The organism is Burkholderia sp. WP42 (genome assembly GCF_000745665.1).
Classification (GTDB): domain Bacteria; phylum Pseudomonadota; class Gammaproteobacteria; order Burkholderiales; family Burkholderiaceae; genus Burkholderia; species Burkholderia vietnamiensis.
This window is the reverse complement of the sequence record NZ_JQJT01000026.1, coordinates 73,559-127,767: the sequence shown is the minus strand read 5'-3', so window position 1 is coordinate 127,767 and position 54,209 is coordinate 73,559. Positions and strand designations below refer to the sequence as shown.

Below are 54,209 nucleotides of genomic sequence, written 5' to 3'. Positions count from 1 at the left end.
GAATTGCGCGTCCCACTTTTCGTCGGGGCGCAAGCCGTAGACGAGCGCGGCGAGGAACGCGGCCAGCAGCGAGATCGCGCCGGGCACGGCGAGCCACCAGCCGAGGCCCGCGCTGCGCTGAGTCGCGGCGAGCAGCATGAACCCCGGGATTCCGATGATCGTCGCGAGCAGATGCGCCCAGCCGTACACGTCGCGAAAGCCGTACAGATAGAAGCGGTGCGCGCCGAGCGAGCCGAACAGGAACGCGAGGGCGGCGGTGAGCGTCTTCGAGCGAAAGCGGCGGGACGGGGCGGTGCTGCTGGACATGGGCGGCGGCGGAATTATCGTGGGGATTGGTGGCCGGCGTACCGGCCTGGGCGCGCGGCCCGGCACGCATTCTACGATGCGCGATCGGGTGCGGTCACTGGTTGCCTGCGTCAAGGTGCCGCATAGGTGACGCGGTAGATGGCGCCCGCGTAATCGTCGCTGATGAGCAGCGAGCCGTCGGGCAGCGACAGCACATCGGCTGGGCGTCCCCATACGGAGCCGTCCGCGCGCAGCCAGCCGGTGATGAACGGAGTCTGACGCGCGTGGCTGCCGTCGGCCGACACCACCACGCGCATCACGCGGTAGCCGGCCTTCGTGCTGCGATTCCACGAACCGTGTTCGGCAATGAAGATGTTGTTGCGGTACGACGCGGGAAACATCGGCCCCGTGTAGAAGCGCATCCCGAGCGCCGCGACATGCGCGCCGAGTTTCAGCACCGGCGGCACGTAGCGGCGGCACACGTCGGGGCCGCCGAATTCGGGGTCGGGGGTGTCGCCGCCGTGGCAGTATGGAAAACCGAAGTCGAGGCCTGCGCGGGGCGCACGATTCAGTTCATCGTCCGGCAGGTCGTCGCCCATCAGGTCGCGGCCGTTGTCGGTGAACCACAGGTCGCCCGAATCGGGATGCCACGCGAAGCCGACCGTATTGCGCACGCCGCGCGCAAATACCTCGCGGCCGCTGCCGTCGGCGTTCATGCGGGCGATGAGCGCGTATCGGTTGCGATCGGCGGCGCACACGTTGCACGGCGCGCCGACCGGCACGTAGAGCTTGCCGTCGGGCCCGAACGCGATGAATTTCCAGCCGTGATGGTGATCGGTCGGCAGTGCGTCGGTCACGACCGCCGGCGCGGGTGGCGCGGCGAGGCGGTCGTCGATGTGTTCGATGCGCAGGATGCGCGACACAGCGGAGATGAACAGCGTGCCGTCCCGATAGGCGACGCCCACCGGCATGTCGAGGCCGGTGGCGACCACGTGGCGGGCGACGATCCGGCCGTCGCGCATCACGAATGCATGCACGCGGCCTTCCCGCGTACCGACATATAGAATGCCGCGCGGCGACCACGCCATTTCGCGGGCGGCCGGGACCGCGTCGGTCAGCAGCTCGACGCGAAAACCGGGCGGCGCGACCAGTTCGCGCACCGGCGGCGCGGCGCAGGCCGTCGCAGACGCGACGCACAGCACGAGACCGGCCAGCAAGCCGGCGAGATGGGGCTGCGTGCGGTGTGTCGGGATGGCGCGAAGGGGCGGCATGGCATCGGGCGGCGTCACGGACACGACGATTGTATGCCGGCCCCACAACGCGTCCGTCGAATTTTTGCGCGTAAGTGTTTGTTGTGGCTTTGGTTTCCGGCTATAATCGCACGTTTCAGTAGTTTCGAACCCGGTTTTCCCGAAGGATTTCATATGGTTATCATCCGTCTGGCTCGTGGCGGCTCGAAGAAGCGCCCGTTCTACAACATCGTCGCTACCGATTCGCGCAACCGTCGTGACGGTCGCTTCATCGAGCGCGTCGGCTTCTACAACCCGGTCGCCACGAAGGGCGAATCGCTGCGTATTGCTCAGGATCGTCTGACGTACTGGCAAGGTGTTGGCGCGCAACTGTCGCCGACCGTCCAGCGTCTCGTGAAGGAAGCGCAAAAGGCGCAGCCGGCTGCCTAACATGGCGCGGCGTACCGGTCGTACCGGCTGCAAGGAGCATTGATGTCCGGTCACGATTCCGGTAATGCAAGGCGCGGGCGAGCGTCGTTTGGCGCATTCGTCCGCAAGCCGGTCGAGCGCGGCGCTGCCGCGAGCACCGGTGCGGCTGCCGAGCAAGGTAGCCTCGAAGCGGCGCAGGACTGGCCCGACGATGCAGTCGAGGTCGGCGCCGTGGTCGACGCGTACGGCCTGAAAGGCTGGATCAAGGTGGCGGCGCATGCCGACGCCGGTCGCGGCGGCGATGCGCTGCTCAGCGCGCGTCGCTGGTGGCTCGAACGCGGCGGAGAGCGGTTGTCCGTCCGCATTCTGCAGTCGAAGACGCACGGCGACACGGTCGTCGCGCAACCCGCGGGTGTCGACGACCGCGATGCCGCGCTGGCTATGCGCGGCTTTCGCGTGTTCGTGCGCCGGGAAGATTTCCCGGCGTTGGCCGCGGACGAATTCTATTGGGTCGACCTGATCGGCCTCGAGGTGGTCAACGAGCAATCGGTGTCACTCGGGAAGGTCAGCGGAATGATCGACAACGGCGTGCATTCGATTCTGCGCGTCGAGTATCCGACGATCGGCAAGGATGGTGCGCCGGCCACCGACGAGCGGCTGATTCCGTTCGTCGGCGTATATGTCAAAACGGTGGATCAGGCGGCCCGTCGCATCGTCGTCGACTGGGAAGCCGATTACTAAATGAACCAGGCTACGGAGCGCGCGGTGCAGTTCGATGTCGTCACGCTCTTTCCCGAGATGTTCCGTGCGCTGACCGACTGGGGTATCACCAGCCGGGCCGTGAAGCAGGAGCGCTTCGGGCTGCGCACCTGGAATCCGCGTGATTTCACGACGGACAACTACCGCACGATCGACGATCGTCCGTACGGCGGCGGTCCGGGCATGGTGATGCTCGCAAAGCCGCTCGAGGCTGCGATCGGCGCCGCGAAGGCGGCGCAGGCGGAGCAGGGCATCGCGAGCACGCGCGTGGTGATGATGTCGCCGCAGGGCGCGCCTTTCACGCACGAACGTGCGGTGCGCATGGCGCAGGAGCCGGGCGTCGTCGTGCTGTGCGGCCGTTACGAGGCGATCGATCAGCGTCTGCTCGACCGATGTGTGGACGAGGAGATCAGTCTCGGCGATTTCGTGCTGTCCGGCGGCGAGTTGCCGGCGATGGCGATGATGGATGCGGTCGTGCGTCTGCTGCCCGGCGTGCTGAACGATGCGCAGTCGGCCGTGCAGGACAGCTTCGTCGACGGCTTGCTCGATTGTCCGCATTACACGCGCCCCGAGGAATACGAGGGGATGCGCGTGCCGGACGTGCTGCTCGGCGGGCATCATGCCGAGATCGAGAAGTGGCGGCGCCAGGAAGCATTGAGAAACACGTTGCGGAAGCGGCCGGACCTGATCGTCCGGGCGCGCCGCGAGAAGTTGCTGAGCCGCGCCGACGAGGCGTGGCTTGCGAACCTCGCACGCGAAGCGAAAAACGCCTCCTGAGGCGGTTTCGCGGGCGGGAAATGGCGGTGCCGGGCATGCGTGCGCGGCACCTGATGTGAATCCATCCTCTATCGGGGCCAGGCCTGGAAGCAGGCGGGCGCAAACGCCGACAAGATGGCTTTAGGAGTCAGTGATGAATCTGATTGCAAAACTTGAGCAGGAAGAGATCGAGCGCGCGCTCGCCGGCAAGACGATCCCCGAATTCGCCCCGGGCGATACGGTGATCGTGAACGTGAACGTGGTTGAAGGTAACCGCAAGCGCGTTCAGGCTTACGAAGGCGTCGTGATCGCGATTCGCAACCGCGGCCTGAACTCGAACTTCATCGTCCGCAAGATCTCGTCGGGCGAAGGCGTCGAGCGTACGTTCCAGACCTACTCGCCGCTGCTGGCGAGCATCGTCGTGAAGCGTCGCGGTGATGTGCGTCGTGCGAAGCTGTACTACCTGCGCGAGCGTTCGGGCAAGTCGGCTCGAATCAAGGAAAAGCTGGTGTCGAAGGATCGCACGGCAGCCGCTTCCCAAGAGTAAGAGCTGTAAGGAAAAAGCACCCAACCGGGTGCTTTTTTCATTCTGGCGCGACAATATGCTCGATACGACACGCGAACCCGAGAGTCCCATTGAATCGCCGCCCCATCATTGATCCCGAAGTGCTGCCGGTCGAAGGCACCGGCGCCGGCTTGCCGTCCATCGATTCACGGTTGCTGACGCCGTCCGGCCTGCGCGAACGATTCGCGCGTACGCTCGAATGGAGCGTCGAGCCGGGCGAGGCGCGGCTGCAGGAAGGCGTCGACCCGCGTAGCGCCGCCGTCCTCGTGCCGCTCGTGGTGCGCGAAACCGGCCTCACGGTGCTGCTGACCCAGCGTGCCGATCACCTGAACGATCATGCCGGACAGATCAGCTTTCCCGGCGGGCGTCGCGAGCCGTACGACCGCGATGCGGTCGCCACTGCATTGCGCGAGGCCAACGAAGAAATCGGGCTGGCCGCCGAGCCGGTCGAGATCCTCGGTGCGCTGCCCGACTACCTGACCGGCACCGGCTTCTGCGTGACGCCCATCGTCGGGCTCGTGCACCCGCCGTTTATCGTGCAGGCCGACACGCTCGAAGTCGCCGAGATCTTCGAGGTGCCGCTGGCGTTCCTGATGAGCCCCGCGAACCACCAGGTGCGCGTGTTCCGATGGGAAGGCGGCGAGCGTCGTTTTTTTGCGATGCCTTATCCGAGCGTCGAAGCGGCCGGGCATTACTTCATCTGGGGCGCAACTGCCGGCATGTTGCGCAATCTGTACCGCTTCTTGGCGGCCGGCTAGCGTCGCGCCTCGCCGCGCGCCCGTGCACCGCCGTCGCGAGCCCGCGCCGACAGCATGCTGCAGCTTACGCTGTGCTATCGTTATGCAAAAAATGACATAACTCCGAAGACGGCGCACGCATGACTTTCTTTTCGGTTCTCCTCGCTCTCATCATCGAACAGGTACGCGCGTTGTCGCCGAGCAATCCGGTGTTCGCGCTGTTCCAGTTTCATGCGGAAACCGTCGCGCATGGCCTCGACGCCGGCAAGCAGAAACATGGCGTGCTCGCATGGCTCGCAGTCGTGCTGCCGTGGGTGCTGATCGTCGCGCTGGTCTACTTCCTGTTGTACAAGGTGAGCTTCGTGCTCGCATTCATCTGGAACGTCGCCGTCGTCTATTTCACGCTCGGCTTTCGCCAGTTCAGCCATTACTTCACCGACATCCATCTCGCGCTCAACAACGATGACGTGCCGCGCGCGCGTGAGATCCTGCACGAGTGGACGGGCCTCGATACGGTCGACATGCCGGTCAGCGAAATCGTCCGGCACACGCTGATCCATGCGGTCGTTGCATCGCATCGGCACGTGTTCGGCGTGTTCTTCTGGTACGTGCTGCCGCTCGGTCCCGCGGGCGCCGTGCTGTACCGGATCTCCGAATATCTCGCGCGCAGCTGGTCGACGCCGGGCGACGAACGCACGGCTGCGTTCTCGACCTTCGCGCAACGCGCGTTCTTCGTGATCGACTGGATTCCGTCGCGGCTGACCGCGCTCGGCTTTGCGATCGTCGGCAACTTCGAGGATGCGATCTACGCGTGGCGCAATCACACGCGCCAGTGGCCCGATGCGAACGACGGCGTCCTGCTCGCCGCCGGCAGCGGCGCGCTGGGCGCGCGTCTGGCCGGGCCGCTCGCGGAGCCGTCGAGCCTCGACGCGCTCGCGGTCGGCGACAGCGGTCCGGTGACGGTCGGCGACGACTGCACGCCGCGCACGTTGCAATCGGCGGTCGGCCTCGTGTGGCGCGCGGTGATCCTGTGGATGATCCTGCTGCTGATGCTGACGCTGGCCGTGTGGGTTTCGTGACAGTAATCCCCGCTGCGCGATGAACCAAGGCCGGCTCGATGCCGGCCTTTTCGCTGTGGCGCGGTGCGGTGCGTTCAGTCGGCGAGCGGATCGCGGGCGGCGCCGCATTGCCAGCACGCGGTGAACTGCGCGCCGAGCGTTTCGCCGCATTGGCGGCAACGCCACGGCGCGGCGTCGGCGGGCGGGCCATCGGCGGCCGCGTCGAGCAGCCGCCGCGCGAGCGCGTCGTCGCGTTCGTCGTCGAGCCACAGCTCGGGCGCGCACGCGTCGGCGGGCAAGCCGCCCAGCGCGCCGGTCGCATAGCGGTTGTGCAGTTCGCAGCCGATGCCGGCTGCCTGCAGCACGTTGGCCCAGTGCTGCGCGGTCGCGAGATCGGGGGCCTTGAAACGCATCGCGGCTCCTGTCGGTAAAGGCCGGCCTTTCCGGGCCGGACGTCTTCCCGTCCGCCGCGACGTCAGCGGACGATCTGGCTTGCCTCGTGCACCAGCTGCGCGTACAGCGCATGGCGCGACGGCGCAATGCGGCCGTCGGACACCGCGGCGAGAATCGCGCATCCGGGCTCGTGCAGATGATGACAATTATAGAAACGGCAATCGCCGAGCAACGGCCGGAATTCCGGGAACGCGCGCTCGAGGCGCCCTTCGGTCAGATGGTACAGGCCGAATTCCTGGAAACCGGGCGAGTCGATCAGCGCGCCGCCGCCGTCGAGCGGATAGAGGCGCGTGAACGTCGTCGTGTGGCGACCGCTGTTCAGCGCCGCCGAGATCTCGCGCGTCGCGGCTTCGGCATCCGGCACGAGCAGGTTCACCAGCGTCGACTTGCCCATCCCCGACTGGCCGAGCAGGATCGTCGAATGTCCGGCCAGGTGCGGCATCAGCTGCGCGCGCGCCTCGTCGGGCGCGCCCTTGACCGACAACTCGAGCACGTCGTAGCCGAGCGCGCGATAGGGCGCGAGGCGCTCGCGCGCGACCGGCAGCGCCGCCTCGACGTCGATCTTGTTCAGCACGACGAGCGGCTTCAGTTCGTTCGCTTCGGCCGCGATCAGTGCGCGGCCGAGCAAGTCCTCGCTGAAGTACGGTTCTGTCGCGAGCACGATCAGCAGCTGGTCGAGGTTCGCGGCGAACAGCTTCGACTTGAACTGGTCGGAGCGGTACAGCAGGTTGCGCCGCTCGCCGATCTCGACGATCACGCCCTGATCGGCCGACGCATGCTCGTACACGACGCGGTCGCCGACCGCGATCTCGCTCTTCTTGCCGCGCGGGAAACACTGGAGCATCGGGCCGCCGTCGTCGGGGGCGACGATGTAATGGCGCCCGTGTGCGGCGATCACGCGGCCTTCGACGCGCGCTGCGCCGGACGCGCGCGCGGCGGGCTTGCGGGAAGTCGGTCGGCTCATGCGTGTCGCATCAGGCGATCGATCCGCTGCGAAGCCGGCGGATGCGAATAATAGAAGGCCGTGTAGACGGGGTCGGGCGTCAGCGTCGACGCATTGTCCTCGTAGAGCTTCACGAGCGCGCTGACGAGATCCTGCGCGTCGGTCTGGCTCGCCGCGAACGCGTCGGCTTCGAACTCGTGCTTGCGCGACGTGAGGCTGCTGAACGGCGTCGCGAAGAACAGGAACACCGGAATCGCGAGGAAGAACAGCACGAGCGCGGCGCCTGCGTTGCTCGAGTCGAGCGACGGCGTGACGCCGAGCCCCGTATAGAACCACGCGCGCTGCGCGAGCCAGCCGAGCAGGGCGAGCAGCACGAGGCTCAGCACGAACGACACGAGCATGCGCTTCATCACGTGGCGACGCTTGAAGTGGCCGAGCTCGTGCGCCAGCACCGCTTCGATTTCCTGTCCGGACAGCCGCGCGAGCAGCGTGTCGAAGAACACGATCCGCTTCGAGGCGCCGAAGCCGGTGAAGTACGCATTGCCGTGCGCCGAGCGGCGGCTGCCGTCCATCACGAACAGCCCCTTGGCCGCGAAGCCGCAACGCTTCATCAGCGCTTCGATGCGGGTGCGCAGCGCGTCGTCCTTCAGCGGTTCGAACTTGTTGAAGAGCGGCGCGATGAAGGTCGGGTAGATCAGCAGCACGAGCATCTGGAACGCGACCCAGACGACCCAGGTCCACAGCCACCACAGGCTGCCGGCCTGGTTCATCAGCCACAGCACGACGAACAGCAGCGGCAGGCCGAGCACGGCGCCGAGCAGCGTGTTTTTCAGCATGTCGGTGAAGAACAGGCGCCGCGTCATCCGGTTGAAGCCGAAGCGCTGCTCGATGCCGAACTGGCGGTAGTACTCGAACGGCACGTCGATGACGCTCGTGATCGCGAGCACCGCGGCGACGAGCGCGACCTGCTGGCCGTAGCCGCGACCGAACCAGCCGGTCAGCAGCGTGTCGAGCGCGCCGACGCCGCCGAGCAGCGTCAGCCCGACCAGCACGGCCGCGCTGACGACGATCTCGGCCATCGCGAGCCGCGTGCGCTCGACGGTGTAATCGGCCGCGCGCTGGTGGGCGTTCAGCGCGATGGTCGCGCTGAATTGCACGGGTACGCCGTTGCGGTGCGCGGCGACGAAGCGGATCTGCCGCGACGCGAGCCACAGCTTGGTGACGACCATCGCGAGCACGGCGATCGCGAACAGCAGGGTGAACGAAAAGGGTGACATCGAAGGCGCCAAAGGGTTCTATGCGAGAATTATATGTTCTTGCGGACCGGGGCCGCTCACGCGATGCCGGCCGCCCGGGCGGCGCCATGCGCCGTCCGCCATTTGCCAGGATGACTCATGACCGATATCGCCGCTTCCGCCAGCCAGCCCGCGCTCGTGCGCAACGAACTGAACCTCGTCTGGCTCGACATGGAGATGACCGGCCTCGATCCGGATAACGACCGCATCATCGAGATCGCCGTCGTCGTGACCAATTCCACGCTCGACATCGCGGTGGAAGGGCCCGTGTTCGCGATCCACCAGAGCGACGAAACGCTCGCGAAGATGGACGACTGGAACAAGTCCACGCACGGCCGTTCGGGGCTGATCGATCGCGTGCGCGCGTCGACCGTGACCGAAGCGCAGGCCGCCGCGCAACTGCAGGCGTTTCTGGCCGACTACGTGTCGCCCGGCAAATCGCCGATGTGCGGCAACTCGATCTGCCAGGACCGCCGCTTCATGGCGCGCTGGATGCCGGAATTCGAGCGCTTCTTCCACTACCGCAACCTCGACGTCAGCACGCTCAAGGAGCTGTGCCGCCGCTGGCAGCCCGCGATCTACAAGGGCTTCCAGAAGCGCGCGATGCACACGGCGCTCGCCGACATCCACGAGTCGATCGACGAGCTGAAGTACTACCGCGAGCACTTCCTGATTCCGGCCGCGCCGGCATCGGCCGCCTGAACGGCGCCGCGCACGCGGCGCGCGTTCAGCGCCGCGCGCTTTTCGGCCGGAACGCGGCGACCACCGCGTCGTCGGTCTCGACGTACGGGCCGCCGATCAGGTCGATGCAATAGGGCACCGCCGCAAAGATGCCGGGCACGGTCGACTTGCCGTCGGCATCGCGCAGCCCTTCGAGCGTTTCCCGGATCGACTTCGGCTGACCGGGCAGATTGATGATCAGCGCGGCGTGGCCGGCGGTCTCGCGGATCACCGCGACCTGCCGCGACAGAATCGCCGTCGGCACGAAGTTCAGGCTGATCTGCCGCATCTGTTCGCCGAACCCCGGCATTTCCTTCGTCGCGACGGCCAGCGTGGCTTCCGGCGTCACGTCGCGGCGCGCGGGGCCGGTGCCGCCGGTCGTCAGCACCAGATCGCAGCCGGCGACGTCGACCAGCTCGGCGAGCGTCGCGGAGATCGTCGGCGCGTCGTCCTGGATCAGCCGCGTCTCGGCGCGCCACGGCGAGCGCAGCGCGGCCGCGAGCCATTCCTGCAGCGCCGGAATCCCCTTGTCCTCGTAGACGCCCGCGCTCGCGCGGTCGCTGATCGACACGAGGCCGACCACGAGCTCGTCCGGGTGATTACGCTTCGTCGTCATGGTCGTCTCCGGCTTCGCCGGCGGCTTCGTCCGCATCGGCGTCGGCGTCGTCCGACCCGCTCGCGGTCTTGATCCACTGGAACAACTCGCGGAAATAGCGCGGCGGCTTGCCTTGCTGCGCTTCCTTGCGGGCATTGCGGATCAGCGTGCGGCCTTCCTGGATGTCGGCTTCCGGGTGCTGGCGCAGGAATTCGGTGAGCGCGTCGTCGTTGGCGAGCAGCTGCTCGCGCGTTCGCTCGATCCAGTGCAGGCGCGCGGTGGCGGCCTTGTTGACGCCGCGCTGCGCGTCGAGCGCGGTGCGCAGCGCCGCCGTTTCGTCGTCGGTCAGCGAGCGCATCACGCGGCCGACGTACTGAAGCTGGCGGCGCTTGCCTTCGTGATCGGTGATCCGGCGCGCCTCGCGCACGGCGTCCGCGAGGGCTTCCGGCATCGGCATCCGCTTGAGCGCGTCCTTCGGCAGGTCGACCAGCGCCTGGCCGAGCTCCTGCAGCGCGTGCATCTCGCGTTTCAACTGGGATTTGCTGGGGCGATCGTAGCCGTTGTCGACGTCGTCGTCGGCATGCTCGATCGGCTGGATTCGGGTTTTGCGTGTCATGGGCGGCATTGTATCGCGGCGCGCATGCCCCAAGCTTGTCGGTGCGCGGCCGCGGACCTTGCTATGATCGCGGGATACGCAACATTTTGATCATGCGGGCGTGTCGCCCGCCACCGGATATCACGACGATGGCAGCCAATCTCGACGTACAAGCGCGCTATTTCCCGCACACGCAGGACCAGCTCAAAGAAATTGCCTCGGACATCCTTCGCCATGCGAAGGCTCTCGGCGCGACCGACGCCGCGACCGAAATCTCCGAAGGCGACGGCCTGTCGGTGTCGGTGCGCCGCGGCGAGGTCGAGACGATCGAGCACAACCGCGACAAGATGGTCGGCGTGACGGTGTTCATCGGCAAGAAGCGCGGCAACGCGAGCACGTCGGACTTCTCGCCGGCCGCGATCAAGGACACGGTCGCCGCCGCGTACAACATCGCGCGCTTCACGGCCGAGGACGATGCGGCCGGCCTCGCCGAAGCCGAGCTGCTCGAGACCGACCCGCGCGACCTCGATCTCTATCACCCGTGGGCGCTGACGGCCGACGAAGCCGTCGAGCTCGCGCGCCGCGCGGAAGACGCCGCGTTCGCGGTCAGCCCGCAGATCCGCAACTCGGAAGGCGCGAGCGTGTCGGCGCAGCATTCGCAGTTCGTGCTCGCGACGTCGCGCGGCTTCCTCGCCGGCTATCCGTACTCGCGCCACTACATCGCCTGCGCGCCGATCGCCGGCAGCGGCCGGCACATGCAGCGCGACGACTGGTACACGTCGAAGCGCAGCGCCGTCGATCTCGCGGCGCCCGAAGCCGTCGGGCGCTACGCGGCCGAGCGTGCGCTCGCGCGGATGGGCGCGCGCCGTCTCGACACGCGCAAGGTTCCGGTGCTGTTCGAGGCGCCGCTCGCGGCCGGCCTGCTCGGCGCCTTCGTGCAGGCGGTGAGCGGCGGCGCGCTGTACCGCAAGACGTCGTTCCTGGTCGACAGCCTCGGCAAGCCGGTGTTCGCGCCGCACGTGCAGGTCGTCGAGGATCCGCACGTGCCGCGCGCGATGGGCAGCGCGCCGTTCGACGAGGAAGGCGTGCGCACGCGCGCGCGCAGCGTCGTCAAGGACGGCGTCGTCGAGGGGTATTTCCTGTCGACCTATTCGGCGCGCAAGCTCGGCACGCAGACGACCGGCAACGCAGGCGGCTCGCACAACCTCGCGCTGCGCAGCTCGAACACGCAGCCGGGCGACGATTTCGACGCGATGCTCAACAAGCTCGGCACCGGTCTGCTGCTGACCGAACTGATGGGGCAGGGCGTGAACTACGTCACCGGCGATTATTCGCGCGGCGCGGCCGGCTTCTGGGTCGAGAACGGCGTGATCCAGTATCCGGTCGAGGAAATCACGGTCGCGAGCACGCTGCAGGAGATGTTCCGCCACATCGTCGCGATCGGTGCGGATTCGCTCGTGCGCGGCACGAAGGAAACCGGCTCGGTGCTGATCGAGCAGATGACGATCGCAGGGCAGTAAGCGGCGCGGCGTCGGCCGCGACCAAATGAAAAGCCCGACCGGCGCGCATGCACCGGTCGGGCTTTTTGTCGTGTGCCGCGCGTCAGTCGCGCTTGCGCGCGTAGACGACGAACGCGTAGCCGAACGTGTTCGGCGCGGCGGCCTGATGCGGGTCGCGCGAGACTTCGCGCCAGTGCGCGGGGTCGGGCGCGGGGAACGCCGCGTCGCCGTCGAAGTCCGCATCGATTTCGGTGACGATCAGCTTGTCCGCGAGCATCAGGCCTTCCGCATAAAGCTGCGCACCGCCGATCAGGAACGCTTCGGCGGCGCCGTCGCGCGACGCGAGCGCGAGCGCGTCGGCGAGCGACGTGACGGTGTCGCAGCCGTCGAAGCGGCGCGCGGGATCGCGCGTCACGACGATGTTGCGACGGCCCGGCAGCGGGCGGCCGATCGACTCGTGGGTCTTGCGGCCCATCACGATCGGCGCGCCCATCGTCGTGCGCTTGAAGAACGCGAGGTCTTCGGGAAGTTTCCAGGGCAACTGGTTGTCGCGGCCGATGATGCCGTTGCGGGCACGCGCGACGATCAGGGTCAACGTCGTCATGAAGGTCGGGGAGAAGTGAAGCGGAATGGCGCCGATTCTACCGGAACGGCGGCGCCGTCAGCGCCGTGCCGATGCACGCGCATCGGCGCCGCCGCGCGTCGAATAAAAAGAGTGCCCGCCGGGGGACGGACACAGAAAAGCTGCGCGTCGCGACGGCGACGCGGGTCGCACGGCCTGCAGCGGGCGTTCGATACGGGATGCTCATCGAGTGGCCGGCATGCGAGGTCGTGTACCGGCTATTGATGCGTGCGATGCGTCGTGCCGCCGGCCATCGCGTGCTGCGTATCGACGGGCAGCGGCAACGGAGCGGGCGGTGGCGTCGGCCGCGCGAGTTCGTCCCACAACGTCACCGACAGCGCGTCGGTCGACCGCGCTTCGACGGCGGCGACCAGCTCGAAGCCACCCGCGCCGTCGTGCCGCAGGCCGTCGCCGGCCGGCACCGCGCGCTCGTGCATCGCGCGTTGTTGCGCGCACACCGATGTGAACGGGCACGCGAGCGCGAACGCAATCACGAGCCGCACGCAAGGCAATGAAAAACGTGTTCGCATGGCCACCTTCTCCGCTTCGTGATGATTCAGCGAAATGCATGCCATCGAACGCGATCGGTTGTCGCGCCTGCGATTGAGCGATATGCATCGTGAATGGCGCGCGAAAATGCCGGGAAATGTTTCAGTCGTGAAACGGCGGGGCTCGGGAATACTGCGGATTCAATCGACTCGCTTCACGGATGAAAATCAGTGCGTGTGTCGATGCATTGGATGGCCGCCGCGTAGCGGTTTTATGCAGAGGATTGACTTGCATCGACCATCGAGCGATTTGGCCGTTCGCCGCTTCGCGCTGCAACCGACCTGTCGTATTCAGCGCCTATAACAAGCTGTGTTGATCAGAAAAATAGTGGACGCGAGATAAGCGCCATCATGCGCGGCCCGACGTGGTCGCGTATCGGCATGGCGAATCGAGCTGCTTCGGCTGCCCCGATTCGATCCTTTTCGCACGTCGCTTGACGTGTGCGGCAATCGTTAGACGGTTGATGAACGGGGTGAGCACATGGAAGCCGAGCAGCGGCACGTAATCTATTTCTCGCGCGAGCCGGACGATGCATTGCGCGGCTATTTCGACGAACGCGGCTGGCGTGTCGATCTCGCGGAATCGGTGCGCGACGTCCGCCGGGTCGTGCAGCACGGCGTTGCGACGGCCGGCCTGCTCGATTTCTCGCCGGGCTTCAAGCCCGCCGAGCTGCGCGAGCTCGAGGCGTGCCTGAGCATCCAGCACATCGGCTGGATCGCGGCGACCCGGCGCGGCCAGCTGCAGGACGCCACGCTGCGACATCTGATCCGCGACTATTGCTTCGACTACGTGACGATGCCGTACGAGACGGCGCGTATCGTCGAGACCGTCGGCCATGCGCACGGGATGATCGCGCTGGCGGACGCGGCGGCAACGGCGGCGGCGCCGGTGGGCGCCGGGCGTTCCGAAGGCGAAATGGTCGGCACCTGCGACGCGATGCTCGGGTTGTTCAGGACGATCCGCCGTGTGGCCACCACCGATGCGCCCGTGTTCATCTCCGGCGAATCGGGCACCGGCAAGGAGCTGACTGCCGCGGCAATTCACGAGCGCTCGACGCGCGCGCCGGGGCCGTTCGTCGCGATCAACTGCGGCGCGATTCCGTCGACGCTGCTGCAGGCCGAACTGTTCGGCTACGAGCGCGGCGCGTTCACCGGTGCGACCCAGCGCAAGGTCGGCCGCGTGGAGGCCGCGAACGGCGGCACGCTGTTCCTCGACGAGATCGGCGACCTGCCGTTCGAGAGCCAGGCGAGCCTGTTGCGGTTTCTGCAGGAGGGCAAGATCGAGCGGCTCGGCGCGCACGTGTCGGTGCCGGTCGACGTGCGCGTGATTTGCGCGACGCACGTGGACATGGAAGCGGCGTTGCGCGAAGGGCGCTTTCGCGAGGACCTCTACCATCGTCTGTGCGTGCTGAAGATCGAGGAGCCGCCGCTGCGCGCGCGCGGCAAGGACATCGAGTTGCTCGCGCGTCACATGCTCGAACGTTTCAAGGGCGATGCGCACCGCCGGCTGCGCGGCTTCTCGCCGGATGCGATCGCCGCGCTGTACGGCTACGCGTGGCCGGGCAACGTGCGCGAGTTGATCAATCGCGTGCGCAGGGCGATCGTGATGTCGGAGGGGCGGATGATCACCGCGGCCGATCTCGAGCTGAACGAGTTCGCGGTGCTCGCGCCCGTGTCGCTGAACGAGGCGCGGGAGGCCGCCGAGCGGCAGGCGATCGAGCAGGCGCTGCTGCGTCACCGCGGCCGTTTTGCGGACGCGGCGCGCGAGCTCGGCGTGTCGCGCGTCACGCTGTACCGGCTGATGTGTGCGCACGGGATGCGCGACCGCGGCGACCCGCTCGGCGGCTTCACGCCGCCGCTGCCGGAGGTTTCTCGCCACGCTTGCTAAAATTGGCGGGTACGGCCGCCCTCGCGGCCGAAGGAACCCGCATGAAACAGTACCTCGACCTCGTTCGCACCATCCTCGACACCGGCAGCTGGCAGGAGAACCGCACGGGAATCCGTACCATCAGCATGCCCGGCGCGATGCTGCGCTTCGACCTGCAGCAAGGCTTTCCGGCCGTGACGACGAAGAAGCTCGCGTTCAAGTCGGCGATCGGCGAGCTGGTCGGGTTCCTGCGTGCATCGCGCAGCGCGGCCGATTTCCGTGCGCTCGGCTGCAAGGTGTGGGACGCGAACGCGAACGACAACGCGCAGTGGCTCGCGAATCCTTACCGTCGCGGCGTCGACGATCTCGGCGACGTGTACGGCGTGCAATGGCGGCAATGGCCCGGCTACAAGGTGCTGGACGCGAGCGCCGACGCGCAGATCGCCGACGCGACGCGCCGCGGCTTCCGGATCGTCACGCAGTTCGACGAAGACGGTGCGCCGAAGGTGCTGCTCTACAAGGCGATCGACCAGCTGCGCCAGTGCCTCGACACGATCATCGAGAACCCGTCCGACCGTCGCATCCTGTTTCATGCGTGGAACCCGGCCGTGCTCGACCAGATCGCATTGCCCGCTTGCCATCTGCTGTATCAGTTCCTGCCGAACGCCGCGAAGCGCGAGATTTCGCTGTGCCTGTACATCCGTAGCAACGACGTCGGGCTCGGCACGCCGTTCAACCTGACCGAAGGCGCCGCGCTGCTGTCGCTGGTGGGGCGGCTGACCGGCTATACGCCGCGCTGGTTCACGTACTTCATCGGCGACGCGCACATCTACGAGAACCAGCTCGACATGCTGCAGCAGCAGCTCACGCGCGAGCCGTACGACAGCCCGCGGCTCGAGATCGCCGAGCGCGTGCCCGACTACGCGAAGACGGGCGTCTATGCGCCGGAGTGGCTCGAGCTGATCGAGCCGTCGGACTTCTCGCTCGTCGGCTATCGGCATCATGAGCCGCTGAGCGCGCCGATGGCGGTCTGAGCGGCGACGCAAGGCCGTACGCCGCGTAGCGCGGCGCGCACGACGGAATGACGAAGGCCCGACCGGGAACGGTCGGGCCTTTTCGTTTGCTGCGCCGCCGGTTACTGGCGGTGTCGCTCCTCGTGGGCGGCGGGCGGTGGGTTGCTCGGATGCGGCGCTTCGACGTGCGGCGCCGGCTGCGGGCGAGGCTCCACGTGCGGCGCGGGCATCGACGGTCGCGGCTCCATGCGCGGCGCCGGTTGCGGCCGCGGCATCTCATGCACGACGGGCGCCGGCGGCCGGTACTCGCTCACATGCGGCGGCGCGACTTCGCGGTGCGGCGCGGGCTGCGCGAAGTCGGCGCGCGGCTGCGGCGCGGGCGCCGGGCGTTCGGCGCGCGGTTGCCCATGCTGGGCCGGCGCCGCGAAATCGGCGTGCGGACGCGGCTGCTGCATCTGCGCGGACGTGTCGAAGCGGGGCTGCGGTGCTTCGTGCGGCGTGGGCTGCCGCTCGCCCGGTTGCGCGCCGGCCGGGGTTTGCGGACGCGGCGTCGGCGCTGCAGCGCGGACCGGCGGCAGCGCGTTCTGTCCGGCAGCGTGCAGCGCCGTCGGCGGGTTCGGGCGCTGCCGGTCCATCGGAGTATGCGGCTGCATCCAGACGGGCGCAGGCGCAGCTGCGGCATGCGCGCCGTCGTGCGCGGCCGGGCTGTTGCCGGCCGTCGGCGGATGCGGGACGCCATTGCCGGCGCCCACGGCCTGATGCTGAGCGGGGCCGGGCGCTTGGGCCGCGGCGCCGTTCGCGAAGTGCGCGGCGTTCGGCGCTGCTGCGTTCGGCGTCCGCTCGCCGTTGGGCATGCCCGGCGCAGGTTCGCTCCGTGCGCCCGGTTCAGGCGCGCCCGGCATACGTGCGTTCGGCGTCGGCACGCCGGGCCGGGCCGCTTGTGCCATCCCCGCAGCCGGCTGGCCGGCAGTCGCCCCATGCGCGGGCTGCACGACCGGCCCGTGCGGATTCACGAGCCGCACGTTGCGCATCGCCCACGCGCCGCCGGCCGGGTTGCCGGGTACGTGGACCGGCCGCGGCGTGTAGTCGGCCGGCACGCTGGTCTTCACGACCGGCGCACCCGCACCGGGCACGCGCGCTCCCTGGCGCGCGAGCTGCGCGGCCGCCTGATCGCGATAGGCGGGCGGCACGGCCGGATTGCGCGTCGCGACGAACGGGTGTTGTCCGAGCGCCGCCGGCGGCCGGTAGGCGGCCGTGCGCAGACCGCCGGTGAAGCTCTGCCGCACCGGCGCAATGCCCGGCGTACCCGGCATCACGTGTGCGTTGCGCCATTGCCGCGGGTCGACGTGCTGTGCGACGCGCGCGACCGGCTGACCGTGGACGAACGCGGCGGCCGGCACGGCGGTGATCGCATGCGGCGCGCGGAAGTTCACGTAGGTCTTGTTGATGTTCGTGATGTTCACCGTCTTGTTGACCGTCACGTTGTTCACGACGATGTTGCGGTTCACGCGCTCGTAGTAATGCGGGCTCCAGCCGCCCCAGCCGGGATGCCACGGTTCGCCCGGCCCCAGCGCGAACCACGCGCAGCCGGCCGCCGCGATGCCGCCGACCGTCAATGCGACGCTCCAGTCGGGCCCGCCGCCGCCGCCCACGAACGCGACGAGCGCCGGCGCATAGGCGGGCGGCTGGCTGACGACCATCGGGCCGGGCACCCAGGCCCAGCTGTCGTCGACGTAGGCCCAGCGGCCGTAGTGGTACGGCGCGAAGCCCCACGGCGCATCGTCGACCCAGGTCCAGCCCCACGGCGCCTGCCAGATCCAGTGCCCGTCGTGATACGGCGCCCAGTCGGCCGGCGTGTCGTTCGGCACCCATACCGCACCGTAGTTCGGCGTTTCGCGCCACGTGCCGTTCGCGTCGAGATCCTGGTAGCCCGGAATGTCGCGCGACACGTAGCGGGCCGACACCGAGCGTTGCTCGGCCGCGTCGCGGCTCGCGGCCCACTGGTCGAGCGGGTCCGGCGCCGGCGCGGCCGCTTGCTGGGCGACCTGCAGGTCGGTGCCGGTGAACACGACCTGCTGTCCGGGCGACAGCGGGTACTGGCCGTTGCTGCCGTAGACGGTTGCGTTGCCGCTGCGCACGGTGACCGTCGTGCTCGCACCGTCCGGCGCGACGTCGACGCGATAGTCGCCGGGGCCGGCGATGCCCAATGCGAGGTTCGGCGTGTCGATTTCGTACGATCCGCCGGGCGGCAGATTGCGCACGTGCGTCGACACCGTGCCGAGCCCGACTTTCAGCTGCGTGGTCGTGTCGTCGAGGTTCAGTACCGACAGGCTCGTCGATTCGCCGAGACGCACCGCCGTCGAGCCGATATGCAGCTCCGAGCGCGCGCCGGCGTCGTTCCACAGCTGGTCGCCCGTCGTCAGCGGTCGATTCACGGCCGCATACGACCACGTATCGGTGCCGGCCGGCTCGGTCGTCACGGCGCCGGACAAATAATCGAGCCGCGCGACGCGGCCGGGCGGATCGCCGCCCGCTTGCCGCGCGGCGGCCGCATACGGCGGCGCGGCGGTGGATTGCGCAAATGCGGCGGGCAGGCTCGCCAGTGCGGCGAACGCGAGCAGGGCGCAGCGGGCGGTACGCCTGAGCGTGAACAGGGAGTCCATCATGAGCGTCATCGTCGTTGTCTCGGCGCGTCGATTCGTGCCGTCCAGCTCACGATATCCGCTCGGGCTGTTTCAGTGCTCGGTGTTTTGTAAGTCCGAGCGCATCCGATGTAACAAAACCTGTCCAGCGGCCGCGGTTGTCGTCTGCGCGCAATGTGCGCGTCAAGCGGACGTAAGCCAGTCGTCGAAAACGCGCTGGCCGGACACGGTGACGCGCAGCACGCGCGGCCGAGCGGTGCGCTCGATCCAGCCGTGTGTGCAGAAGCTGTCGAGCAGTGCCGCGCCGAGCGCGCCGCCAAGATGCGCGCGGCGCTCGCTCCAGTCGAGGCAGCCGCACGCGAAGCGGCGCCGGCGCGCGCGCTGCTGCGCAACGTCGATGCCCCAGCGCGCGAGCGCGTGCGCGCCGGCGTCGGTGGTCTCGATCGCGTCGCCGTTCGCGTGCAGCCAGCCGCGGGCAGTCAGGCCGTCGAAGATGCGGACCGCGAGCTCGCCGGCCATGTGGTCGTAGCAGGTGCGCGCGTAGCGCAGCTCGGCCGGCACCGTGCGCGACGGCGGCGGCACCGGACGGTTCGGCGCGGCGGCGCGCGCGACGTTCGCGAGCGCCTCGAGCGACGCCGCGACGTCGGACGACGCGAGCCGGTAATAACGATGCCGGCCACGGATGTCGAGCGCGAGCAGCCCGCTGTCGGTCAGGCGCGCCAGATGCGCGCTTGCCGCGGACGGCGACAGCCCCGCGATCATCGTCAGTTCTCCGGCCGGCCGCGCGCTGCCGTCCATCAGCACCCACAGCATCGCCGCGCGCCCGGGATCGGCGAGCAATGCGCCGATCCGGCTCAGGCCGGGAAAGTGGTGATCGTCCTGATCGGTCATCGTCGTGCCTCGTCGGAGCGGGTGGAGTCACTGCAGTGTAGTGGCAGCATCGATTCGATGTTTCGGGCTCGGCTGAAATGTCGGATGCGACGGCTGACGTACCGCCGTGTACCGCGGCGGCCGCCGGCCGCGCCCGCGTAGAATGGCCGCACGCGGCGGCAGTGGGCCGCCGCATGGGATGCGATCTGACGATGAAGACGATTTTTTGCCTGGTGGCGGCCGCGCTCCTCTGCGCCGCCTGTGCGCAGGGCGGCAGCGATGCCGCAGGCGGGCGGGGCGGCAGCATCGAGATGTACGGGACGATCGATCAGGGAGTCACGCTGCGCCACTGATGCGGAGGCTGTCGATGCCGCTCGCGAAGCCGCTTTCGGGCCGGTGCGCGGCTGGGTGGGAGGTTTGATGGGAAGCCCGACACGAGGCCAGATGCGAGGGGCTGATGTGAGACCCAACGTGTCCCCTAATGCGCACCTGCACAGCGCACACTGCCACGATGCCGACGCCCCCAGCCCTCCCGCGACGCATTGCCGCAGTGCAACGTATAATGCGCCGACCGCAGCACCCCGTAGCCTGGAGCCCCCACGATGTCGCAATCTTCCCCCGTACCCGCCGCCCTCGACCGCACCGAAACCGTGTTTCGCTTCCTGGCCGAGCCGTCGTCCGTGAACTTCGGCGGCAAGGTGCACGGCGGCGCGCTGATGAAGTGGATCGACGAGGTCGCGTATGCGTGCGCGGCCGTGTGGTCGAGCCGCTATTGCGTGACGGTGAGCGTCGGCAACATCCGGTTCCAGCGGCCGATTCTGGTCGGCAATCTGGTCGAGCTGAAGGCGCGCGTCGTCGCGACGGGCCGCACCAGCATGCACATTCACGTGTCCGTGCACGCCGGCGATCCGAAGGGCGGCGTGCTGCGTCAGACGACGGACTGCCTCGTCGTGTTCGTCGCCGTCGACGAAAACGGCAACCCGGTGCCGGTGCCGCCGTTCGTCCCCGAGACCGCCGAGCAGAAGGTGCTCGCGAAGTATGCGAGCGACGTGCGCGCCGCGCTCGACAAGATCATCGAGATGAAGCCCGAGGAAGTGGCGAACGGCACGGTCTGACGGCTGCGGGCGCAGCCGTCGCGCCGCGCCCGCCGCGCCCGTCGCCACATCGCGCGAAACCCGCGATCAGCGCGAACCGATCATCTGCTCGGGCCGCACCCATTCGTCGAATTCCGCTTCGGTGAGGTAGCCGAGCGCGAGCGCGGCCGCCTTCAGCGTCGTGCCTTCCTTGTGCGCCTTCTTCGCGATCTGCGCGGACTTGTCGTAGCCGATGTGCGGATTGAGCGCGGTCACGAGCATCAGCGATTCGTTCAACAGCAGGTCGATGCGCGCCCGGTTCGGCTCGATGCCGACCGCGCAGTGGTCGTTGAAGCTCTGCGCGCCGTCGGCGAGCAGGCGCACCGACTGCAGCACGTTGTGCGCGATCATCGGCCGGAACACGTTCAGTTCGAAGTTGCCGCTCGCGCCGCCGACGTTTACCGCGACGTCGTTGCCGAACACCTGGCAGCACAGCATCGTCACGGCTTCCGACTGCGTCGGGTTCACCTTGCCCGGCATGATCGAGCTGCCCGGCTCGTTTTCCGGAATCGACAACTCGCCGAGCCCGCAGCGCGGCCCGCTCGCGAGCCAGCGCACGTCGTTCGCGATCTTCATCAGCCCGGCCGCGACCGTCTTGAGCGCGCCGTGTGCGAACACCAGCGCGTCGGCGGCCGCCATCACCTCGAACTTGCTCGGCGCGGTGACGAACGGCAGCTTGGTCAGGCGCCCGATCTCGTCGGCCACGCGCACCGCGAATTCCGGATGCGCGTTCAGCCCGGTGCCGACCGCGGTGCCGCCGAGCGCGAGCTCGTACAGGTGCGGCAGCGCCGATTCGACGTGCCGGATGCCCTGGTCGAGCTGCGCGACATAACCGGAGAATTCCTGGCCGAGCGTGAGCGGCGTCGCGTCCTGCAGGTGCGTGCGGCCGATCTTCACGATATCGGCGAACGCCTTCGACTTCGCGTCGAGCGTCGTGCGCAGCGTGCGCAGCGCGGGCAGCAGGTGGTTGACGATCGCGTAGGCGGCCGCGACGTGCATCGCGGTCGGGAACACGTCGTTCGACGACTGGCCGCGGTTCACGTCGTCGTTCGGATGAACCTTGCGCGCTTCGCCGCGCTCGCCGCCGAGCAGCTCGCTCGCGCGGTTCGCGATCACTTCGTTCAGGTTCATGTTGGTCTGCGTGCCGGAGCCCGTCTGCCACACGGCGAGCGGGAATTCACGCGGATGCTTGCCCGCGATGATCTCGTCGGCCGCATCGATGATCGCGCGCGCCTTGTCGTCGGCGAGGACGCCGAGCGCCTGGTTCACGGCGGCCGCGGCGCGCTTCACGATCGCGAGCGCGTGGATCAGCTCGGGCGACTGCTTCTCCGTCGAGATCCGGAAATTCTGCAGCGAGCGCTCGGTCTGCGCGCCCCAGAGCCGGTCGGCGGGCACGGCGATCTCGCCGAACGTGTCGCGTTCCATCCGAACTGCTTCGTTCATGATGCACTCCTGTCGGAAAGGGAAGGGCCGCGCGTCGCGCGGCGTCGGGCATGGCGTGGTGCGGCATGGCATCAGGCAGCCGCGCCGCCGGCGCGGCGTCGCGGATGCGCCAGCGGACAAGCATAGCGCCGGCCGCGATTTCGCGTCGTGTCGCGCTTTACCGCGGCGCGGCGATCAGCGACGACGTCTTCAGATGGAAGCGCCACGCCATCAGCACGGCGACGCTCGCTAGGCCGGCCGCGAGGCCCCACCACAGGCCGCGTGCGCCGAGCCCCGCGTGAAAGGCGAGCCAGTACCCGGTCGGAAAGCCGATGCCCCAGTAGCCGAAGGTCGCCGCGAGCATCGGGATGCGCGTATCGCGCAGCCCGCGCAGCGCGCCGGAGCCCACCGTCTGCATCCCGTCGACGATCTGGAACACCGCGGCGATGCCGAGCAGCGACGCGGCGAGCGACACGGTCGCCGCGTTGGCCGGGTCGTCGAGGTGCAGATACAGGCCGACGATCGCGTGCGGCGCGAGGATCAGCACGAGCCCCGACAGCGACATGAACGCGACGCCGAGGCCGAGCGCGACGAAGCCCGCATGCCGCGCGGCGACCGGGTCGCCGGCGCCGATCCAGTAGCCGACCCGCACGTTGGCCGCCTGGCCGATCGCGAGCGGCACCATGAACGCCACCGACGCGACGTTCAGCGCGATCTGGTGCGCCGCAAGCGCCGTCGCACCGAGCACGCCGACGGTCAGCCCGGTCGCGAGAAAGAGCGTCGATTCGACGCCGTACGTGATCGCGACCGGCCAGCCGATGCCGATCAGCTCGCCCATCATCGGCAGCTTCGGGCGCGCGGCGCTCACGAAGTGGCGGAACCGCGCGCGGCCGTGCAGCAGCCAGATCAGCGCGAACGCGGTGAGCCAGATCGTGATGGTGGTCGCGACCGCGGAGCCGAGGAAGCCGAGCCTCGGCAGGCCGTATGCGCCGTGGATCAGGCCGTAGTTCAGCACGGCATTGACGCCGATGCCGCCGATCGACACCCACAGCAGCCGCCGCGCGGCGCCGATCGCCGGCAGGAAGGCCCGCATCAGCCCGACGCCGATCAGGCTGCCGAGCGCCGCGAAGCGCAGGATGCCGGTGTATTCGCCGACGTGCTGCGCGAGCGTCGGCGGCTCGTGGAACATCAGCAGGAGCGGTTCCGACAGCGACAGCGCGACGACCGCCGGAATCGCGAGCAGCACCGACAGCACGAAGCCGGTCCAGTAGATGTGCGGCACGCGATGTTCGGCCTGCGCGCCGCGCGCATGCGCGACGCTCACGCTGACGGACGACAGCACGCCCTGCAGCACGGTCACGATGACGAAGAAGAAATTCGCGCCGAGGCCGCCGGCCGCCAGCGAATCGGGGCCGAGCGAGCCGAGCAGCACGGTGTCGGTGACGCTCATCGCCATCTGCGAGAGCTGCGCGATCGCCAGCGGTGCGGCGAGGCGCGCGGTATCGACGGCATGGCGGGAGAGCGACGGCGGCGCGGCGGCCGTCCGCGTGAGACCGGAATGCGACATGGGATGGGCGCTCGCGCGGCGACAGGCCGGCGCTGTCCGTATTTATTTTGAGAGACGCCTAGCTTACGGCTTTCTTCGAATGGTGTCGAACGCGCGCGCCGATGGCCATGTCGGGCTCAGGGGCACCGCTACGCGTCGTGGACCGCGATGCGCGTGTCGCCGAACAGCACGACCTGGCCCGCGCGAATCTTGCAGGTCTTGCGCAGTTCGACCACGCCGTCGACCTTCACCGCGCCGGACGCGACGAACATCTTCGCCGTTCCGCCGCTGTCCGCGAGGCCGGTGATCTTGAGCAGGTTGTGCAACTCGACGTATTCGCCGGTCAGCGTGAAATCCAGATTGGGCATGACGAAGGTGGCGCGGGCTGCGCGGGAGGAATCGCCCCGTATCATACGGCAGCAACGCGGGCCGCGCGAGTGCGCCGGCCTGTTGTTAGCGTCTGTGAGCGAGACGTCAGCAAATGAAACGGTGGGTAACAGTCTGAGAGATTCGAGAACCGGTGCCGCCGGGCGCGGGTCTTTCATCGTGCCTGCTGCGTGTTGCGGCAGGTCACGCGACGGAGCGTATCGATGCGTTCCGCGCCCGCAACTTCTCGAGGAGGATAGTCATGTCCAAGATTCGTACGATGCTGATCGGTGCCGCGCTGACGGTGTTTGCCACTTCGGCCGCGTTTGCCCAGACGGGAACGGCCGCGCAGGGCACGGCCGGTGCCGGCGTGCAGACCCAGGCGCCGGGCGCGGACGAGGGCGCCGGTGCGGGCATGCAGGGCGGTGCCGGCGCGAACGCGTCGGGCAACGCGGTCGGCGACGGCGCGACCGATACGGCGGCTTCGTCGGTCCATTCGACCAAGAAGCACATGAAGCACACGACGAAGTCGGCCAAGCATCGTGCCGGCACGACCAAGTCGAAGGTCGGCGACGAAGCCGTGGAAGGCGGCGCTTCGGCTGCCGGCGGGACGCAGTAAGCGGTGTCGGGCCGCCGCTCGCCGCTCGCCCCGGACGGCGCGGCGTGACGATGTGACGACGTGGCGGCGACACTCGCGCGGCCCGGTTCGCTTGATGCGAGCCGGGCCGCGCTTCATTCGGGCAGACCGGCGCTCAGGGCCGCCGCTGTTCCGGCCCCGGCCCCGGTGCCGGGCGCGCGGCGACCGGCGCGAAGACGCTGCGCAGCCACGCGGCGAGCCGCGCGAACACGTCGTACGGCTCTTCGACGAAGATCTCCGGCTTCAGGAGCCGCAGATATTCCATCAGCTGCTGCGCTTCCTGTTTCTGGAACGATCCGTGCGACAGCGCGAGCCGCAGCAGCCCGCGCAGTTCGCCGAGCTTGTCGCGCGCCGCGCTGCCGACGCTCATCTCGCACGCGAGCTTGGCCTCGTAGATGCGCTGCCGCAGCGATTCGGCGAGTCGCCACGCGGGCGTCTGCATCATTTCCTCGAGCGCCTGGATGTCCTGCACCGCGCTCTTGATCTGCGCGGCCATCGGATCGACCAGCGACGCATCGCCCTGCGCCTCGGCGACGATCGCCTTGGCCCAGTCGCGGCACGCCTTCGCGAGTTCGTCGGGCGTCCATTCGGCGCGCGACGCGAAGCCGAAGCCGAACTCGCCGGCCTGCCGCATCAGGATCGCGACGACGTCCGGGAATTCCTTGTCGAGCGTGCGTTTCGCCCACGCGTACTGGCCGCCTTCGAGCATCCGCTGCACCGCGTGCTCGGTCAGCGGCACCATGTTGTCGAGCAGCTTGGCGCGCAGGAAGTCCTCGAACGACGGCGTCGCGAATTGCGGGTCGAGTTTCAGCGACACGCGCACGAATGCGTCGTAGTCCTTGCGCAGGGACGCAAGCGTGTCGTCCTTGAGGGAAAGAGTGATCTGGCCCATGAATGGTCTCGATGGCGGCCCGTGCGGACCGGTGGCCGCCACTGTCCGCCGGTACGGGCGCGGCGTCGGCGGACCGGTTCACGCCGAGGCCGATGGCGGGTCTTCATCCGCTATATCGGCCCGCGCGACGAAAACTTGAGCACCGCCGGCGACGCTCGTCAGGCCGGCAGCCAGTGGGGGATCACGACCCCTTGCCAGAAGAAGAACACCGCGAGCCCGACCGCGATCGTCACGAGCGGCCGGCGCGTCGTCGCGGACACGAGCACGGCCGCGAGCGCACCGACGAGCTGCGGATTGCGCCAGGTGAGCTCGGCCGTGCCGCCGTGCGGCGCGACGGTCATCGGCACGATGATCGCGGTCAGCACGGTGACGGGGACGAAGCCGAGCGCGGTCCGCACCAGCGGCGGGAAGGTCAGCCGCTCGCCGAACAGGAACAGCGTCGTGCGGATCGCATAGGTGATGGCGGCCATGCCGAGGATCAGCAGCGCGTAGCTCACGATGCGGCCTCCGTGCGCGAATCGGGCCGCGCGCGCTCGCGCGCGAGCGTGAGCGTGAGCGCGACGCCGACCGCGACGCCGGCGGCTACCGCACCCAGCAGCCCGAGCTTGTACGGCCAGCCCTGCCAGAAGTACGCGAGCGTGCCGGCCGTCGCGGCGGCCGCGAAGTAGCGCAGCGTGCGCAGCTGCGGCACGACGATCGAGATGAAGGTGGCCGCCATCGCGAAGTCGAGGCCGAGCGACTGCAGGCCGGGGAACGCCGCGCCGAAGCCGATGCCGGCGAGCGTCCAGACCTGCCAGTTCAGGTACATCGCGAGGCCCGAGCCGAAGAAATAGTGGGGGCCGATCGTGCCGGGCTTGAAGTGCCGGTAGTGGGCGTACGCGACCGCGAACACTTCGTCGGTCATCAGCGCGCCGAGCGTCGCGCGCCAGCGCAGCGGCAGGTGGGCGACATAGGGCGCGAGCGTCGCGCTGTACAGCAGGTGGCGCAGGTTCACGATCAGCGTGGTCGCGAGCACGACGACGAAGCTCGCGCTGCCGGCGATCAGGCCGAGCGCGATGAATTGCGCGGAGCCCGCGAACACCGTCAGGGACATCAGCGCGCCGTGCCACGCGGCGAGCGGGCCGCCGGCGACCAGCGTGCCGAAGATCACGCCGAACGGGGCGGCGCCGATCATCATCGGGATCGTGTCGCGCGCGCCGTCGAGCGATTCGGTCAACGCACGGCGCGGCGGTGCGGAGGAAGTGGGTGTCGGGTTCAAAGTGCGCGTCTCCATGACGACGGAGGATAGCGGGGCGAGGCGTGTCGCGGCTTGTACGTTCTTGCGGCGGCGCGGGGCGCTGGCGCGGGCGCCGGTGGGCGGCGCAAGACGCGTGCCGAGTAGGATGGGGGTTTGGTTGTGCTTGGTTCGGTTGCGGTGGAGGCGCAGTCGGCGGTAGTGGTGGACGCCGAAGCGAACCTGAACTGGAACTGGAAGCGAAACCGGAATCCGAGGCGAAACCGGCGCCGTAGGCGAACGAGGCGTATGCCTCAGCGCGCCTGCCAGCGCCCCGGCGGGACGCCGAACATCCGCTTGAAGTGCCGTGTGAAGTGGCTTTGATCGACGAAGCCGGTGGCCGCGGCGACGTCGGCGACCGATGCGCCCGCGCGCAACGGCGCAAGCGCGCGCTGCAGCCGCAACTGGTTGCGCCATGCGTGCGGCGGCATCCCGATCGTGCGCGTGAACAAGCGCGCCGCGTGAAACGGCGACAGGCCGACGGCCTGCGCGACGTCGTCGAGCGTGACGCTGCACGTGAGATCGGCGGCGAGCCGTTCGCGCATGGCGTCGACGCGCGGCTCGTCGGCCGCGAGCGCGTGCGGTTGCAGCCGCGCGTCGGCATGACGCGCGATCAGCGTCGACAGCGCATCGAGCAGCGCCGTTTCGGCGGCGAGCGGATCGTAGACCGGGAGCGCGCCGGCGTGCGCGGAATGCAGGGCATCCGCCGAATCCACGCGTTCACCCGCCACGCACTCGCTCCCGGCCTCCATCATTCGGTGCGCGCGCGCGAGTCGTGCCGCGAGATCGGTGTCGCGGATCACGCCGTTCGGGAACCACGGCGCGTCCTGCGGCCGGCCGACGATCATGCTGGCCAGCGTGCGCAGGTAAGCAACCGGCACGTAGCTGACGCGATAGCACCACCCTTCGTCGGTCGCGCGCGAGCCCGTGTGGACTTCGCCGGGATTGATCACCGGCACCGTGCCGGTTTCGGCGACATGGCCGCTGCCGCGGCACATGTAGCGCTCGGCGCCTTCCAGGATCACGGGAATCGTGTACGCGTCGTGCCAGTGCGGCGCGAACGTGTGGTTGCGATAGGTGGCCGTGAGCAGGTCCGCGTCCGGCAGCAGCGGCGTGCGCCAGTAGCGGGCGGAATCGGGAAGGCGGGCAGCGGGCATGGTGGGGCGCGAAGCGGTCGATCCGACAGTGTATCGTTCGTGCGCGCGGCCCGCGTGCGCCTACTTGACCGGAATCGTCGTGCCGGCCGGCATCGGCACCGCGGTGACGGCGTTCTTCGGGCTGCCGCTGACGACGCGATCGCTGTAGGTCAGGTAGACGAGCGTGTTGCGCTTCGTATCGACGACGCGCACGACGTGCAGCGTCTTGAAGATGAACGACATGCGCTCGCTGAACACGTCGGTCTGCTGCTTGAGCGGTTCCTTGAAGCTGAGCGGCCCGACTTGCCGGCACGCGATCGACGCTTCGGTCGGATCTTCGGCGACGCCCAGCGTGCCCTTGATCCCGCCGGTGCGCGCGCGCGACACGTAGCAGGTGACGCCGGTCACGAGCGGATCGTCGTACGCTTCGACGACCACGCGATCGGAGCCCGTCACGCGAAAGTGGGTGTTGACGCTGCCGACTTCCTCCGCGTGCGCGAGCGGCGCGGCGGCAACGGCGGATAGCAGCAGGGCGGAACGAGCGGCGTAAAGGAGGCGATGCTTCATCGACGTGGCCGGATGCAAATGGGAGACAGAGACTCTAGCATGCGCCGCCGCGGCGAACGGGCGCCGGAAAGACAAAAGGCCCGTCGAATGACGGGCCTTTCATTGTCTGGCTCCCCGACCTGGGCTCGAACCAGGGACCTACGGATTAACAGTCCGGCGCTCTACCGACTGAGCTATCGGGGAATAAATCGGTACATCTGCATGTGTGTTCGGTGACCAACAAAAAACCCGTCCACTTTCAACGGGCCTTTGCTTTTTGGCTCCCCGACCTGGGCTCGAACCAGGGACCTACGGATTAACAGTCCGGCGCTCTACCGACTGAGCTATCGGGGAACAAACATCAACAGCAGAGAAACGAGATTTTATGGAGTGGCTTCTGACCTGTCAATACCTTTGGGCGGCGACATGCAAAATTTTTTGCGGCGCCGCTGCTGGATCAGCGCTCGAGCAGGTGCAGCTTGTCCTGCACGTCCTTCCACTCGTCCGCGTCGGCCGGTGCCGGCTTGGTCTTGGTGATCGACGGCCAGTTCTTCGCCAGTTCGGCGTTCAGCGCGGTGAACTGCTGCTGGTCGCCCGGAACGTCTTCTTCGGCATAGATCGCGTTGGTCGGGCATTCGGCGACGCACACTGCGCAGTCGATGCACTCGTCCGGATCGATGGCGAGAAAGTTGGGACCTTCACGGAAGCAATCCACCGGGCATACATCCACGCAATCCGTGTATTTGCACTTGATGCAGCCTTCGGTCACAACGTGAGTCATTAAAACGCTCCTGCTTGGCGGTATATATGGGGTGGCGTTTGCGCCAAAAGCGGCATTGTAACTGAAGCGCAAAACCCGCATCGCGTGCTCGACTTTCCGGCTTATATCGTTTCGTGATTAGTTTATGGGGCGATGGCGGACCTGCGCGGCGACGGCGCCGCCGCACGCGCGCGCCGGACGGCTTCACGATGGTCCGTCCCGCATTCGGGTAACATGGCCGGCAGACCGGGCGGCGCGCCGTGCGCCGGGGCCTTGTCACGATATTGGCGGTGCCGCAAACATGATCATTACTTCGCTGCTCGACACGGATCTCTACAAGTTCACGATGATGCAGGTCGTCCTGCATCACTTTCCTGCCGCAACGGTCGAGTACCGCTTCCGGTGTCGCACGCGCGGCGTCGATCTCGTGCCGTACATCGACGAGATCCGCGACGAGGTGCGCGGCCTCTGCGCGCTGCGCTTCACCGACGTCGAGCTCGACTACCTGCGGCGCATGCGCTTCATCAAGAGCGACTTCGTCGATTTCCTCGCGCTGTTCCACCTCAACGAAAAGTACATTTCGATCACGCCTTCGCCGAAGGGCAACGGCGAGATCGACATCGTGATCGAAGGGCCGTGGCTGCATACGATCCTGTTCGAGATCCCGGTGCTCGCGATCGTCAACGAAGTCTATTTCCGCAACACGCAGCGCGAGCCCGACTACCGCGAAGGCCGCGAGCGGCTGCGCGACAAGATCAAGCTGCTCGGCGCGAAGCCCGAGTTCGCCGACTGCAAGATCGCCGACTACGGCACGCGCCGCCGCTTCTCGAAGGTGTGGCACGAGGAAGTCGCGCTGACGCTGCGCGACGGGCTCGGCCCGCAATTCGCCGGCACGAGCAACGTGTTCTACGCGATGAAGCACGACCTCACGCCGCTCGGCACGATGGCGCACGAATACCTGCAGGCGTGTCAGGCGCTCGGGCCGCGGCTGCGCGATTCGCAGACCTACGGTTTCGAGATGTGGGCGAAGGAGTATCGCGGCGACCTCGGGATCGCGCTGTCGGACGTCTACGGGATGGACGCGTTCCTGAACGACTTCGACATGTACTTCTGCAAGCTGTTCGACGGCGCGCGCCACGATTCGGGCGATCCGTTCGACTGGGGCGAGCGCATGCTGCGCCACTACGAGGCGAACCGCTGCGACCCGCGCACCAAGGTGCTCGTGTTCTCGGACGCGCTCGACATCCCGAAGGTCATGCAGCTGTACGAACGGTTCCGCGGCCGCTGCAAGCTCGCGTTCGGCGTCGGCACCAACCTGACCAACGATCTCGGTTACGTGCCGCTGCAGATCGTGATCAAGATGGTCCGCTGCAACGGCCAGCCGGTCGCCAAGCTGTCCGATTCGCCGGGCAAGAGCATGTGCGACGACAAGGCGTATCTCGCGTACCTGCGTCAGGTATTCGGGATCGCGCAGCCGGTCGGCGACGACGCTTCGCAGTAGGCGTTCGCCGCACGGCGACGTGCGGCGCGGCGGGGGCGGCCGGTATAATCCGACGGTATCGCACGCCAACGTCACGAGGACCGTTCATGGACACTTCCGCTGCCCGTCGCCAGATCCTCGCACGCATCCGCGCGGCGCAAGGACGCGCGCCCGAACCCGATGCAGCGGAGCGCGACGGCGTCGCCGACTATCTCGCCCGTCATCCCGAAGGCCCGCGCCCGGCGCCGCCGGCCGACCTCGTCGCCGCGTTCGTCGCCGAAGCGGCGCGCCTGTCCACCACCGTCGACGAAGTCGCGACGCTCGCCGACGCACCGGCCGCCGCCGCACGCTATCTCGGCGCGCACGGGCTGCCGCTGCAGGCCGTCGCCTGGCGCACGCTCGCCGAACTCGACTGGGCCGGCGCCGGCCTGTCGGTCGAATGCCGCAAGCCGCGCGACGGCGATCTGGTCGGCCTGACCGGCTGCTTCTGCGCGACCGCCGAAACGGGCTCGCTGGTGCTGCTGTCCGGCCCCGACACCTATGCATCGGCCGGCCTGCTGCCGGAGACGCACATCGCGATCGTGCCGGCTTCGCGCATCGTCGCCGGTCACGAAGATGCGTTCGCGCTGATCCGTGCGGAGCGCGGCGAGTTGCCTCGCGCGGTCAACTTCATCTCGGGGCCGTCGCGCACCGGCGACATCGAGCAGACCATCGTGCTCGGCGCACACGGCCCGTACCGCGTGCACGCGATCATCGTGCGCGGCGCATGACGCGCCGGCCGCATCTCACCTCACTCGTAGAAGGACGTTCTGCATGAAACGACATGCCGCCTGGGCGGGCATGGCGTCGGGCGCCGCGCTTGGCGCGGTTCCGGCGCTCGCATCGGCCGCCACGCTCGACGGTGCCACGCTGTCCGCGCTGTGGGGCATCCCGTTCGCCGGGATTCTGCTGTCGATCGCGGTGTTCCCGCTGATCGCGCCCGTGTTCTGGCATCACCATTTCGGCAAGATCGCCGCCGCGTGGGCGGTTGCGTTCCTGGCGCCGTTCGCCGTTGTGTTCGGCGCCGGCACCGCGTTCGGTACGCTCGTGCACGCGCTGCTCGAGGAGTACATCCCGTTCATCGTGCTGCTGACCGCGCTGTACACGGTGGCCGGCGGCATCTGCGTGAACGGCAACCTGCACGGCACGCCGAAGCTGAACACCGCGATCCTCGCGCTCGGCACGCTGCTCGCGAGCGTGATGGGCACGACCGGCGCGGCGATGCTGCTGATCCGCCCGCTGCTGCGCGCGAACGACAACCGCAAGCACGTCGTGCACGTCGTGATCTTCTTCATCTTCCTGGTCGCGAATGCGGGCGGCTCGCTGTCGCCGCTCGGCGATCCGCCGCTGTTCCTCGGCTTTCTGAACGGCGTGAGCTTCTTCTGGACGACCACCCATCTCGCGCTGCCGATGCTGTTCATCTGCGCGCTGCTGCTGACGCTGTTCTTCGTGCTCGACACGTACTTCTACCGGAAGGGCGGCGAAGAGCGGCAGGCCGCGCTCGATCCGACGCCCGACGACGTCGCGCTGTCGATCGACGGCAAGATCAACTTCGTGCTGCTCGCGGCGGTGATCGGCCTCGTGCTGATGAGCGGCATCTGGAAGCCCGACGTCGCGTTCGACGTGTGGGGCACGCACGTCGCGCTGCAGAACCTCGTGCGCGACGTCGCGCTGATCGTCGTGGCGCTCGCGTCGCTCGCGCTGACGCCGCGCTCGGCACGCGAGGGCAATGCGTTCAACTGGGCGCCGATCGAGGAAGTCGCGAAGCTGTTCGCGGGGATCTTCGTGACGATCGCGCCGGTGATCGTGATCCTGCGCGCCGGCGCCGACGGCGCGTTCGCGCAGATCGTCCATCTCGTCACGGGCGCCGACGGCAAGCCGATCGACGTGATGTACTTCTGGGCAACGGGCTTGCTGTCGTCGTTCCTCGACAACGCGCCGACCTACCTCGTGTTCTTCAACCTCGCCGGCGGCGACGCGCAGGCGCTGATGACGACCGGCGCGACGACGCTCGCCGCGATTTCGGCGGGCGCGGTGTTCATGGGCGCGAACAGCTACATCGGCAATGCGCCGAACTTCATGGTGAAGGCGATCGCGGAGTCGCGCGGCGTGAGGATGCCGAGCTTCTTCGCGTATCTCGGCTGGGCGTTCGCGGTACTGGTGCCCGTGTTCCTGCTGACGTCGTGGATCTTCTTCACGGCGTAGGCGGGCAAATTTCAACCCAGCGTGCACGGCACGGCGGCGCGCGACGCGCCGCGTGCCGGCCGCGGCATGCGGAGATGGCGATGCAGAAGATCCTGGTCGCACGCCCGATTTTTACGGACGTGATCGAACGGCTCGAACAGTATTTTGAAGTCGACTGGAACAACGGCGACGCGCTCGCGCCCGATGCGCTCGCCGCCCGGCTCGCCGACAAGGACGGCGCGCTGACGGCCGGCGACCCGATCGGCGCGGCCGCGCTCGCGGCGGCGCCGCGGCTGCGCGTCGTGTCGAACATGGCGGTCGGCTACAACAACTTCGACATGGCCGCGTTCAACGCGGCGAACGTGCTCGGCACCAACACGCCGGACGTGCTGAACGAGTCCACCGCCGATTTCGGCTGGGCGCTGATGATGGCCGCCGCGCGCCGGATCGCCGAATCCGAACACTGGCTGCGCGCCGGGCACTGGCGCAAATGGGCGTACGACGGCTTTCTCGGCAGCGACATCTACGGGTCGACGCTCGGCGTGATCGGGATGGGGCGCATCGGCCAGGCGCTCGCGCGCCGCGCGCGCGGCTTCGGGATGCAGGTGATCTATCACAACCGTTCGCGCGTCGCGCCGGAAATCGAGGCGGAGCTCGCCGCGCAGTACGTATCGAAGGACGAGCTGCTGGCGCGCGCCGATCACGTCGTGCTGGTGCTGCCGTACACGAAGGAGAACCACCACACGATCGGCGCGGCCGAGCTGGCGAAGATGAAGCGCACCGCGACGCTCACCAACATCGCGCGCGGCGGCATCGTCGACGACGCGGCGCTGGCCGTCGCGCTGTGCGACGGCACCATCGCCGCGGCCGGCCTCGACGTGTTCGAAGGCGAGCCGAGCGTGCATCCGGCGCTGCTGGAGGTGCCGAACGTCGTGCTGACGCCGCACATCGCGAGCGCCACCGAAAAGACGCGCCGCGCGATGGCGAACCTCGCCGCCGACAACCTGATCGCCGCGCTCGGCGAAGGGCCGCGCGCCGGCCAGCCGCCGAATCCGATCAACCCTGACGTGATCGGGAAGCCGCGCGCATGACCACGACGTTGTTGTTGGCGGCGATCGTCGTGCTGGCCGTCGCGCTGTCGGTGGCGGTGTTCGCGATGCTGCGCGGCGGCGGCCGCGACGATGCGGTCGTGCTCGGCGACCAGATCGAGGACGCCGCGCATGCGCAGGCGCTCGCAATCGAGCGGCTCGAACGCGAGCTGCGCGGCGAGATCGTCGACAACGCGCGCGGCTCGCGCACCGAGCTGGCCGGCAGTTTCTCGCAGCTGCAGCAGACGCTCGCGACGCAGCTCACGAGCATCGCGACCGTGCAGAACAACCAGATCGACGGCTTCGCGCAACAGCTCGCTAAGCTCGTCGCCGGCAACGCGCAGCAGTTCGACGCGATGCGCGAAAGCGTGCAGCGCCAGGCGCAGCAGGCGCGCGAGGAGCAGACGGTCGCGCTGCGGCTGTTCGGCGACACGCTGAACCGGCAGCTCACGCAACTGACCGAGGCCAACGACCGCCGGATCGGCGAAGTGCGCGCGACGCTCGAGCAGCGGCTGAAGGAAATCGAGACGAACAACGCGGCGAAGCTCGAGGAGATGCGCCGCACCGTCGACGAGAAGTTGCATGCGACGCTCGAGCAGCGGCTCGGCGAATCGTTCAAGCTCGTCTCGGACCGTCTCGAGCAGGTGCACCGCGGGCTCGGCGAAATGCAGACGCTGGCGGCCGGCGTCGGCGACCTGAAGAAGGTGCTGACCAACGTGAAGACGCGCGGCACGTGGGGCGAGGTGCAGCTCGAGGCGTTGCTCGAGCAGATGCTCACGCCCGACCAGTACGCGAAGAACGTCGCGACCGTCCCGAAGAGCAGCGAACGCGTCGAATTCGCGATCCGGCTGCCGGGCCGCGACGCCGGCACGCGCGACGCGGCGCCGGTATGGCTGCCGATCGACGCGAAATTCCCGCGCGAGGACTACGAGCGGCTGATCGACGCGCAGGAGCGCGCCGATGCGGCGGCCGTCGAAGAAGCGGGGCGTGCGCTCGAAGCGCGGGTGCGGATGGAAGCGCGCACGATTGCCGAGAAATACGTCGCACCGCCGCACACCACCGATTTCGCGCTGCTGTTCCTGCCGACCGAGGGGCTCTATGCGGAGATCCTGCGCCGGCCGGGGCTGACCGACCTGCTGCAGCGCGACTACCGCGTGACGGTGGCCGGGCCGACGACGTTGACGGCGCTGCTCAACAGCCTGCAGATGGGGTTCCGCACGCTCGCGATCGAGCAGCGTTCGAGCGAGGTGTGGCAGGTGCTCGGCGCGGTGAAGAGCGAGTTCGGCAAGTTCGGCGATGTGCTCGCGCGCACGAAGGCGCAGCTCGAAACGGTCACGCGCTCGATCGAGGCGGCCGAGCAGCGCACGCGCGTGATGGGCCGCAAGCTGAAGCAGGTCGAGGCGTTGCCCGACGAGACGGCCGCTGGCCTGCTCGGCGCGCAGGCCGCCGACGGCGCCGATGCCGACGATGCGTAGAGCGAAGCCCCGCGCGCGCGGCTGAAGCGCGCTGAAACGAACGACGGGCGCCGTGGCGCCCGTCTTCTTTTGCGGCAGCGGTAGCGGCCGCGTAGCCGCGAGCGTTGCGCGTTCAGCGCGCGGCGAGCGCGTGAAGCGCGTCGCCGGTCATGCGCACGATGCGCCAGTCGGGCAGCACGGTCGCGCCCATCTTCTCGTAGAAGTCGATCGCGGGGCGGTTCCAGTCGAGTACCGACCATTCGAAGCGCGCGCAGCGGCGCTCGACGGCGAGCGCGGCGAGGTGCCGCAACAGCGCGGTGCCGAGCCCCGTGCCGCGTTGCGCCGGCTGCACGTACAGATCCTCGAGATACAGGCCGCGACGGCCGACGAACGTCGAATAGTTGTGGAAGAACAGCGCATACGCGACGATCGCGCCGTCCTGTTCGGCGACCAGCGCCTCGGCGGCCGGCCGTTCGCCGAACAGCGCGTCGGCCAGATCGGCCTCGGTCGCGACGAACAGGTGCGTGAGCTTCTCGAACTCGGCGAGCTCGCGCATCAGCGCGACGATCGCGCCGACATCGCGCGCTTCGGCCGGGCGGATCGGCGCTGCGCCGCTCACGCTTCCTCCGGCGGGTCGGACAGCACGATCTCGATGCCGCCGAAACGCGACGCGACCCAGTTGTACGCGTGGCATGCGATCCACAGCAGCACGAAGCCGAGGATCGCGTTCAGCAGCAGCGCGCTGAGGATCGTGCTGAGCTCGACCATCCCGTAGCGGATGTATGCGACCAGGATGCCGAGCAGCACGATCGGCACGCTGAACGTCAGGTAGACGAGGATCAGCGCCTTCGCGGTCTGCCCCGCGGCGATCGACGAGATTTGTTTCTTCATGTGTGGATTGCCCCCGTAGAGATATACCGATTGGAATTCAGATCAGGCCGTCGAGCGGCAGGATGTCGACCGGGGCGCCCGCGTCGACCGCCGCGCAGTCGTGGCCCAGGACGATGAAACAGTTCGCGGCCGCGAGGCCGCTCAGCGATGCGGAGCTCTGCGAGCCGGCCGGTGCGACGTGCCAGCGGCCGTCGGCCGCACGCGTCGCGATGGCGCGCAGGTATTCGGTGCGGCCCGGCCGCTTGTTCAGCCGCTGCGTGCTGAATGCGGCGTACATCGCCGGCGGTGGTGTCTGCGCGCCGGCCAGCGCGAGCAGCGCCGGGCGCACGATCGCGTAGAACGTCACGGCGGACGCGACCGGGTTGCCGGGCAGCCCGAAGAACAGCGTATGGCCGGCATCGTCGGCGGCGCGTGCGAGCGTGCCGCACGCGAGCGGCCGGCCGGGCCGCAGTGCGAGGCTCGCGAACGTCACGTCGCCGAGCCGCGTCATCACGTCCCGCGTGAAGTCCGCTTCGCCGACCGATACGCCGCCCGACGTGATCACCGCGTCGGCGCCTGCGGCGACCGCATCGCGCAGCGCGCGTTCGAGCGCCGCCGGATCGTCGCGAACGATGCCGAGATCGAGCGCGTCGAGGTGCAGCCGTTCGAGCATCGCGACCAGCATGGCGCGGTTGCTGTCGTACAGCGTGCCGTCCGCGCGCGGCTGGCCCGGTTCGCGCAGCTCGTCGCCGGTCGAGAACACGGCGACCCGCACGCGGCGGCGCACCGTGACCTCGCGCAGCCCGAACGACGCGAGCAGGCCGAGATCGGACGGACGCAGGATGCGGCCGGCGGCCAGCGCGCATGCGCCGCGCGCGAGATCCTCGCCGGCCTTGCGGCAATTCGCGCCGCGCGCGACGTCGTGCGCGGCGAAGCGGACGACGTCGCCCGCCACGCGCACGCGTTCCTGCGGAATGACGGTGTCGCAGCCGGCCGGCATCGGCGCGCCGGTCATGATGCGGATGCAGGCGCCGGGTGCGACGACGCCGTCGAACGGATGGCCGGCGAGCGCCGTGCCGGCGACCGTCAGCGCGATCTCGGCCGATGCGGCGGCCATGCTCGCGCCGCCGTCGAACGCATAGCCGTCCATCGCGGAATTGTCGTAAGCGGGAATGTCGAACGGCGCGTTCACGTCGGCCGCGAGCACGCGGTCGAGCGCATCGTGCAGCGACACGGTGTCGCACGCGTCGACCGGCACCGCGAAGCGGCATGCGAGCGCCTGCGCATCGGCGAGCGACAGCGGAGCGGCGGAAGCGGGTGCGGGTGGGGAGGCGGACGAAGGTTGCGTGATCATCGGTCGGACTGCGCCGCAAGGCGTATCGGGTTCGTGGCCGGTGGCGCGAAAGGAGCGCCTGAGCGCGGACACGCATGCGGCGGGCGGAAAACGCGGCCGATGCCGTCAGCGGCGGGCCAGCGCGGCGAGTTCCTGCCAGGAGTTGGCATTGTAAAACGCACGCTCGTCGCGAAACTCGACTTCGACCGTCTTGTGGCGTGCGTACCACGCACGCACCTTGCGCTCGCCGGCTGCGAGCGCGGCGGCGAGGTCGTCGGCGAGCGACGTGCGCAGCAGCGCGAAGGTCGGCTGCGGCGAGCGCGCGTGCTGGGCGTCGACGGTCACGGCCATCGCGATGTCGGCCCGATGCGCGTCGAAGGCCGCGTGCAGTCGCGCGACGAGGTCGGTCGGCAGGTGGGGCGTATCGCACGGCGCACAGACCACGAGCGGCGCGCGCGCCGCGCGCATGCCGGCGAGCAGCCCGGCGAGCGGGCCCGCGAAGTCCAGGGTTTCGTCCGGCACGACGCGCGCTCCGAACGGCGCGCCGAGTTCGGCATAGCGAGCGGCGTTGCGATTCGCGCTGATCACCATCTCGTCGACCTGGCCGGCGAGCCGGCGCAGCACGTGCAAGGCGAGCGGCGTGCCGTCGAGCAGCTGGAGGCCCTTGTCGGCCCCGTCCATGCGCGTCGCGCGTCCGCCGGCGAGCAGCAGGCCGGTGATCGAAGGCGTGACGGAAGCGGGCATCGTGACGGGGGAGGCGGGGCGCGGCGCGTCAGCCGCCGATGTACGACATTTCGACGCGCTTGCCCGCGCTGTCGGGCGCGGCGCTGCCGGCGGCGCTGCCGCGCAGCTGCGAATAGCGGTCGGTGCGGGCCTGCCAGATGCGGGCGATCGCAGTCGCGATCTCCGCGTCGCTCGCGCCGCCGCGCACCAGCGCGCGCAGGTCGTGGCCGCTCGATGCGAACAGGCACAGGTACAGCTTGCCTTCGGTCGACAGCCGCGCGCGCGTGCAGTCGCCGCAGAAGGCCTGCGTGACGCTGGAGATCACGCCGATCTCGCCGCGGCCGTCCGCATAGCCCCAGCGCTGCGCCGTCTCGGCGGCCGTGTGTGGCTCGAGCGGCACGAGCGGGAAGTGCTCGGCGATGCGCGCGACCACCTCCGCCGACGGCAGCACTTCGGTCATGTTCCAGCCGTTCGACGTGCCGACGTCCATGTATTCGATGAAGCGCAGGATCACGCCGGTGCCGCGAAAACGCTCGGCCATCGGCACGATCTCCGTGTCGTTGGTGCCGCGCTTCACGACCATGTTGACCTTGACCGGCGCGAGGTCCACGGCCTGGGCGGCGAAGATGCCGTCGAGCACGTCGGCGCTGGCGAAGTCGGCGTCGTTCATGCGCTTGAACAGCGCGTCGTCGAGCGCGTCGAGGCTGACCGTCACGCGCGTGAGGCCGGCATCCTTCAGCGCGCGCGCCTTGCGCGCGAGCAGCGAGCCGTTGGTGGTCAGCGTGACGTCGAGCGGGCGGCCGTCGTGGGTGGTGAGGCGCGCGAGGCGTTCGATCAGGAATTCGAGGTTCTTGCGCAGCAGCGGCTCGCCGCCGGTGATCCGGATCTTCTCGACGCCGTGTGCGACGAACAGCCGCGCCACGCGCTCGATCTCTTCGTGCGTGAGCAGCGCGCCGTGCGGCAGGAACGGGTAGTCCTTGTCGAACACGTCGCGCGGCATGCAGTAGACGCACCGGAAGTTGCAGCGGTCCGTCACCGAGATGCGCAGGTCGCGCAGCGGCCTGGCGAACCTGTCGGTCAGCGCGCCGTCGGGCGTGTGCGCGACGCCGGAGATATCGGGCATCGCGCTGACGTCGGCGAGGGGAATGATGCGTCGGGACATATCTAAAGAAGTGCGAGCCGGGCTTGTATTCTAGCCGCAAGCGGTGTTTCGGGCTGGTGAGCGCAAACCCGTGGTACGAAAAAGAAAAAGCCCGCCGAAGCGGGCTTTCTCGGGCTGCGACGCGCTTAACGCTGCGACGTCTCGACCTGCTGCATCGGGGTCGAATCGGCCGGCGGCAGCGGCTTGCGTTCGCGCGGCACGCGGGCCGGGCGCGGCAGGCGCGATGCGGCTTCCTGGGCGGCGCGGAACTTGTCGGCGTCGGTGTTCACCCACACCAGACCGGCCTGTTCCAGTACGACCTCGAGGCCGGCCGAAACGGGCGCAGCAGCCGCAGGAGCCGGCGTCGCGGGTGCCGGCGCTGCAACGGCTTCGACCGGGGCAGCTTCGACACGAGCAGCTTCGACCGGTGCCGCTTCGACGCGAGCCGGTTCGGCCGGGGCCGGTGCGGCTTCGACTGCGACGACCGGTGCCGGGGCGACTGCTGCCGGCGCGGCTTGCTCGACGGGCGCGGACTGCGGCGCTTCGACGGCAGCCGGCTCGGCCGGCACTTCGAATGCGTCGGTCGGCGAAACCGCGACCGGCGCCGGGCCTGCTTCCACAGCGGCGGCCGGGGCGACGGATGCCGTTGCGGCTGCCGGAGCGGCGACGGCCGGCTCCAGCGGCGCGACCGGCGTCGCTTCGACGCGTACCGGTGCCGCTTGCGGCTCGACTGCGGCCGGTGCGGCCGCTTCTGCGTGCTGCTCGACCGCGGTTTCGACCACGACGGCGCCTGCTGCCGCGACGGCAGCCACGGCGGCCGGTGCAGCCGCTGCGGCCGTATGAGCCGGTGCTGCTGCGCTCGACTCGGTCGCTACTTCCTGCACGGCGGCTTCATCGCCGACTCCGTGCTCGGCGACTGCGCCTTCTTCCTCGCGCTCGCGACGACCGCCACGGCGGCCGCGGCGGCGACGGCGACGTTCCTCGCCACTGGCTTCCGCGTCGGCTGCCGCATCTGCGCCGGGCAGCGCAACTGCGGCGGCCTGGTCGGCTTCCTCGTCCGGATGGTTTTCGCCACGGTTGACCGTCTCGAGCGTCGCCGCGTGTTGGGTCGGCTTACGGCGCTCACCGCGCTCGCCGCGTTCACCACGCTCGCGACGTTCGCCGCGTTCCTGGCGCTCGCCGCGCCCGGCTGCGTCGCCGGCTTCCAACTGCTCGGCGCGCTCGCGCGGTTCACGGGGTTCGCGGGCCTCGCGCGGCTCGCGGATTTCACGCGGTTCACGCGGCTCGCGGCCTTCGCGCGGGCCTCGGCCTTCGCGACCTTCGCGGCCCTCACGACCTTCGCGGTTCTCGCGCGGTTCGCGGCCTTCACGCGGCTCGCGAGCCTCGCGCGGTTCACGACCTTCGCGCGGTTCACGCGGCTCGCGCGCTTCCTTGCCTTCGCGCTCGAGGCGCGGGCCGCGGCCTGCCGCTGCCTGGTCGCGTCCGCCCTGAGCCTGCGGGCCGCCACGACGGTTACGGTTGCGATCGCCGCCGCGCTGCTCCGACTTCTCGGTGCGCTCGCGGGCCGGACGGGCAGCCGGTTCGCTGACCGGGGCCGGTGCGACCGGCGCGGGCGCCGGTGCCGCCGCCGGCGCCATGCCGAACAGGCCCTTCAGCCAGCCGATGAAGCCGCCGCTCGCCGGCGCGACCGGAGCCGGGGCGGGCGCCGGTGCGGCCGCGACCGGCTCGGCCGGGCGCGGCGCTGCCGGGCTCGGCGCCGGACGTTCGGGCGTGATGCCCTTGACCGCCGCTTCCTGCTTCGGCTTCACGTCGGCCGTGCGCTTGCTGTAGCCGGTTTCCGACTCCAGCTCGCGCGCCGCTTCCTCGGCCATCTTCCACGACGCACGCGGGTCGTCGAGGCGCGCGTCGTCGTGACGCAGGCGTTCGAGCTTGTAGTGCGGCGTATCGAGGTGCTTGTTCGGGATCAGCACGATGCCGACCTTGAAGCGCGACTCGATCTTGTTGATTTCCTGACGCTTTTCGTTGAGCAGGAAGGCGGTCACTTCGACCGGCACCTGGCAATGGATCGCCGCGGTGTTTTCCTTCATCGCTTCTTCCTGAATGATCCGCAGCACCTGCAGCGCGGACGATTCGGTGTCGCGGATGTGGCCCGTGCCGTTGCAACGCGGGCACGTCACGTGGCTGCCTTCCGACAGCGCCGGACGCAGGCGCTGACGCGACAGCTCCATCAGGCCGAAGCGGGAGATCTTGCCCATCTGCACGCGCGCACGGTCGTGCTTGAGCGCGTCCTTCAGGCGCTGCTCGACTTCGCGCTGGCTCTTGGCCGACTCCATGTCGATGAAGTCGATCACGATCAGGCCACCGAGGTCGCGCAGGCGCAGCTGGCGGGCCACTTCGTCGGCGGCTTCCAGGTTCGTGCGCGTCGCCGTTTCCTCGATGTCGGCGCCCTTGGTCGCGCGCGCCGAGTTCACGTCGATCGCGACGAGCGCCTCGGTGTGGTCGATCACGATCGCGCCGCCCGACGGCAGCGGCACCGTGCGCGAGTAGGCCGTTTCGATCTGGTGCTCGATCTGGAAGCGCGAGAACAGCGGCACGTCGTCGTGGTAGCGCTTCACCTTCGACACGTTGTCCGGCATCACGATGTCCATGAACGCACGGGCCTGATCGTAGATCTCGGTCGTGTCGATCAGGATTTCGCCGATATCGGGCTGGAAATAGTCGCGGATCGCGCGGATCACGAGGCTCGATTCCAGATAGATCAGCATCGGCTGACCCGAGTTACCGCTTTGCGACGCCGCTTCGATCGCGCGCCACAGCTGCAGCAGGTAGTTCAGGTCCCACTGCAGTTCCTCGGCGCTGCGGCCGATGCCCGCGGTACGGGCGATCATGCTCATGCCGTCCGGAATCTGCAGCTGCGCCATGGTTTCGCGCAGTTCCTGACGCTCGTCGCCTTCGATCCGGCGCGACACGCCGCCGCCGCGCGGGTTGTTCGGCATCAGCACCAGGTAGCGGCCGGCGAGCGAGATGAAGGTCGTGAGCGCCGCGCCCTTGTTGCCGCGCTCCTCCTTCTCGACCTGGACGATCAACTCCTGGCCCTCGCGCAGCGCATCCTGGATGCGCGCGGAGCGCATGTCGATGCCTTCCTTGAAGTATTGGCGGGCGACTTCCTTGAACGGCAGGAAGCCGTGGCGGTCTTCGCCGTAGTTGACGAAGCACGCTTCGAGCGACGGCTCGATACGGGTGACGACACCTTTGTAGATATTGCCTTTGCGCTGTTCGCGCCCGGCTGTCTCGATGTCGATGTCGATGAGCTTTTGCCCATCGACGATGGCGACGCGCAGCTCCTCCTGCTGCGTCGCATTGAACAGCATGCGTTTCATGAACGACTCCAGGCGGCTCTACTGCCGGCGCCTCGCGGTTTTGTCAGTCGCGAGAGCGGGGACGACGGCAGGCCGCACCTTGTTGTGTTGTCACGAGCACGCTGGAGCGGGAAGGATGGCGGGGAGAATTGCCTGAAGAGGCGCTTGGGCCCGAAACATGGGGCCGGCGGCCATAGGGCACCTGCGAACACGGCTTCAAAGCAGGCGTCCACACACCGCACGCTGCACAAGCGCGCTAAGCCTGAGGCCGGGGCACTGCCACGGGGCGCGCGCAATGCGTCGCGCGCGCCGACGGGCGGCAGATGCTGCGGCTTGGGCCGCAGCGGGGAGTATCGAATCCAGCCCGACTTTCCCGCCTGGGGTGTACTTCCCTGGTTTGACGTCGCCAAGCCCCGCACGCTTCGCGGGGCCAAATCGGGCGCAACGCCGTAATTTTCGCAACCGGCAGCCTGCGGACGCACTTCGCGCCGTCGGGCTGCCGATCAAATTCTTTTCAACCAACTTTCCGTTACCGCGGCGCCTTGCCGACCGAATTCGCCTGTGGGCGCGATCCTTGCCGACGAGCGGCGCCGTGCGTGCAACTTGCTGCATCTCTTTGGTTAAGGGCGAGCAGCAGACCCCCGGCGCAAGTAAAATAGCGGTTTGCGCTTGCGCCTTGCCCGATTCAGCCGGGGCCGGCCTGTCAGGCCACCCTCAACGTCAGGCTGGGCAAAATTATATTCAGTATGAATGAGTTAGGCAAAATATCCCAGAATTCGGTCGCAAGCGGTCAGGTATCGATGATCGAGATCGACGAAAACTCGGCCGGTCAGCGGATCGACAACTTCCTGTTGCGCGTCTGTAAGGGCGTGCCCAAGAGCCATGTCTACCGGATCCTGCGCAGCGGCGAAGTGCGCGTGAACAAGGGCCGGGTCGACGCCCAGTACCGGCTCGCGCTCGGCGACCTCGTGCGCGTGCCGCCCGTGCGGGTGGCGGCGGCCGATCTGGCCCGCGCCGAAACGCCGATCGTCCCGCCCGCGCAGTTCGACGTGCTATACGAGGACGACGCGATGCTCGTCATCAACAAGCCGGCCGGCGTCGCCGTGCACGGCGGCAGCGGCGTCGCGTTCGGCGTGATCGAACAGATGCGGCAGGCGCGCCCGCGCGCGAAGTTCCTCGAACTGGTGCACCGGCTCGATCGCGAGACGTCCGGGATCCTGATGCTCGCGAAGAAGCGCACGGCGCTGGTGGGGCTGCACGAGCAGATCCGCGAAAACCGGATGGACAAGCGCTATTTCGCCTGCGGACACGGCCAGTGGCAGCCCGACTGGGGGCGTCGCCGGGTGGTGAAGGCGCCGCTCTTCAAGTATTCGACCGCGGAAGGCGAGCGGCGCGTGCGCGTGCAGGACGACGGCCTGCCGTCGCACACGGTGTTCAACCTGATCGAGCGCTGGCCCGACTACGCGCTCGTCGAAGCGGAACTCAAAACGGGTCGGACCCATCAGATCCGTGTGCATCTCGCGCATCTCGGCTTGCCCATCGCGGGCGACGCCAAGTATGGCGATTTCGCCCTGAACAAGGCGCTGGCGCGCGCGAACGCGCAGCCGTCGCTCAAACGGATGTTCCTGCACGCGTACCGCCTGAAGCTCGCGCATCCGCTGAGCGGCGAGCCGCTGCAGTTTGATGCGCCGCTGCCGGACGAATGCCGGCGCTTTCTCGATCAACTCAGCGCTCTGCGCGATACCGCGTGACTCGCATGGCCCGACAGCAATTTGATCTGATCGTCTTCGACTGGGACGGCACGCTGATGGATTCGACTGCGCACATCGCGTACAGCATCCAGGCCGCGTGCCGCGATCTCGGCCTGCCCGCGCCGTCCGACGAGGCGTCCCGCTACGTGATCGGCCTCGGCCTGCGCGATGCGCTGCAGATCGCCGCGCCGAGCCTCGATCCGTCCGACTATCCGCGGCTCGCCGAACGCTACCGCTACCACTACCTGCTGGACGACCAGCGCATCGAGCTGTTTGCCGGCGTGCGCGAACTGCTCGCGGAATTGCGCGACGTGGGCTACCTGCTCGCGGTCGCGACCGGCAAGGGGCGCGTAGGCCTGAACCGCGTGCTCGACCAGTCGAAGCTGACGAGCCTGTTCGACGCGACCCGCTGCGCGGACGAAACGTTCTCGAAGCCGCACCCGGCGATGCTGCACGAACTGTCCCGCGAACTGGGGCAGGATCTGGCGCGCACCGTGATGATCGGCGACACGACGCACGACCTGCAGATGGCGGCAAGTGCCGGGGCGGCCGGCGTCGGCGTGTCGTACGGTGCGCATACGGCCGACGCGCTCGCCGCGCTGGCGCCGCGCTTCGTCGCGCCGGACGTCGTCGCGCTCGCGGCGTGGCTGCGGGAGCACGCATGAGCGCGGCGCCGGCCGCCGTGCGCGTCTGCGCATCGGACGCGCTCGCCGACGGCGGCACCGGCGTGCGCGTCGACGCGACGCTGCGCGGCGAGCAGGCGGTCGTGTTCTTCGTCCGCTACGAGGGCCGTGCCTACGGTTACCTGAACCGCTGCGCGCACGTGCCGATGGAGCTCGACTGGGCCGAAGGGCAGTTCTTCGAATCGTCCGGGCTCTATCTGATGTGCGCGACGCACGGCGCCATTTATGCGCCCGATACGGGCAAGTGCGTGGGCGGCCCGTGCCGCGGCGCTCGGCTGCGGCCGGTCGAGGTCGACGAGCGCGACACGCCCGACGGGCGCGCGGTTTTCTGGGTGCCGGATGCCGACCTGGTGCCCGCTGCGCCGCCTTCCGCCACGACCGACTGACGACACCACTTCAGACACCACTTCATGGCCGACCAACCGACTACTCCCGATTCCTCGTCCCGTCCCGACTCCCGCGAGCCCAACTGGGAGCGCGCGGCCCTCGAGCGGATCGCGCTGGCGGCCGTCAAGGAACAGCGCGCGGCGCGGCGCTGGAAGATCTTCTTCCGGTTCGCGTTCCTCGGCGTGTTCGCGCTGCTCGCGTTCGCGCTGATCGATTTCTCGGGCGACTCGAAGTTCTCCAGCGGGCGCCACACGGCGCTGGTGACGATCGACGGTGAAATCGCGGCCGGCACCAATGCGAACGCCGAAGACATCAACACCGCGCTGGATGCCGCGTTCGACGACGACGGCACGGCCGGCGTCGTGCTGCGGATCAACAGCCCGGGCGGCAGCCCGGTGCAGGCCGGGATGGTTTACGACGAGATCCGCCGGCTGCGCAAGACGTATCCGGACAAGCCGCTGTACGTGGTCGTGACCGACATCTGCGCATCGGGCGGCTATTACATTGCGTCCGCCGCCGACAAGATCTTCGTCGACAAGGCGAGCATCGTCGGCTCGATCGGCGTGCTGATGGACGGTTTCGGCTTCACCGGGCTGATGAGCAAGCTCGGCGTCGAGCGCCGCCTGCATACGTCGGGCGAAAACAAGGGCTTCTACGATCCGTTCTCGCCCGAGACGCCGAAGATGGACGCCCATGCGCAGGCGCTGCTCGATCAGGTCCATGCGCAGTTCATCAAGGCCGTGAAGGACGGCCGCGGCAAGCGGCTGCACGAGACGCCCGACATGTTCTCGGGCCTGTTCTGGACCGGCGAGAAGAGCGTCGAACTCGGCCTCGCCGACGGCTACGGCACGACCGACACGGTCGCGCGCGACGTGCTGAAGGCGCCGGATCTGGTCGACTACACGGTGAAGGAAAGCATCACGAACCGCGTCGCCCGCAAGTTCGGCGCGGCGGCCGGCGGAGCGGCGATGAAGGCGCTCGGCGCGGCCGGCACGTCGTTCAGCCTGCGCTGAACGGCGGTACGCGGCGCGCTGCAAGCGCGGCCCGGCGCCCGCGCCGCCCGCCGAGCGGCGGCGCGCGCCACGTGCGCCGTCAGTTCGCGAGCAGCAGGAAGATCGCCGGGCGCTTCTGCAGATTCGGCGCGGCCGCCTTTTTCCAGTCCGCCGCGGTGCGGCTCGCGATCGTCTCGGTTTCGAGCGTCAGATCGGCCGCGACGCAGATCTGCGTCGACGGCGCACAGGTCGCCACGAGTGTGTCGAGCATCGCCTGGTTGCGGTAGGGCGTCTCGATGAAGATCTGCGTCTGCCGGGCCTTGCGTGACAGTTGCTCGAGCTCGCGCAGGCGCTTCGCGCGCGCGGCCGCGTCGACCGGCAGATAGCCGTTGAACGCGAAGCTTTGGCCGTTCAGGCCCGATGCCATCAGCGCGAGCAGGATCGAGCTCGGCCCGACCAGCGGCACGACCTTCACGCCGCGCTCGTGCGCGCGGCGCACCAGCAGCGCGCCGGGGTCGGCCACCGCGGGGCAGCCGGCCTCGGACACGAGCCCGGCATCGGCGCCCGCCAGCACCGGCGCGAGCAGCCGGTCGATTGCGCCGGCCGGCGTATTGACGTTCAGTTCCTGAATGTCGATTTCCTGGATCGGCCGCGTCGTGCCGATCTTCTTCAGGAACGCGCGCGTCGTTTTCGCGTTCTCGCCGATGTAATAGCCGAGCGTGCCGGCGCGCGCCTGCACGGCAGCAGGCAGCACCGCGGCGAGCATCGCGGCGTCGCCTTCGCCGAGCGTGTTGGGGACGAGATAGAGCGTGCCGGCCGTCATGCGCGGTCTCCGTGGTGGGCGAACAGCGGGTAGCCGGCGACGCGCAGCATCCGCGTGAGCGCGATCAGCGGCAGGCCGACGAGCGCGGTCGGGTCGTCGGAATCGATTGCATCGAGCAGCGCGATGCCGAGCCCTTCGGATTTCGCGCTGCCGGCCACGTCGTACGGCGTCTCGGCGCGCAGATATGCGTCGAGCTCGGCTTCGGGCAGCGAGCGGAAGCGCACGCGCGTCACCACATCCTCGCTCTGCGTGTTGCCGGTACGGCTGTCGTACAGGCTCAGCGCGCTGTGGAATTCGACGTCGCGGCCCTGCATCGACAGAAGCTGCGCGAGCGCGCGCTCGTGCGTGCCCGGCTTGCCGATCTGGAGGCCGTCGAACGTCGCGACCTGATCGGAGCCGATCACGAGCACGCCGTCGGGCGCGTCGATCGTCGCGGCGACCGCGCGCGCCTTCGCGGCGGCGAGCCGCAGCGCCGTCGCGGCCGGCGTTTCGCCCGCGAGCGGGGTTTCGTCGAGGTCCGGCGACACGGTGTCGAACGGTATGCCGAGGCGCTCGAGGAGCGCGCGGCGATAGCGGGAACTGGAGGCGAGAATCAGCCGCGGCGGGCGGCAAACGGTATCCGGCATGGTCGGTTGGGTCGGTGAATCGTCAGGTGTGATGCGGCGTTGCGCGGACGCAAGCATAAGTGATTGACCGCAAAAGGTAAAACAGGTATGCTTTCCCGCTTTTCGTCGACAGGCTTGCGCTGTGGTGGCGCCTGTCGGGTCTTCGGAATACAGTACGTCAACCGTGTGCGGCTCGTGTCGCGCATGAAAGAGAGCGGCGCCCAACGTGTGACGTCGGCCGAGCCGGATCCCGCAAGTCAGCCCGTGGACAGGAGCGCAACATGAACACTTCTTCTGGCAAGCCGGCGGCAGCGCTGGATCCGCACGCAGTCGACCTGTTCGAATTCGCCCGCAGCGGGCGGCAGGCGGCAGGTGCGACGCGGCTGTCCCAGCTGGCGCGCATGCTGAACGAAGTGCCGGCGGACGCGTCCGATCGCGACACGGTGTTCACGTGGCAGGCCGAAGGGTTCACCCAGAAGGAGCTGCAGGACGACGGCAGCGACGGCCAGCAGCCGTACCTGCGTCTCGCGGTGCACGGCCATGCGTGGCTCACGTGCCAGCGCTGCATGGCGCCGTACGACCAGACGTTCGACGTCGACATGACGTACCGCGTCGTGGCGACCGAAGAAGAAGCTGAAGAATTTCCGCTCGACGACGATGAAGCCGATGTGATCGTGGGCTCGCGCCAGTTCGATCTCGTCGACTTGATCGAAGAGGAGTTGCTGCTTTCGCTGCCGCTCGTGCCCAAGCACGAGGTTTGCCCGGCAGTTCACGAAAGCCTCGTGTCGGGTGTGAGCGGTCCTTCGGAAGATGCGGATGAAGCGTCCGCGGAAGACGAGGACGAAGGCAAACGGCCGAATCCGTTCGCAGCGCTGCAAGCGCTGAAGAAGGACGGGGACGGCGGCAACAAACACTAAGCAGTTGTGGCGCGGGAAGGCGTAAGGGCTTTGGGCCAGGGTAGTTAAGCGCCGGATCGGGCTGTGTTAGAATCCGGAAAATCAATTAGGAGTTAGTCATGGCAGTCCAGCAAAACAAGAAGTCGCCGTCGAAGCGCGGCATGCATCGTTCGCACGATTTCCTGACGGCAGCGCCGCTGGCAGTCGAGCCGAGCACGGGTGAAGTGCATCTGCGTCACCACGTCAGCCCGAACGGCTACTATCGCGGCAAGAAAGTCGTCAAGACGAAGAACGACTAAGCGTCAAGTCACGCGTTGCGCGCTACGTTCGCCGTTCGCGTGACAACTGGTTCGCTTGACACTTTCCTGGCTCAACAAAAAGGCGGCATTCAACTGCCGCTTTTTTGTGCCTGAAATTCGTCGCATTCCATGACCGTAAAGCTCACAATCGATTGCATGGGAGGCGACCACGGCCCGTCCGTGACCGTTCCCGCCGCAGTCAAGTTCGTCCGCGCGCATCCCGATGCGCACCTGATGCTCGTCGGCATCGAAAGCGCGATTCGCGCGCAGCTGAAAAAGCTGAAAGCCCTCGACGATCCCGCGCTGACCATCGTGCCCGCCACCGAAGTCGTGGCGATGGACGATCCTGTCGAAGTCGCGCTGCGCAAGAAGAAAGATTCTTCGATGCGCGTCGCGCTGAATCACGTGAAGGAAGGCGCGGCCCAGGCCTGTATTTCCGCCGGCAACACCGGCGCGCTGATGGCCGTTTCCCGTTACGTGCTGAAGACGCTGCCCGGCATCGAGCGGCCCGCGATCGCGTTCGCGCTGCCGAACCCGACCGGCTACACGATGATGCTCGACCTCGGCGCGAACGTCGACTGCGAGCCGCAGCACCTGCTGCAGTTCGCGGAGATGGGCCATGCGCTCGTCGCGGCGCTCGAAGGCAAGGAGCGCCCGACGATCGGCCTGTTGAACATCGGCGAAGAAGTCATCAAGGGCAACGAGACGATCAAGCGCGCCGGCGAACTGCTGCGCGCCAGCACGCTCAATTTCCGCGGCAACGTCGAAGGCAACGACATCTACAAGGGCACGGTCGACGTGATCGTCTGCGACGGCTTCGTCGGCAACGTCGCGCTGAAGACGTCCGAAGGGCTCGCGCAGATGCTGTCCGACATCATCCGCGAGGAGTTCGGCCGTTCGCTGATGTCGAAGCTGATGGCGCTGCTCGCGCTGCCCGTGCTGATGCGTTTCAAGAAGCGCGTCGACCATCGCCAGTACAACGGCGCGGCGTTGCTGGGGCTGAAGAGTCTCGTGATCAAAAGCCACGGTTCGGCCGATGCCTACGCGTTTGAGTGGGCGATCAAACGCGGGTATGATGCCGTCAAAAACGGCGTGCTGGAGCGCCTTACGCGCGCGATGGCGGATAATTCGGTGTCGCTCGGCGACGGCGAACACGACGCAGGCGGCGCAGGCCACACGGGCCCGGCCGCAGGCCAACACGCCGAACCTCCCGCTGCGCAATCCTCTAAAGCATAAATGGCCCAATCGACTCTCTATTCCCGCGTGCTCGGCACGGGCAGCTATTTGCCGCCCGACCGCGTCACGAACCAGCAGCTTGCCGATCGTCTCGCGAAGGAAGGCATCGAGACGAGCGATGAATGGATCGTGGCGCGCACGGGCATCCACGCGCGCCATTTCGCCGCACCCGACGTCACGACCAGCGATCTCGCGTACCAAGCCGCGCGCCGTGCGATCGAGGCGGCCGACATCGACCCGCAATCGATCGACCTGATCATCGTCGCGACGTCGACTCCCGATTTCGTGTTCCCGAGTACGGCCTGCCTGCTGCAGAACAAGCTCGGCATCAAGAGCGGCGGCGCGGCATTCGACGTGCAGGCCGTGTGTTCCGGCTTCGCGTACGCGATGGCGATGGCCGACAGCTTCATCCGCGGCGGCCAGCACCGCACGGCGCTCGTCGTCGGCGCGGAGACGTTCTCGCGGATTCTCGATTTCAAGGACCGCACGACCTGCGTGCTGTTCGGCGACGGCGCGGGCGCGGTGATCCTGTCCGCATCGGAAGAGCCGGGCGTGCTCGGCAGCGCGCTGCACGCGGACGGCAGCTATTCGAACATCCTGTGCACGCCGGGCAACGTCAATCGCGGCGTGATCGAAGGCAGCGCGTTCCTGCACATGGACGGGCAGGCGGTGTTCAAGCTCGCGGTCAACGTGCTGGAGAAGGTCGCGGTCGAAGCGCTCGCGAAGGCGAATCTCGCGCCCGAGCAGATCGACTGGCTGATTCCGCACCAGGCCAACATCCGCATCATGACCAGCACCTGCCGCAAGCTCGGCTTGCCGCAGGAGCGCATGGTCGTGACGGTCGACCAGCACGGCAACACGTCGGCTGCGTCGATCCCGATGGCGCTCGACGTCGCGGTCCGCGACGGCCGCATCCAGCGCGGTCAGCACGTGCTGATCGAAGGCGTCGGCGGCGGCTTCACCTGGGGCGCGTCGGTCTTCCGCTTCTGATCCGCAGCGCGCGACTGCTGCGCGCGGATCCCGAACCGGCGCGCCGTTCGCGCGCGCCGTCCGAATCGATTCAATTGGGGACGATATGAAATTTGCATTCGTTTTTCCGGGGCAGGGCTCGCAGTCGGTCGGCATGCTGAACGCATTCGCCGATCTGGCCGTCGTGCGCGAGACGCTCGCGGAAGCATCCGATGCACTCGGCCAGGATCTCGGCAAGCTGATCGCCGAAGGCCCGGCTGAAGAACTGAATCTCACGACCAACACGCAGCCGGTGATGCTGACGGCCGCATACGCGTGCTATCGCGCATGGCAGCAGGCCGGCGGCCCGGCGCCGTCGATCGTCGCGGGCCACAGCCTGGGCGAATACACGGCGCTCGTCGCCGCAGGCGCGCTCGCGTTCAAGGACGCGGTGCCGCTCGTGCGCTTCCGTGCGCAGGCGATGCAGACCGCGGTGCCGGTCGGCCAGGGCGGCATGGCCGCGATCCTCGGCCTCGACGACGACACGGTGCGCGCGGTGTGCGCGGAAGCGGCGCAAGCGGGCGTCGTCGAAGCCGTGAACTTCAACGCGCCGGCGCAGGTCGTGATCGCGGGCGCGAAGGCGGCCGTCGAAAAGGCGTGCGAGATCGCGAAGGCGAAGGGTGCGAAGCGCGCGCTGCCGCTGCCGGTGTCGGCGCCGTTCCATTCGTCGCTGCTCAAGCCGGCGTCGGACCAGCTGCGCGACTATCTCGCGAACATCGACGTGAAGGCGCCGCAGATTCCGGTGGTCAACAACATCGACGTCGCGGTGGTCAGCGATCCGGCCGCGATCAAGGATGCGCTGGTGCGCCAGGCCGCCGGCCCGGTGCGCTGGGTCGAATGCGTGCAGCACATCGCCGCCACGGGCGTCACGCACGTGATCGAGTGCGGGCCGGGCAAGGTGCTGGCGGGGCTGACGAAGCGCATCGACGGCAATCTGGTCGGCGCGTCGGTGTTCGATCCGGCGTCGCTCGACGAAGCGCTGAAGCTGGCGACCGCCTGACGCGGCGCCTTTCCTCAAGAGACGGATATTCGATTCATGGAAAAGACTCTCGACAAACAGGTCGCGATCGTGACCGGCGCATCGCGCGGCATCGGCCGTGCGATCGCGCTCGAACTCGCGCGCCTGGGCGCGACGGTGATCGGCACGGCGACGAGCGAATCGGGCGCGGCCGCGATTAGCGCCGGGTTCGCGGAAGCGGGCGTTACGGGTCGCGGCGCGGTGCTGAACGTCAACGACGCGGCTGCGGCCGAAGCGTTGATCGACGCGACCGTGAAGGAATTCGGCGCGCTGAACGTGCTCGTCAACAACGCCGGGATCACGCAGGACCAGCTCGCGATGCGGATGAAGGACGAGGACTGGGACGCGGTGATCGACACCAACCTGAAGTCGGTGTTCCGGCTGTCGCGCGCGGTGCTGCGCCCGATGATGAAGGCCCGCGGCGGGCGCATCATCAACATCACGTCGGTGGTCGGCTCGGCCGGCAATCCGGGGCAGGCCAACTACGCGGCCGCGAAGGCCGGCGTGGCGGGCATGACGCGCGCGCTGGCCCGCGAAATCGGCAGCCGCGGCATCACGGTCAACTGCGTGGCGCCGGGCTTCATCGACACCGACATGACCAAGACGCTGCCGGAAGAACAGCAGGCCGCGCTCAAGACCCAGATTCCGCTCGGCCGCCTCGGCAGCCCGGAGGACATCGCCCATGCCGTCGCGTTTCTCGCGTCGCCGCAGGCCGGTTACATCACCGGCACGACGCTGCACGTGAACGGCGGCATGTACATGTCGTAACGGTTTTCGTTTACCATCCGCGCCGTATCCCGTTTTTCAGGCGGATCGGCGCTTGATCGACCATCAAGCCAACGCGCGTTTTGGCGTCAGCAAACCTGATAAAATGCGCGCACTTGTAAATCTGAACTTTCCCTCGGAGGGGTAATGGATAACATCGAACAACGTGTCAAGAAGATCGTCGCTGAGCAACTGGGCGTCGCGGAAGCCGAGATCAAGAACGAAGCATCGTTCGTGAACGATCTGGGTGCAGACTCGCTCGACACGGTCGAACTGGTGATGGCTCTGGAAGACGAGTTCGGCATGGAAATCCCGGACGAAGAAGCAGAGAAGATCACGACGGTTCAGCAAGCGATCGACTACGCTCGCGCAAACGTCAAGGCGTAAGCGCGTTTCGCGCTCGTCCGCCACGTCGCCGCGATCTTCGCGATTGACGCGCCATCCTGCCGGCTTCGCGCCGGACGGACTAACAGCCACAGGGCTCGCAGGGCTGGTTCCTGTGGCCACTGTGGCTTTTGTTTTTGTCATCCAATAATGGAAAAGAGGTTACCGTGAGCCGCCGTCGTGTTGTTGTTACAGGCCTGGGGCTGATTTCGCCTGTTGGCAATAATGTTGCCGACGGCTGGGCCAATCTCGTCGCCGGCAAGTCCGGTATCGCCACCGTCACGAAGTTCGATGCGTCGAACCTCGCCTGCCATTTCGCGGGCGAAGTGAAGGGTTTCAACGTCGAGGAGTACATCCCGGCGAAGGAAGCCCGCGGCATGGATACGTTCATCCATTACGGCATCGCAGCCGGTGTCCAGGCTATCCGGGACAGCGGCCTCGAAGTGAACGAAGCCAATGCGGAGCGCATCGGCGTGCTGGTCGGCTCCGGCATCGGCGGC

At 68.3% G+C, this 54,209-nt stretch carries 58 protein-coding genes and 2 tRNA genes (2 of these 60 running past the window's edge); 30 read left to right on the top strand and 30 right to left on the bottom strand.

The genetic code is table 11. The features are described 5' to 3' along the window. Both EX20_RS18015 and EX20_RS18010 read right to left on the bottom strand, forming a co-directional pair. A protein-coding gene (locus EX20_RS18015) for an NINE protein (RefSeq protein WP_011883856.1) crosses the window boundary here: on the bottom strand, window positions 1-306 show its 5' portion. 162 nt of this gene lie to the left of the window's left edge; 306 of the gene's 468 nt are visible here — the first part of the coding sequence; the start codon lies at window positions 304-306; its stop codon lies beyond the left edge, outside the window. Window positions 307-416: 110 nt separating this feature from the next. Further along, window positions 417-1,556: a PQQ-dependent sugar dehydrogenase gene (locus tag EX20_RS18010; RefSeq protein ID WP_034194235.1), complete on the bottom strand. Its 1,140-nt coding sequence runs from the start codon at window positions 1,554-1,556 to the stop codon at window positions 417-419. 153 nt (window positions 1,557-1,709) lie between these two features. Here EX20_RS18010 and rpsP point away from each other — a divergent pair, with 153 nt between their 5' ends. The 6 genes from rpsP to EX20_RS17980 all read left to right on the top strand — a co-directional run bounded on the left by rpsP (window position 1,710) and on the right by EX20_RS17980 (window position 5,839). Further along, a complete protein-coding gene (rpsP, locus tag EX20_RS18005) occupies window positions 1,710-1,964 on the top strand; it encodes a 30S ribosomal protein S16 (RefSeq protein WP_006476550.1) in 255 nt (84 codons plus the stop codon). Between the two features lie 42 nt (window positions 1,965-2,006). After that, a complete protein-coding gene (gene rimM / locus EX20_RS18000; protein WP_034194234.1) occupies window positions 2,007-2,684 on the top strand; it encodes a ribosome maturation factor RimM in 678 nt (225 codons plus the stop codon). Continuing rightward, complete coding sequence (trmD, locus tag EX20_RS17995) at window positions 2,685-3,479, top strand: tRNA (guanosine(37)-N1)-methyltransferase TrmD (RefSeq protein ID WP_011883859.1); 795 nt, start codon at window positions 2,685-2,687, stop codon at window positions 3,477-3,479. Window positions 3,480-3,612: 133 nt separating this feature from the next. Next, window positions 3,613-4,005: a 50S ribosomal protein L19 gene (gene rplS / locus EX20_RS17990; protein WP_011883860.1), complete on the top strand. Its 393-nt coding sequence runs from the start codon at window positions 3,613-3,615 to the stop codon at window positions 4,003-4,005. An 89-nt stretch (window positions 4,006-4,094) separates the two neighbouring features. Then, window positions 4,095-4,781, top strand: coding sequence for a CoA pyrophosphatase (locus tag EX20_RS17985; protein WP_011883862.1), 687 nt, complete (start codon window positions 4,095-4,097; stop codon window positions 4,779-4,781). A gap of 119 nt (window positions 4,782-4,900) precedes the next feature. Then, the gene (locus EX20_RS17980; protein WP_011883864.1) at window positions 4,901-5,839 is read left to right on the top strand and encodes a CobD/CbiB family protein; all 939 of its coding nucleotides are present in this window, start codon (window positions 4,901-4,903) and stop codon (window positions 5,837-5,839) included. A 74-nt stretch (window positions 5,840-5,913) separates the two neighbouring features. Here the strand turns inward: EX20_RS17980 and EX20_RS17975 are convergent, their stop codons facing one another. The 3 genes from EX20_RS17975 to EX20_RS17965 all read right to left on the bottom strand — a co-directional run bounded on the left by EX20_RS17975 (window position 5,914) and on the right by EX20_RS17965 (window position 8,491). Continuing rightward, the gene (locus EX20_RS17975; RefSeq protein WP_011883866.1) at window positions 5,914-6,231 is read right to left on the bottom strand and encodes a putative signal transducing protein; all 318 of its coding nucleotides are present in this window, start codon (window positions 6,229-6,231) and stop codon (window positions 5,914-5,916) included. A 62-nt stretch (window positions 6,232-6,293) separates the two neighbouring features. After that, window positions 6,294-7,235 (bottom strand): ribosome small subunit-dependent GTPase A, encoded by a 942-nt coding sequence (gene rsgA, locus EX20_RS17970; protein ID WP_014722692.1) that lies wholly within the window; start codon window positions 7,233-7,235, stop codon window positions 6,294-6,296. Beyond that, window positions 7,232-8,491, bottom strand: coding sequence for a M48 family metallopeptidase (locus EX20_RS17965; RefSeq protein WP_034194240.1), 1,260 nt, complete (start codon window positions 8,489-8,491; stop codon window positions 7,232-7,234). Before EX20_RS17965 ends, rsgA begins: the two co-directional genes overlap by 4 nt. A gap of 117 nt (window positions 8,492-8,608) precedes the next feature. Here EX20_RS17965 and orn point away from each other — a divergent pair, with 117 nt between their 5' ends. Further along, entirely contained in the window at window positions 8,609-9,211 is a 603-nt protein-coding gene (orn, locus tag EX20_RS17960; protein WP_011883871.1) for an oligoribonuclease, read from the top strand. A gap of 25 nt (window positions 9,212-9,236) precedes the next feature. Here the strand turns inward: orn and mog are convergent, their stop codons facing one another. Continuing rightward, window positions 9,237-9,845 carry a molybdopterin adenylyltransferase gene (gene mog, locus EX20_RS17955; protein ID WP_072465390.1) on the bottom strand — a complete coding sequence of 203 codons (609 nt, stop codon included), beginning with the start codon at window positions 9,843-9,845 and terminating at the stop codon, window positions 9,237-9,239. Beyond that, entirely contained in the window at window positions 9,829-10,440 is a 612-nt protein-coding gene (gene yjgA, locus EX20_RS17950; protein ID WP_272481909.1) for a ribosome biogenesis factor YjgA, read from the bottom strand. The genes mog and yjgA overlap by 17 nt, the downstream gene beginning before the upstream one ends. A gap of 128 nt (window positions 10,441-10,568) precedes the next feature. Between yjgA and pmbA the strand changes: the two genes are divergently transcribed. Continuing rightward, window positions 10,569-11,939: a metalloprotease PmbA gene (gene pmbA / locus EX20_RS17945; protein ID WP_034194233.1), complete on the top strand. Its 1,371-nt coding sequence runs from the start codon at window positions 10,569-10,571 to the stop codon at window positions 11,937-11,939. Between the two features lie 82 nt (window positions 11,940-12,021). Here the strand turns inward: pmbA and EX20_RS17940 are convergent, their stop codons facing one another. Beyond that, on the bottom strand, window positions 12,022-12,522 hold the full coding sequence (locus EX20_RS17940) for a dihydrofolate reductase (protein WP_011883878.1): 501 nt from the start codon (window positions 12,520-12,522) through the stop codon (window positions 12,022-12,024). A 236-nt stretch (window positions 12,523-12,758) separates the two neighbouring features. Then, on the bottom strand, window positions 12,759-13,070 hold the full coding sequence (locus tag EX20_RS29915) for a hypothetical protein (RefSeq protein ID WP_011883880.1): 312 nt from the start codon (window positions 13,068-13,070) through the stop codon (window positions 12,759-12,761). Window positions 13,071-13,569: 499 nt separating this feature from the next. Here EX20_RS29915 and EX20_RS17930 point away from each other — a divergent pair, with 499 nt between their 5' ends. Next, window positions 13,570-14,976, top strand: coding sequence for a sigma-54 dependent transcriptional regulator (locus EX20_RS17930; protein WP_011883881.1), 1,407 nt, complete (start codon window positions 13,570-13,572; stop codon window positions 14,974-14,976). A 41-nt stretch (window positions 14,977-15,017) separates the two neighbouring features. Continuing rightward, the gene (locus EX20_RS17925) at window positions 15,018-15,989 is read left to right on the top strand and encodes a thymidylate synthase (protein ID WP_034194232.1); all 972 of its coding nucleotides are present in this window, start codon (window positions 15,018-15,020) and stop codon (window positions 15,987-15,989) included. 101 nt (window positions 15,990-16,090) lie between these two features. Here the strand turns inward: EX20_RS17925 and EX20_RS17920 are convergent, their stop codons facing one another. Both EX20_RS17920 and EX20_RS17915 read right to left on the bottom strand, forming a co-directional pair. After that, a complete protein-coding gene (locus EX20_RS17920; RefSeq protein ID WP_034194237.1) occupies window positions 16,091-18,631 on the bottom strand; it encodes a DUF6600 domain-containing protein in 2,541 nt (846 codons plus the stop codon). A gap of 162 nt (window positions 18,632-18,793) precedes the next feature. Then, complete coding sequence (locus EX20_RS17915) at window positions 18,794-19,501, bottom strand: ArsR/SmtB family transcription factor (RefSeq protein WP_011883886.1); 708 nt, start codon at window positions 19,499-19,501, stop codon at window positions 18,794-18,796. A gap of 191 nt (window positions 19,502-19,692) precedes the next feature. Here EX20_RS17915 and EX20_RS32550 point away from each other — a divergent pair, with 191 nt between their 5' ends. Further along, window positions 19,693-19,833 carry a hypothetical protein gene (locus EX20_RS32550; RefSeq protein ID WP_164715996.1) on the top strand — a complete coding sequence of 47 codons (141 nt, stop codon included), beginning with the start codon at window positions 19,693-19,695 and terminating at the stop codon, window positions 19,831-19,833. Between the two features lie 249 nt (window positions 19,834-20,082). Next, on the top strand, window positions 20,083-20,595 hold the full coding sequence (locus EX20_RS17905; RefSeq protein WP_011883890.1) for an acyl-CoA thioesterase: 513 nt from the start codon (window positions 20,083-20,085) through the stop codon (window positions 20,593-20,595). Between the two features lie 66 nt (window positions 20,596-20,661). Here EX20_RS17905 and fumC read toward each other — a convergent pair whose 3' ends face one another. The 3 genes from fumC to EX20_RS17890 all read right to left on the bottom strand — a co-directional run bounded on the left by fumC (window position 20,662) and on the right by EX20_RS17890 (window position 23,949). Next, window positions 20,662-22,056: a class II fumarate hydratase gene (gene fumC / locus EX20_RS17900; protein ID WP_014722698.1), complete on the bottom strand. Its 1,395-nt coding sequence runs from the start codon at window positions 22,054-22,056 to the stop codon at window positions 20,662-20,664. Window positions 22,057-22,213: 157 nt separating this feature from the next. Beyond that, window positions 22,214-23,602 carry a multidrug efflux MATE transporter NorM gene (gene norM / locus EX20_RS17895; protein WP_011883895.1) on the bottom strand — a complete coding sequence of 463 codons (1,389 nt, stop codon included), beginning with the start codon at window positions 23,600-23,602 and terminating at the stop codon, window positions 22,214-22,216. A gap of 128 nt (window positions 23,603-23,730) precedes the next feature. Next, entirely contained in the window at window positions 23,731-23,949 is a 219-nt protein-coding gene (locus EX20_RS17890) for an RNA-binding S4 domain-containing protein (protein WP_006753074.1), read from the bottom strand. A gap of 260 nt (window positions 23,950-24,209) precedes the next feature. Here EX20_RS17890 and EX20_RS17885 point away from each other — a divergent pair, with 260 nt between their 5' ends. After that, window positions 24,210-24,566 (top strand): hypothetical protein, encoded by a 357-nt coding sequence (locus EX20_RS17885; protein ID WP_034194231.1) that lies wholly within the window; start codon window positions 24,210-24,212, stop codon window positions 24,564-24,566. A gap of 133 nt (window positions 24,567-24,699) precedes the next feature. Here the strand turns inward: EX20_RS17885 and EX20_RS17880 are convergent, their stop codons facing one another. The 8 genes from EX20_RS17880 to fdxA all read right to left on the bottom strand — a co-directional run bounded on the left by EX20_RS17880 (window position 24,700) and on the right by fdxA (window position 29,212). Continuing rightward, entirely contained in the window at window positions 24,700-25,476 is a 777-nt protein-coding gene (locus tag EX20_RS17880; protein WP_011883900.1) for a DUF4088 family protein, read from the bottom strand. Window positions 25,477-25,634: 158 nt separating this feature from the next. Further along, window positions 25,635-25,973 (bottom strand): AzlD domain-containing protein, encoded by a 339-nt coding sequence (locus tag EX20_RS17875; protein WP_011883902.1) that lies wholly within the window; start codon window positions 25,971-25,973, stop codon window positions 25,635-25,637. Then, entirely contained in the window at window positions 25,970-26,749 is a 780-nt protein-coding gene (locus EX20_RS17870) for an AzlC family ABC transporter permease (RefSeq protein ID WP_011883905.1), read from the bottom strand. Before EX20_RS17870 ends, EX20_RS17875 begins: the two co-directional genes overlap by 4 nt. 254 nt (window positions 26,750-27,003) lie before the next feature. Then, window positions 27,004-27,906 (bottom strand): AraC family transcriptional regulator, encoded by a 903-nt coding sequence (locus EX20_RS17865; protein WP_034194230.1) that lies wholly within the window; start codon window positions 27,904-27,906, stop codon window positions 27,004-27,006. Window positions 27,907-27,966: 60 nt separating this feature from the next. Continuing rightward, window positions 27,967-28,452 (bottom strand): CreA family protein, encoded by a 486-nt coding sequence (locus EX20_RS17860; protein ID WP_011883909.1) that lies wholly within the window; start codon window positions 28,450-28,452, stop codon window positions 27,967-27,969. Between the two features lie 107 nt (window positions 28,453-28,559). Beyond that, window positions 28,560-28,635 (bottom strand) — tRNA-Asn (locus EX20_RS17855). A gap of 74 nt (window positions 28,636-28,709) precedes the next feature. Then, window positions 28,710-28,785, bottom strand: a tRNA-Asn gene (locus EX20_RS17850). Window positions 28,786-28,888: 103 nt separating this feature from the next. After that, window positions 28,889-29,212 (bottom strand): ferredoxin FdxA, encoded by a 324-nt coding sequence (fdxA, locus tag EX20_RS17845; RefSeq protein WP_009688972.1) that lies wholly within the window; start codon window positions 29,210-29,212, stop codon window positions 28,889-28,891. Between the two features lie 280 nt (window positions 29,213-29,492). On the opposite strand from fdxA, the gene pncB reads away from it, so the two are divergent. The 5 genes from pncB to rmuC all read left to right on the top strand — a co-directional run bounded on the left by pncB (window position 29,493) and on the right by rmuC (window position 35,457). After that, a complete protein-coding gene (pncB, locus tag EX20_RS17840; RefSeq protein WP_034194229.1) occupies window positions 29,493-30,692 on the top strand; it encodes a nicotinate phosphoribosyltransferase in 1,200 nt (399 codons plus the stop codon). Window positions 30,693-30,778: 86 nt separating this feature from the next. After that, a complete protein-coding gene (locus tag EX20_RS17835; RefSeq protein ID WP_014722705.1) occupies window positions 30,779-31,441 on the top strand; it encodes a LutC/YkgG family protein in 663 nt (220 codons plus the stop codon). A 43-nt stretch (window positions 31,442-31,484) separates the two neighbouring features. After that, entirely contained in the window at window positions 31,485-32,915 is a 1,431-nt protein-coding gene (locus EX20_RS17830) for a sodium:proton antiporter (RefSeq protein WP_034194228.1), read from the top strand. A gap of 80 nt (window positions 32,916-32,995) precedes the next feature. Further along, on the top strand, window positions 32,996-33,985 hold the full coding sequence (locus tag EX20_RS17825; RefSeq protein WP_034194236.1) for a 2-hydroxyacid dehydrogenase: 990 nt from the start codon (window positions 32,996-32,998) through the stop codon (window positions 33,983-33,985). Then, window positions 33,982-35,457, top strand: coding sequence for a DNA recombination protein RmuC (gene rmuC, locus EX20_RS17820; RefSeq protein WP_011883921.1), 1,476 nt, complete (start codon window positions 33,982-33,984; stop codon window positions 35,455-35,457). The genes EX20_RS17825 and rmuC overlap by 4 nt, the downstream gene beginning before the upstream one ends. 112 nt (window positions 35,458-35,569) lie before the next feature. Here rmuC and EX20_RS17815 read toward each other — a convergent pair whose 3' ends face one another. The 6 genes from EX20_RS17815 to EX20_RS17790 form a co-directional block, all read right to left on the bottom strand. Further along, the gene (locus tag EX20_RS17815; protein WP_034194227.1) at window positions 35,570-36,055 is read right to left on the bottom strand and encodes a GNAT family N-acetyltransferase; all 486 of its coding nucleotides are present in this window, start codon (window positions 36,053-36,055) and stop codon (window positions 35,570-35,572) included. Next, window positions 36,052-36,327 carry a hypothetical protein gene (locus tag EX20_RS17810; protein ID WP_006476519.1) on the bottom strand — a complete coding sequence of 92 codons (276 nt, stop codon included), beginning with the start codon at window positions 36,325-36,327 and terminating at the stop codon, window positions 36,052-36,054. Before EX20_RS17810 ends, EX20_RS17815 begins: the two co-directional genes overlap by 4 nt. 37 nt (window positions 36,328-36,364) lie before the next feature. Continuing rightward, window positions 36,365-37,660, bottom strand: coding sequence for a molybdopterin molybdotransferase MoeA (gene glp, locus EX20_RS17805; protein WP_034194226.1), 1,296 nt, complete (start codon window positions 37,658-37,660; stop codon window positions 36,365-36,367). Window positions 37,661-37,765: 105 nt separating this feature from the next. Next, on the bottom strand, window positions 37,766-38,383 hold the full coding sequence (mobA, locus tag EX20_RS17800) for a molybdenum cofactor guanylyltransferase MobA (RefSeq protein WP_034194225.1): 618 nt from the start codon (window positions 38,381-38,383) through the stop codon (window positions 37,766-37,768). Window positions 38,384-38,411: 28 nt separating this feature from the next. Then, window positions 38,412-39,524 carry a GTP 3',8-cyclase MoaA gene (gene moaA, locus EX20_RS17795; RefSeq protein WP_034194224.1) on the bottom strand — a complete coding sequence of 371 codons (1,113 nt, stop codon included), beginning with the start codon at window positions 39,522-39,524 and terminating at the stop codon, window positions 38,412-38,414. Between the two features lie 125 nt (window positions 39,525-39,649). Then, window positions 39,650-42,883, bottom strand: a complete 3,234-nt coding sequence (locus EX20_RS17790; protein ID WP_034194223.1) for an Rne/Rng family ribonuclease — start codon at window positions 42,881-42,883, stop codon at window positions 39,650-39,652. Between the two features lie 725 nt (window positions 42,884-43,608). On the opposite strand from EX20_RS17790, the gene EX20_RS17785 reads away from it, so the two are divergent. Genes EX20_RS17785 through EX20_RS17770 form a run of 4 tightly spaced genes read left to right on the top strand, consistent with a single transcriptional unit; the run spans window position 43,609 to window position 46,696 of the window. After that, window positions 43,609-44,613 carry an RluA family pseudouridine synthase gene (locus EX20_RS17785; RefSeq protein WP_034194222.1) on the top strand — a complete coding sequence of 335 codons (1,005 nt, stop codon included), beginning with the start codon at window positions 43,609-43,611 and terminating at the stop codon, window positions 44,611-44,613. A gap of 5 nt (window positions 44,614-44,618) precedes the next feature. Then, window positions 44,619-45,278, top strand: coding sequence for an HAD-IA family hydrolase (locus EX20_RS17780; RefSeq protein ID WP_011883934.1), 660 nt, complete (start codon window positions 44,619-44,621; stop codon window positions 45,276-45,278). Continuing rightward, window positions 45,275-45,682: a Rieske (2Fe-2S) protein gene (locus EX20_RS17775; protein ID WP_011883935.1), complete on the top strand. Its 408-nt coding sequence runs from the start codon at window positions 45,275-45,277 to the stop codon at window positions 45,680-45,682. Before EX20_RS17780 ends, EX20_RS17775 begins: the two co-directional genes overlap by 4 nt. Before the next feature lie 24 nt (window positions 45,683-45,706). Beyond that, window positions 45,707-46,696 (top strand): S49 family peptidase, encoded by a 990-nt coding sequence (locus EX20_RS17770; protein WP_011883936.1) that lies wholly within the window; start codon window positions 45,707-45,709, stop codon window positions 46,694-46,696. Between the two features lie 79 nt (window positions 46,697-46,775). Here the strand turns inward: EX20_RS17770 and EX20_RS17765 are convergent, their stop codons facing one another. Next, window positions 46,776-47,498 (bottom strand): SAM-dependent methyltransferase, encoded by a 723-nt coding sequence (locus EX20_RS17765; RefSeq protein WP_034194221.1) that lies wholly within the window; start codon window positions 47,496-47,498, stop codon window positions 46,776-46,778. Beyond that, entirely contained in the window at window positions 47,495-48,124 is a 630-nt protein-coding gene (locus tag EX20_RS17760) for a Maf-like protein (RefSeq protein WP_034194220.1), read from the bottom strand. The genes EX20_RS17765 and EX20_RS17760 overlap by 4 nt, the downstream gene beginning before the upstream one ends. Window positions 48,125-48,384: 260 nt before the next feature. Between EX20_RS17760 and EX20_RS17755 the strand changes: the two genes are divergently transcribed. From EX20_RS17755 to fabF, 8 genes are all read left to right on the top strand, one after another. Then, window positions 48,385-49,020: a DUF177 domain-containing protein gene (locus EX20_RS17755; RefSeq protein ID WP_011883952.1), complete on the top strand. Its 636-nt coding sequence runs from the start codon at window positions 48,385-48,387 to the stop codon at window positions 49,018-49,020. A gap of 98 nt (window positions 49,021-49,118) precedes the next feature. After that, entirely contained in the window at window positions 49,119-49,298 is a 180-nt protein-coding gene (gene rpmF, locus EX20_RS17750) for a 50S ribosomal protein L32 (RefSeq protein WP_006051932.1), read from the top strand. 129 nt (window positions 49,299-49,427) lie between these two features. Continuing rightward, the gene (gene plsX / locus EX20_RS17745) at window positions 49,428-50,534 is read left to right on the top strand and encodes a phosphate acyltransferase PlsX (protein WP_011883953.1); all 1,107 of its coding nucleotides are present in this window, start codon (window positions 49,428-49,430) and stop codon (window positions 50,532-50,534) included. Beyond that, window positions 50,535-51,524 carry a beta-ketoacyl-ACP synthase III gene (locus EX20_RS17740; RefSeq protein WP_011883955.1) on the top strand — a complete coding sequence of 330 codons (990 nt, stop codon included), beginning with the start codon at window positions 50,535-50,537 and terminating at the stop codon, window positions 51,522-51,524. It abuts the gene before it with no gap. A gap of 85 nt (window positions 51,525-51,609) precedes the next feature. Next, entirely contained in the window at window positions 51,610-52,542 is a 933-nt protein-coding gene (fabD, locus tag EX20_RS17735; RefSeq protein ID WP_011883957.1) for an ACP S-malonyltransferase, read from the top strand. Between the two features lie 36 nt (window positions 52,543-52,578). Then, window positions 52,579-53,328 (top strand): 3-oxoacyl-ACP reductase FabG, encoded by a 750-nt coding sequence (gene fabG / locus EX20_RS17730; RefSeq protein ID WP_011883958.1) that lies wholly within the window; start codon window positions 52,579-52,581, stop codon window positions 53,326-53,328. 144 nt (window positions 53,329-53,472) lie between these two features. Then, window positions 53,473-53,712 (top strand): acyl carrier protein, encoded by a 240-nt coding sequence (gene acpP, locus EX20_RS17725; protein WP_004197638.1) that lies wholly within the window; start codon window positions 53,473-53,475, stop codon window positions 53,710-53,712. Between the two features lie 164 nt (window positions 53,713-53,876). After that, on the top strand, window positions 53,877-54,209 hold the 5' end (the start) of the coding sequence (fabF, locus tag EX20_RS17720) for a beta-ketoacyl-ACP synthase II (RefSeq protein ID WP_011883959.1). 900 nt of this gene lie beyond the right edge of the window; only the first 333 of its 1,233 coding nucleotides appear in the window; the start codon lies at window positions 53,877-53,879; the stop codon falls past the right edge of the window.

Excerpts from the sequence above, each read along its gene's own strand:
- EX20_RS18010 (WP_034194235.1), bottom strand. The coding sequence starts at position 1,556 with ATGCCGCCCCTTCGCGCCATCCCGACACACCGCACGCAGCCCCATCTC.
- rpsP (WP_006476550.1), top strand. The coding sequence starts at position 1,710 with ATGGTTATCATCCGTCTGGCTCGTGGCGGCTCGAAGAAGCGCCCGTTC.
- rimM (WP_034194234.1), top strand. The coding sequence starts at position 2,007 with ATGTCCGGTCACGATTCCGGTAATGCAAGGCGCGGGCGAGCGTCGTTT.
- trmD (WP_011883859.1), top strand. The coding sequence starts at position 2,685 with ATGAACCAGGCTACGGAGCGCGCGGTGCAGTTCGATGTCGTCACGCTC.
- rplS (WP_011883860.1), top strand. The coding sequence starts at position 3,613 with ATGAATCTGATTGCAAAACTTGAGCAGGAAGAGATCGAGCGCGCGCTC.
- EX20_RS17980 (WP_011883864.1), top strand. The coding sequence starts at position 4,901 with ATGACTTTCTTTTCGGTTCTCCTCGCTCTCATCATCGAACAGGTACGC.
- EX20_RS17975 (WP_011883866.1), bottom strand. The coding sequence starts at position 6,231 with ATGCGTTTCAAGGCCCCCGATCTCGCGACCGCGCAGCACTGGGCCAAC.
- rsgA (WP_014722692.1), bottom strand. The coding sequence starts at position 7,235 with ATGAGCCGACCGACTTCCCGCAAGCCCGCCGCGCGCGCGTCCGGCGCA.
- EX20_RS17965 (WP_034194240.1), bottom strand. The coding sequence starts at position 8,491 with ATGTCACCCTTTTCGTTCACCCTGCTGTTCGCGATCGCCGTGCTCGCG.
- orn (WP_011883871.1), top strand. The coding sequence starts at position 8,609 with ATGACCGATATCGCCGCTTCCGCCAGCCAGCCCGCGCTCGTGCGCAAC.
- mog (WP_072465390.1), bottom strand. The coding sequence starts at position 9,845 with ATGACGACGAAGCGTAATCACCCGGACGAGCTCGTGGTCGGCCTCGTG.
- yjgA (WP_272481909.1), bottom strand. The coding sequence starts at position 10,440 with ATGACACGCAAAACCCGAATCCAGCCGATCGAGCATGCCGACGACGAC.
- pmbA (WP_034194233.1), top strand. The coding sequence starts at position 10,569 with ATGGCAGCCAATCTCGACGTACAAGCGCGCTATTTCCCGCACACGCAG.
- EX20_RS17940 (WP_011883878.1), bottom strand. The coding sequence starts at position 12,522 with ATGACGACGTTGACCCTGATCGTCGCGCGTGCCCGCAACGGCATCATC.
- EX20_RS29915 (WP_011883880.1), bottom strand. The coding sequence starts at position 13,070 with ATGCGAACACGTTTTTCATTGCCTTGCGTGCGGCTCGTGATTGCGTTC.
- EX20_RS17930 (WP_011883881.1), top strand. The coding sequence starts at position 13,570 with ATGGAAGCCGAGCAGCGGCACGTAATCTATTTCTCGCGCGAGCCGGAC.
- EX20_RS17925 (WP_034194232.1), top strand. The coding sequence starts at position 15,018 with ATGAAACAGTACCTCGACCTCGTTCGCACCATCCTCGACACCGGCAGC.
- EX20_RS17920 (WP_034194237.1), bottom strand. The coding sequence starts at position 18,631 with ATGGACTCCCTGTTCACGCTCAGGCGTACCGCCCGCTGCGCCCTGCTC.
- EX20_RS17915 (WP_011883886.1), bottom strand. The coding sequence starts at position 19,501 with ATGACCGATCAGGACGATCACCACTTTCCCGGCCTGAGCCGGATCGGC.
- EX20_RS32550 (WP_164715996.1), top strand. The coding sequence starts at position 19,693 with ATGAAGACGATTTTTTGCCTGGTGGCGGCCGCGCTCCTCTGCGCCGCC.
- EX20_RS17905 (WP_011883890.1), top strand. The coding sequence starts at position 20,083 with ATGTCGCAATCTTCCCCCGTACCCGCCGCCCTCGACCGCACCGAAACC.
- fumC (WP_014722698.1), bottom strand. The coding sequence starts at position 22,056 with ATGAACGAAGCAGTTCGGATGGAACGCGACACGTTCGGCGAGATCGCC.
- norM (WP_011883895.1), bottom strand. The coding sequence starts at position 23,602 with ATGTCGCATTCCGGTCTCACGCGGACGGCCGCCGCGCCGCCGTCGCTC.
- EX20_RS17890 (WP_006753074.1), bottom strand. The coding sequence starts at position 23,949 with ATGCCCAATCTGGATTTCACGCTGACCGGCGAATACGTCGAGTTGCAC.
- EX20_RS17885 (WP_034194231.1), top strand. The coding sequence starts at position 24,210 with ATGTCCAAGATTCGTACGATGCTGATCGGTGCCGCGCTGACGGTGTTT.
- EX20_RS17880 (WP_011883900.1), bottom strand. The coding sequence starts at position 25,476 with ATGGGCCAGATCACTCTTTCCCTCAAGGACGACACGCTTGCGTCCCTG.
- EX20_RS17870 (WP_011883905.1), bottom strand. The coding sequence starts at position 26,749 with ATGGAGACGCGCACTTTGAACCCGACACCCACTTCCTCCGCACCGCCG.
- EX20_RS17865 (WP_034194230.1), bottom strand. The coding sequence starts at position 27,906 with ATGCCCGCTGCCCGCCTTCCCGATTCCGCCCGCTACTGGCGCACGCCG.
- EX20_RS17860 (WP_011883909.1), bottom strand. The coding sequence starts at position 28,452 with ATGAAGCATCGCCTCCTTTACGCCGCTCGTTCCGCCCTGCTGCTATCC.
- fdxA (WP_009688972.1), bottom strand. The coding sequence starts at position 29,212 with ATGACTCACGTTGTGACCGAAGGCTGCATCAAGTGCAAATACACGGAT.
- pncB (WP_034194229.1), top strand. The coding sequence starts at position 29,493 with ATGATCATTACTTCGCTGCTCGACACGGATCTCTACAAGTTCACGATG.
- EX20_RS17835 (WP_014722705.1), top strand. The coding sequence starts at position 30,779 with ATGGACACTTCCGCTGCCCGTCGCCAGATCCTCGCACGCATCCGCGCG.
- EX20_RS17830 (WP_034194228.1), top strand. The coding sequence starts at position 31,485 with ATGAAACGACATGCCGCCTGGGCGGGCATGGCGTCGGGCGCCGCGCTT.
- EX20_RS17825 (WP_034194236.1), top strand. The coding sequence starts at position 32,996 with ATGCAGAAGATCCTGGTCGCACGCCCGATTTTTACGGACGTGATCGAA.
- rmuC (WP_011883921.1), top strand. The coding sequence starts at position 33,982 with ATGACCACGACGTTGTTGTTGGCGGCGATCGTCGTGCTGGCCGTCGCG.
- EX20_RS17810 (WP_006476519.1), bottom strand. The coding sequence starts at position 36,327 with ATGAAGAAACAAATCTCGTCGATCGCCGCGGGGCAGACCGCGAAGGCG.
- glp (WP_034194226.1), bottom strand. The coding sequence starts at position 37,660 with ATGATCACGCAACCTTCGTCCGCCTCCCCACCCGCACCCGCTTCCGCC.
- mobA (WP_034194225.1), bottom strand. The coding sequence starts at position 38,383 with ATGCCCGCTTCCGTCACGCCTTCGATCACCGGCCTGCTGCTCGCCGGC.
- moaA (WP_034194224.1), bottom strand. The coding sequence starts at position 39,524 with ATGTCCCGACGCATCATTCCCCTCGCCGACGTCAGCGCGATGCCCGAT.
- EX20_RS17790 (WP_034194223.1), bottom strand. The coding sequence starts at position 42,883 with ATGAAACGCATGCTGTTCAATGCGACGCAGCAGGAGGAGCTGCGCGTC.
- EX20_RS17785 (WP_034194222.1), top strand. The coding sequence starts at position 43,609 with ATGAATGAGTTAGGCAAAATATCCCAGAATTCGGTCGCAAGCGGTCAG.
- EX20_RS17780 (WP_011883934.1), top strand. The coding sequence starts at position 44,619 with ATGGCCCGACAGCAATTTGATCTGATCGTCTTCGACTGGGACGGCACG.
- EX20_RS17775 (WP_011883935.1), top strand. The coding sequence starts at position 45,275 with ATGAGCGCGGCGCCGGCCGCCGTGCGCGTCTGCGCATCGGACGCGCTC.
- EX20_RS17770 (WP_011883936.1), top strand. The coding sequence starts at position 45,707 with ATGGCCGACCAACCGACTACTCCCGATTCCTCGTCCCGTCCCGACTCC.
- EX20_RS17765 (WP_034194221.1), bottom strand. The coding sequence starts at position 47,498 with ATGACGGCCGGCACGCTCTATCTCGTCCCCAACACGCTCGGCGAAGGC.
- EX20_RS17760 (WP_034194220.1), bottom strand. The coding sequence starts at position 48,124 with ATGCCGGATACCGTTTGCCGCCCGCCGCGGCTGATTCTCGCCTCCAGT.
- EX20_RS17755 (WP_011883952.1), top strand. The coding sequence starts at position 48,385 with ATGAACACTTCTTCTGGCAAGCCGGCGGCAGCGCTGGATCCGCACGCA.
- rpmF (WP_006051932.1), top strand. The coding sequence starts at position 49,119 with ATGGCAGTCCAGCAAAACAAGAAGTCGCCGTCGAAGCGCGGCATGCAT.
- plsX (WP_011883953.1), top strand. The coding sequence starts at position 49,428 with ATGACCGTAAAGCTCACAATCGATTGCATGGGAGGCGACCACGGCCCG.
- EX20_RS17740 (WP_011883955.1), top strand. The coding sequence starts at position 50,535 with ATGGCCCAATCGACTCTCTATTCCCGCGTGCTCGGCACGGGCAGCTAT.
- fabD (WP_011883957.1), top strand. The coding sequence starts at position 51,610 with ATGAAATTTGCATTCGTTTTTCCGGGGCAGGGCTCGCAGTCGGTCGGC.
- fabG (WP_011883958.1), top strand. The coding sequence starts at position 52,579 with ATGGAAAAGACTCTCGACAAACAGGTCGCGATCGTGACCGGCGCATCG.
- acpP (WP_004197638.1), top strand. The coding sequence starts at position 53,473 with ATGGATAACATCGAACAACGTGTCAAGAAGATCGTCGCTGAGCAACTG.